Origin of the sequence: Kitasatospora sp. NPDC005856 (assembly GCF_040629945.1) — a bacterium.
GTDB lineage: Bacteria > Actinomycetota > Actinomycetes > Streptomycetales > Streptomycetaceae > Kitasatospora.
Genome location: NZ_JBEXWT010000070.1, coordinates 1 through 49,668, shown reverse-complemented (window position 1 = coordinate 49,668; position 49,668 = coordinate 1). Strand labels below are relative to the sequence as shown.

At 73.0% G+C, this 49,668-nt stretch carries 43 protein-coding genes and 2 tRNA genes; 32 read left to right on the top strand and 13 right to left on the bottom strand.

Annotated elements, in window-relative coordinates; translation table 11 throughout:
• Positions 1–321: 321 nt before the first annotated feature.
• The 4 genes from ABZ449_RS31365 to ABZ449_RS31350 all read left to right on the top strand — a co-directional run bounded on the left by ABZ449_RS31365 (position 322) and on the right by ABZ449_RS31350 (position 4,928).
• Complete coding sequence (locus ABZ449_RS31365) at positions 322–2,913, top strand: sensor histidine kinase KdpD (RefSeq protein WP_360352923.1); 2,592 nt, start codon at positions 322–324, stop codon at positions 2,911–2,913.
• Between the two features lie 136 nt (positions 2,914–3,049).
• On the top strand, positions 3,050–3,730 hold the full coding sequence (locus tag ABZ449_RS31360) for a response regulator (RefSeq protein WP_049657530.1): 681 nt from the start codon (positions 3,050–3,052) through the stop codon (positions 3,728–3,730).
• Positions 3,731–3,795: 65 nt separating this feature from the next.
• On the top strand, positions 3,796–4,203 hold the full coding sequence (locus tag ABZ449_RS31355) for an OB-fold nucleic acid binding domain-containing protein (RefSeq protein WP_360352921.1): 408 nt from the start codon (positions 3,796–3,798) through the stop codon (positions 4,201–4,203).
• 2 nt (positions 4,204–4,205) lie between these two features.
• Complete coding sequence (locus ABZ449_RS31350; RefSeq protein ID WP_360352919.1) at positions 4,206–4,928, top strand: DUF3159 domain-containing protein; 723 nt, start codon at positions 4,206–4,208, stop codon at positions 4,926–4,928.
• 78 nt (positions 4,929–5,006) lie between these two features.
• On the opposite strand, the gene ABZ449_RS31345 is transcribed toward ABZ449_RS31350, so the two are convergent.
• Positions 5,007–5,678, bottom strand: coding sequence for a TrkA family potassium uptake protein (locus ABZ449_RS31345; RefSeq protein ID WP_360352917.1), 672 nt, complete (start codon positions 5,676–5,678; stop codon positions 5,007–5,009).
• A complete protein-coding gene (locus tag ABZ449_RS31340; RefSeq protein WP_360352915.1) occupies positions 5,678–6,346 on the bottom strand; it encodes a TrkA family potassium uptake protein in 669 nt (222 codons plus the stop codon). The genes ABZ449_RS31345 and ABZ449_RS31340 overlap by 1 nt, the downstream gene beginning before the upstream one ends.
• A 242-nt stretch (positions 6,347–6,588) precedes the next feature.
• On the opposite strand from ABZ449_RS31340, the gene ABZ449_RS31335 reads away from it, so the two are divergent.
• Positions 6,589–8,667, top strand: coding sequence for an APC family permease (locus ABZ449_RS31335; protein ID WP_360352913.1), 2,079 nt, complete (start codon positions 6,589–6,591; stop codon positions 8,665–8,667).
• A 383-nt stretch (positions 8,668–9,050) separates the two neighbouring features.
• The gene (locus ABZ449_RS31330) at positions 9,051–10,400 is read left to right on the top strand and encodes a class I SAM-dependent RNA methyltransferase (protein ID WP_360352925.1); all 1,350 of its coding nucleotides are present in this window, start codon (positions 9,051–9,053) and stop codon (positions 10,398–10,400) included.
• 75 nt (positions 10,401–10,475) lie between these two features.
• Here the strand turns inward: ABZ449_RS31330 and ABZ449_RS31325 are convergent, their stop codons facing one another.
• Positions 10,476–10,661, bottom strand: coding sequence for a hypothetical protein (locus ABZ449_RS31325; RefSeq protein WP_049659994.1), 186 nt, complete (start codon positions 10,659–10,661; stop codon positions 10,476–10,478).
• Between the two features lie 255 nt (positions 10,662–10,916).
• Here ABZ449_RS31325 and ABZ449_RS31320 point away from each other — a divergent pair, with 255 nt between their 5' ends.
• Positions 10,917–11,153: a toxin-antitoxin system HicB family antitoxin gene (locus tag ABZ449_RS31320; RefSeq protein WP_355260484.1), complete on the top strand. Its 237-nt coding sequence runs from the start codon at positions 10,917–10,919 to the stop codon at positions 11,151–11,153.
• Complete coding sequence (locus tag ABZ449_RS31315; RefSeq protein ID WP_360352911.1) at positions 11,150–11,578, top strand: fic family toxin-antitoxin system, toxin component; 429 nt, start codon at positions 11,150–11,152, stop codon at positions 11,576–11,578. Before ABZ449_RS31320 ends, ABZ449_RS31315 begins: the two co-directional genes overlap by 4 nt.
• Positions 11,579–11,719: 141 nt before the next feature.
• Here the strand turns inward: ABZ449_RS31315 and ABZ449_RS31310 are convergent, their stop codons facing one another.
• A complete protein-coding gene (locus ABZ449_RS31310; protein WP_360352909.1) occupies positions 11,720–12,574 on the bottom strand; it encodes a GNAT family N-acetyltransferase in 855 nt (284 codons plus the stop codon).
• Between the two features lie 250 nt (positions 12,575–12,824).
• Here ABZ449_RS31310 and ABZ449_RS31305 point away from each other — a divergent pair, with 250 nt between their 5' ends.
• From ABZ449_RS31305 to ABZ449_RS31280, 6 genes are all read left to right on the top strand, one after another.
• A complete protein-coding gene (locus ABZ449_RS31305; protein WP_360352907.1) occupies positions 12,825–13,754 on the top strand; it encodes an ATP-grasp domain-containing protein in 930 nt (309 codons plus the stop codon).
• The gene (locus ABZ449_RS31300; RefSeq protein WP_360352905.1) at positions 13,751–14,614 is read left to right on the top strand and encodes an alpha-L-glutamate ligase; all 864 of its coding nucleotides are present in this window, start codon (positions 13,751–13,753) and stop codon (positions 14,612–14,614) included. Before ABZ449_RS31305 ends, ABZ449_RS31300 begins: the two co-directional genes overlap by 4 nt.
• Before the next feature lie 133 nt (positions 14,615–14,747).
• On the top strand, positions 14,748–15,587 hold the full coding sequence (locus ABZ449_RS31295; RefSeq protein ID WP_360352904.1) for a putative RNA methyltransferase: 840 nt from the start codon (positions 14,748–14,750) through the stop codon (positions 15,585–15,587).
• A gap of 221 nt (positions 15,588–15,808) precedes the next feature.
• Positions 15,809–17,269: an ATP-binding protein gene (locus ABZ449_RS31290; RefSeq protein WP_360352902.1), complete on the top strand. Its 1,461-nt coding sequence runs from the start codon at positions 15,809–15,811 to the stop codon at positions 17,267–17,269.
• Positions 17,266–17,676 carry a nucleotide pyrophosphohydrolase gene (locus ABZ449_RS31285; protein ID WP_360352900.1) on the top strand — a complete coding sequence of 137 codons (411 nt, stop codon included), beginning with the start codon at positions 17,266–17,268 and terminating at the stop codon, positions 17,674–17,676. Before ABZ449_RS31290 ends, ABZ449_RS31285 begins: the two co-directional genes overlap by 4 nt.
• Before the next feature lie 174 nt (positions 17,677–17,850).
• A complete protein-coding gene (locus ABZ449_RS31280) occupies positions 17,851–18,567 on the top strand; it encodes a DUF6099 family protein (RefSeq protein ID WP_360352898.1) in 717 nt (238 codons plus the stop codon).
• On the opposite strand, the gene ABZ449_RS31275 is transcribed toward ABZ449_RS31280, so the two are convergent.
• Positions 18,504–18,749: a hypothetical protein gene (locus tag ABZ449_RS31275; RefSeq protein WP_360352896.1), complete on the bottom strand. Its 246-nt coding sequence runs from the start codon at positions 18,747–18,749 to the stop codon at positions 18,504–18,506. The genes ABZ449_RS31280 and ABZ449_RS31275 overlap by 64 nt on opposite strands.
• Before the next feature lie 454 nt (positions 18,750–19,203).
• On the opposite strand from ABZ449_RS31275, the gene helR reads away from it, so the two are divergent.
• Complete coding sequence (helR, locus tag ABZ449_RS31270) at positions 19,204–21,360, top strand: RNA polymerase recycling motor ATPase HelR (protein WP_360352894.1); 2,157 nt, start codon at positions 19,204–19,206, stop codon at positions 21,358–21,360.
• A gap of 105 nt (positions 21,361–21,465) precedes the next feature.
• Here helR and dapD read toward each other — a convergent pair whose 3' ends face one another.
• The gene (gene dapD, locus ABZ449_RS31265; RefSeq protein ID WP_360352892.1) at positions 21,466–22,470 is read right to left on the bottom strand and encodes a 2,3,4,5-tetrahydropyridine-2,6-dicarboxylate N-succinyltransferase; all 1,005 of its coding nucleotides are present in this window, start codon (positions 22,468–22,470) and stop codon (positions 21,466–21,468) included.
• A 141-nt stretch (positions 22,471–22,611) separates the two neighbouring features.
• Here dapD and ABZ449_RS31260 point away from each other — a divergent pair, with 141 nt between their 5' ends.
• The 3 genes from ABZ449_RS31260 (at position 22,612) to argF (ending at position 28,186) form a co-directional block, all read left to right on the top strand.
• Positions 22,612–24,237, top strand: coding sequence for a 3' terminal RNA ribose 2'-O-methyltransferase Hen1 (locus ABZ449_RS31260; RefSeq protein WP_360352890.1), 1,626 nt, complete (start codon positions 22,612–22,614; stop codon positions 24,235–24,237).
• Positions 24,234–27,011 carry a polynucleotide kinase-phosphatase gene (locus ABZ449_RS31255; protein WP_360352888.1) on the top strand — a complete coding sequence of 926 codons (2,778 nt, stop codon included), beginning with the start codon at positions 24,234–24,236 and terminating at the stop codon, positions 27,009–27,011. The genes ABZ449_RS31260 and ABZ449_RS31255 overlap by 4 nt, the downstream gene beginning before the upstream one ends.
• Before the next feature lie 173 nt (positions 27,012–27,184).
• Positions 27,185–28,186 carry an ornithine carbamoyltransferase gene (argF, locus tag ABZ449_RS31250; protein WP_360352886.1) on the top strand — a complete coding sequence of 334 codons (1,002 nt, stop codon included), beginning with the start codon at positions 27,185–27,187 and terminating at the stop codon, positions 28,184–28,186.
• A gap of 55 nt (positions 28,187–28,241) precedes the next feature.
• On the opposite strand, the gene ABZ449_RS31245 is transcribed toward argF, so the two are convergent.
• From ABZ449_RS31245 to ABZ449_RS31235, 3 genes are all read right to left on the bottom strand, one after another.
• Positions 28,242–28,775, bottom strand: coding sequence for a superoxide dismutase family protein (locus ABZ449_RS31245; protein ID WP_360352884.1), 534 nt, complete (start codon positions 28,773–28,775; stop codon positions 28,242–28,244).
• A gap of 81 nt (positions 28,776–28,856) precedes the next feature.
• Complete coding sequence (locus ABZ449_RS31240; RefSeq protein WP_360352882.1) at positions 28,857–29,258, bottom strand: type II toxin-antitoxin system VapC family toxin; 402 nt, start codon at positions 29,256–29,258, stop codon at positions 28,857–28,859.
• Between the two features lie 150 nt (positions 29,259–29,408).
• Positions 29,409–29,768 carry a hypothetical protein gene (locus ABZ449_RS31235; RefSeq protein ID WP_360352880.1) on the bottom strand — a complete coding sequence of 120 codons (360 nt, stop codon included), beginning with the start codon at positions 29,766–29,768 and terminating at the stop codon, positions 29,409–29,411.
• 30 nt (positions 29,769–29,798) lie between these two features.
• On the opposite strand from ABZ449_RS31235, the gene ABZ449_RS31230 reads away from it, so the two are divergent.
• The 4 genes from ABZ449_RS31230 (at position 29,799) to ABZ449_RS31215 (ending at position 35,410) form a co-directional block, all read left to right on the top strand.
• The gene (locus ABZ449_RS31230) at positions 29,799–30,875 is read left to right on the top strand and encodes a hypothetical protein (RefSeq protein WP_360352878.1); all 1,077 of its coding nucleotides are present in this window, start codon (positions 29,799–29,801) and stop codon (positions 30,873–30,875) included.
• Complete coding sequence (locus ABZ449_RS31225) at positions 30,872–31,039, top strand: hypothetical protein (RefSeq protein ID WP_360352876.1); 168 nt, start codon at positions 30,872–30,874, stop codon at positions 31,037–31,039. Before ABZ449_RS31230 ends, ABZ449_RS31225 begins: the two co-directional genes overlap by 4 nt.
• A 183-nt stretch (positions 31,040–31,222) precedes the next feature.
• Complete coding sequence (acnA, locus tag ABZ449_RS31220) at positions 31,223–33,868, top strand: aconitate hydratase AcnA (protein WP_360352875.1); 2,646 nt, start codon at positions 31,223–31,225, stop codon at positions 33,866–33,868.
• Between the two features lie 234 nt (positions 33,869–34,102).
• Positions 34,103–35,410: a glycoside hydrolase family 18 protein gene (locus ABZ449_RS31215; protein ID WP_360352873.1), complete on the top strand. Its 1,308-nt coding sequence runs from the start codon at positions 34,103–34,105 to the stop codon at positions 35,408–35,410.
• 118 nt (positions 35,411–35,528) lie between these two features.
• Here the strand turns inward: ABZ449_RS31215 and pepN are convergent, their stop codons facing one another.
• Entirely contained in the window at positions 35,529–38,135 is a 2,607-nt protein-coding gene (pepN, locus tag ABZ449_RS31210) for an aminopeptidase N (protein WP_360352871.1), read from the bottom strand.
• Between the two features lie 220 nt (positions 38,136–38,355).
• On the opposite strand from pepN, the gene ABZ449_RS31205 reads away from it, so the two are divergent.
• Positions 38,356–38,988: a DsbA family protein gene (locus ABZ449_RS31205; RefSeq protein WP_360352870.1), complete on the top strand. Its 633-nt coding sequence runs from the start codon at positions 38,356–38,358 to the stop codon at positions 38,986–38,988.
• A gap of 72 nt (positions 38,989–39,060) precedes the next feature.
• Here ABZ449_RS31205 and ABZ449_RS31200 read toward each other — a convergent pair whose 3' ends face one another.
• Entirely contained in the window at positions 39,061–40,488 is a 1,428-nt protein-coding gene (locus ABZ449_RS31200) for an amino acid permease (protein ID WP_360352868.1), read from the bottom strand.
• A gap of 266 nt (positions 40,489–40,754) precedes the next feature.
• Between ABZ449_RS31200 and ABZ449_RS31195 the strand changes: the two genes are divergently transcribed.
• From ABZ449_RS31195 to ABZ449_RS31180, 4 genes are all read left to right on the top strand, one after another.
• Positions 40,755–41,354: a biotin transporter BioY gene (locus ABZ449_RS31195; protein ID WP_360352866.1), complete on the top strand. Its 600-nt coding sequence runs from the start codon at positions 40,755–40,757 to the stop codon at positions 41,352–41,354.
• 106 nt (positions 41,355–41,460) lie between these two features.
• A complete protein-coding gene (locus tag ABZ449_RS31190) occupies positions 41,461–41,946 on the top strand; it encodes a ribose-5-phosphate isomerase (protein WP_360352864.1) in 486 nt (161 codons plus the stop codon).
• A gap of 415 nt (positions 41,947–42,361) precedes the next feature.
• Positions 42,362–43,501, top strand: coding sequence for a PP2C family protein-serine/threonine phosphatase (locus tag ABZ449_RS31185; RefSeq protein ID WP_360352863.1), 1,140 nt, complete (start codon positions 42,362–42,364; stop codon positions 43,499–43,501).
• A 478-nt stretch (positions 43,502–43,979) separates the two neighbouring features.
• On the top strand, positions 43,980–44,177 hold the full coding sequence (locus tag ABZ449_RS31180; RefSeq protein WP_359914825.1) for a hypothetical protein: 198 nt from the start codon (positions 43,980–43,982) through the stop codon (positions 44,175–44,177).
• Between the two features lie 33 nt (positions 44,178–44,210).
• Here the strand turns inward: ABZ449_RS31180 and ABZ449_RS31175 are convergent, their stop codons facing one another.
• Positions 44,211–45,002 carry a DUF6348 family protein gene (locus ABZ449_RS31175; RefSeq protein WP_360352861.1) on the bottom strand — a complete coding sequence of 264 codons (792 nt, stop codon included), beginning with the start codon at positions 45,000–45,002 and terminating at the stop codon, positions 44,211–44,213.
• Between the two features lie 190 nt (positions 45,003–45,192).
• Between ABZ449_RS31175 and ABZ449_RS31170 the strand changes: the two genes are divergently transcribed.
• Positions 45,193–45,795, top strand: a complete 603-nt coding sequence (locus tag ABZ449_RS31170; protein ID WP_360352859.1) for a hypothetical protein — start codon at positions 45,193–45,195, stop codon at positions 45,793–45,795.
• A gap of 71 nt (positions 45,796–45,866) precedes the next feature.
• Here the strand turns inward: ABZ449_RS31170 and ABZ449_RS31165 are convergent.
• Positions 45,867–45,937: transfer RNA gene (locus ABZ449_RS31165), tRNA-Gly, on the bottom strand.
• A gap of 195 nt (positions 45,938–46,132) precedes the next feature.
• Between ABZ449_RS31165 and ABZ449_RS31160 the strand changes: the two genes are divergently transcribed.
• The 4 genes from ABZ449_RS31160 to ABZ449_RS31145 all read left to right on the top strand — a co-directional run bounded on the left by ABZ449_RS31160 (position 46,133) and on the right by ABZ449_RS31145 (position 49,512).
• A tRNA-Pro gene (locus ABZ449_RS31160) sits at positions 46,133–46,206 on the top strand.
• 307 nt (positions 46,207–46,513) lie between these two features.
• Positions 46,514–47,905, top strand: a complete 1,392-nt coding sequence (gene tig, locus ABZ449_RS31155) for a trigger factor (protein WP_360352857.1) — start codon at positions 46,514–46,516, stop codon at positions 47,903–47,905.
• 261 nt (positions 47,906–48,166) lie between these two features.
• Entirely contained in the window at positions 48,167–48,793 is a 627-nt protein-coding gene (locus tag ABZ449_RS31150) for an ATP-dependent Clp protease proteolytic subunit (RefSeq protein ID WP_360352855.1), read from the top strand.
• Positions 48,794–48,849: 56 nt separating this feature from the next.
• On the top strand, positions 48,850–49,512 hold the full coding sequence (locus ABZ449_RS31145; protein ID WP_360352853.1) for an ATP-dependent Clp protease proteolytic subunit: 663 nt from the start codon (positions 48,850–48,852) through the stop codon (positions 49,510–49,512).
• The last annotated feature ends 156 nt before the right edge of the window (positions 49,513–49,668 follow it).

The following is a 49,668-nucleotide window of genomic DNA, read 5'->3' as shown; positions in this document are numbered from 1 at the left end:
ATGGTACTGCAGGGGGGACCCTGTGGGAGAGTAGGACGCCGCCGAACAATTCTTCAGAAGAACCCCCATCCGGTTTCCGGATGGGGGTTCTTCGCATTTCCGGGCCAGATCGGCCCGACGAGCCGGGCCGGCCCCGGGGCAGCCTCGCACCCCTCCCGAACGACCCCCGCCGAGTGGCTGCTCCGCCGTCAATATGCCGCTAAAACCGCCTGATCAACGCACTGTTCAGCGGAAAATCGCGTCGCACGCCGTAGTCTCGAAGGCGAGGGGAACAGGTGTCCGGGGTGTCCTCCGGGCCGTGTCGGATCAAGAATGGTGCTCATGGGACGAGGCAGGCTGCGCATCTACCTCGGGGCGGCCCCCGGGGTCGGCAAGACGTACGCCATGCTCGCCGAGGCGCACCGGCGGCAGGAGCGCGGTACGGACATCGTGGTCGCCTTCATGGAGGACCACGGCCGCCGGCGGACCGCGGACATGGTCGCCGGCCTCGAGGTGGTGCTGCGGCAGCAGGTGGTGCACCGCGGCGCCCGCTTCTCCGAGATGGACCTGGACGCCGTCCTCGCCCGCCGCCCGCAGGTGGCCCTGGTGGACGAGCTGGCCCACACCAACGTCCCCGGCTGCCGCAACGAGAAGCGCTGGCAGGACGTCGAGGAGCTGCTGGCGGCCGGGATCGACGTGATCTCCACCGTCAACGTGCAGCACCTGGAGTCGCTCGGCGACGCCGTCGAGGGCATCACCGGAGTGCGCCAGCGCGAGACGGTCCCGGACGCGGTGGTCCGGCGGGCGGACCAGATCGAGCTGGTGGACATGTCCCCGCAGGCACTGCGGCGGCGGCTGGCGCACGGCAACGTGTACGCGCCGGAGAAGATCGACGCCGCGCTCGCGAACTACTTCCGCCCGGGCAACCTGACCGCGCTGCGCGAGCTGGCGTTGCTGTGGACCGCGGACCGGGTGGACGAGTACCTCCAGAAGTACCGGGCCGAGCAGGGCATCGAGGGCACCTGGCAGGCCCGGGAGCGGATCGTGGTGGGCCTGACCGGCGGGCCCGAGGGGGCGACGCTGATCCGCAGGGCGGCCCGGATCGCCGCTCGGGTCTCCGGCGGTGAGCTGCTCGCCGTGCACATCTCCCGCTCGGACGGGCTGGTGGGCTCCGGCTCGCCGCAGACGCTGATCGAGCAGCGCGCGCTGGTGGAGAGCCTCGGCGGCTCCTTCCACTCGGTCCTCGGCGACGACCCGGCCGCCGGGCTGCTGGACTTCGCCCGGGGCGTGAACGCCACCCAGATCGTCCTGGGCACCAGCCGACGGCCCGCCTGGCAGTACCTGTACGGGCCGGGCGTCGGCACCACGGTGACCCGGGAGGCCGGGGACATCGACGTCCACATGGTCACCCACGAGCACGCCGGGCACGGGCGGCGCGGCAAGATACCGGTCCGCCGGATCACCGACCTGGGCCGCACCCGGACCGTCGCCGGCTGGCTGATCGGGCTGGTCGGGCCCCCGGTGCTGGCGGTCGTGCTGACCACGATCGGCGGGCTGGGGCTCTCCACCGACATGCTGCTGTTCCTGTCGCTGACGGTGTGCGCGGCGCTGGTCGGCGGGCTGCTGCCGGCCATCGGCTCGGCGCTGGTCGCGTCCTCGGTGCTGAACTACTACTTCACCCCGCCGCTGCACACCTTCACCATCAACGAGCCGCAGAACATCATGGCGGTGGCGATCTTCACCATCGTCGGCATATCGGTGGCGTCGGTGGTGGACCTCGCGGCCCGGCGCACCCAGCAGGCGTCCCGCAGCCAGACCGAGGCGCAGACGCTCAGCGCGCTGGCCGGCACGGTGCTGCGCGGCGCGCCCAACGGCGACGGGGTGCTCACCGCGCTGATGGAACAGGTCCGGGAGACCTTCGGGCAGGAGAGCGCCGCACTGCTGGAGCGGCCCGATCCGCTCACGGCCTGGGCACCGGTGGCCTCCGCCGGCCCGCGCCCGCCGGAGCGGCCGGAGGAGGCGGACGTGGACGTCCCGGTCGGCGACAGCCTGGCGCTGGTGCTGCGCGGCCGGGTGCTGCCCGGCGCGGACCGGCGCCTGCTCGGGGCCTTCGCCGCGCAGGCCGCCGTGGTGCTGGAGCGCCGTCGGCTGGCCCGGGAGGCCGCCGAGGCCCGCCGGGAGGCCGAGGGCAACCGGATCCGGACGGCCCTGCTGGCGGCCGTCTCGCACGACCTGCGCACCCCGCTGGCCGGCATCAAGGCCTCGGTGAGCTCGCTGCGCTCGGCGGACGTCGACTGGGACCCGGAGGACGAGGCCGAGCTGCTGGCCGGCATAGAGGCCGGGGCCGACCGGCTGGACCACCTGATCAACAACCTGCTCGACATGAGCCGCCTGCAGACCGGTACCGTCACCCCGCTGTTCCAGGAGACCGACCTGGACGAGGTGGTGCCCTTCGCGCTCGGTGGGGTTCCGCCGGAGTCCGTCCGGCTGGAGGTGCCGGAGACGCTGCCGATGGTCCGGGCCGACGGCGGGCTGCTGGAGCGCTCGCTGGCCAACCTGGTGGAGAACGCCGTCAAGTACAGCCCGGACGGCGTCAAGGTGCTGGTCAAGGCCGACGAGCTGCGGCAGCCGGGGCAGGCGTCCCGGGTCGAGCTGCGGATCGTGGACCGAGGCCCGGGCGTGCCCGAAGAGGCCAAGGAGAAGATCTTCGCGCCGTTCCAGCGGTACGGGGACGCGCCGCGCGGCGCCGGGGTGGGCCTCGGGCTCGCGGTGGCGCGCGGCTTCGTCGAGGCGATGGACGGTACCGTCACCGCCGAGGACACCCCGGGCGGCGGCCTCACCATGGTCGTCAGCCTGCCCGTGGTCGAACGGCCGCCCGATACGGGGGAGCCGGGCGGCGAGGGTGGCGATCCGCTCCCGGAGCTGATCACCTGAGAACCGGCGGCGCACCGGCCGGGCCCGTCACCCCGCGGGCGGACCCGTCACCCCTCCGGGGCCGCGCGCCGCAGCGAAAGTCGTAGAGCCAGTCCCAGTCCGTAAGCCAGACAGCCCCGAAAGGCGGAGCCCGCACATGACCCGGGTCCTCGTCGTGGACGACGAACCGCAGATCGTCCGCGCGTTGGTGATCAACCTCAAGGCCCGCAAGTACGAGGTGGACGCGGCCCATGACGGCGCGAGCGCCCTGGAGCTGGCCGCGGCCCGCCATCCGGACGTGGTCGTCCTCGACCTGGGCCTGCCCGACATGGACGGGGTCGAGGTGATCCGTGGCCTGCGCGGCTGGACCCGGGTGCCGATCATCGTGCTGTCGGCCCGGCACGCCTCGGACGAGAAGGTCGAGGCCCTGGACGCCGGCGCCGACGACTACGTCACCAAGCCGTTCGGCATGGACGAGCTGCTCGCCCGGATGCGGGCCGCCGTGCGGCGGGCCGAGCCGGTGGCCGGGGAGGCCGACTCGCTGGTCGTCACCGAGTCCTTCACCGTCGACCTCGCGGCCAAGAAGGTCAACCGGGACGGCGCCGACGTCCGCCTCACACCGACCGAGTGGCACCTGCTGGAGGTACTGGTCCGCAACGCCGGGCGGCTGGTCAGCCAGACCCAGTTGCTGCAGGAGGTGTGGGGCCCGGCGTACCGCACCGAGACCAACTACCTGCGGGTCTACCTCGCCCAGCTGCGCCGCAAGCTGGAGCGCGACCCCTCGCACCCGCGCCACTTCATCACCGAACCGGGCATGGGATACCGGTTCGAGAGCTGACCGCGGCTGCCCCCGGCGGCCGAACGACCTGCCGCCGGGGGGCCCGAACCCGGTACCCTTCCGACATGAGTGGTGACAACAGCAGCGCCCAGTCGCAGGGGCGGTTCCGCCGCATGCTCAGTCGACTGACCTCCTCGGCCGAGGAGCTGGCCGCCGAGGAGCTGCGGCAGGAGAACGCCGCGGAGTCCGGCTGCACACCGATCGCCGGCTGCGGCGACCGCGAGCTGGTCACCGTCGCGGGCACTTTGCGCACGGTGACGCTGCGCCCCAGGGCGGGTGTGCCCGCCCTGGAGGCCGAACTCTTCGACGGCACCGAGGCGCTGGACGTGGTCTGGCTCGGCCGCCGCTCGATCGCAGGGATAGAGCCCGGCCGCCGGCTGGTCGCCAGCGGCCGCATCGGTCACGCACGCGGGCGCCGCGTGCTGTTCAACCCCCGCTATGAGCTGCGTCCGGTCGGACACGGGAGCGAATGAGCGTGAGCAACCAGCCCGGCGGCGAGGCCGCCGCCCAGTTCGACCTGGCCGTCGACCCCGCGGACGCGGAGGCCGCCCGCAAGGCCGCCTCCAAGGAGGCCGCCGACACCGTGCTCCAGGCCTTCGGCGGCGTGCGCGGCATGATCGACATGACGCTGCCAGGCCTGGTCTTCATCGTCACCTACAACCTGACCCACCAGGTCAGCACCTCGGCCTGGGCCGCGCTGGGCCTGAGCGCCCTGCTCGTGGTGGCCCGGCTGGCGAAGCGGGAGACCATCCAGCACGCCTTCAGCGGGGTGTTCGGTGTCGCCCTCGGCGCCTGGATCGCGATGAAGAGCGGCAAGGCCGAGGACTTCTACCTGCCCGGCCTGCTCTGGAACGTCGGCTACAGCATCGCCCTGGCGGTCTCCGCGCTGGTGCGCTGGCCGATGATCGGGGTGATGCTCGGCCCGATCACCGGCGAGATGTTCACCTGGCGCAAGGAGAACCCGGGCCGCCTGGCCGCCTACACCAAGGCGACCTGGGCCTGGGTGCTGATCATGGGCCTCAAGCCGGTGATCCTCTTCCCGCTCTACTTCACCCACAACGTCAACCTGCTGGGGTGGCTGAAGGTCGCCCTCGGCATCCCGCCGCTGCTGCTGGCGATGTACGTGACCTGGCAGATCCTCCTGAAGGCGCCGCCGCCGATCAAGGCGCAGCTGGACGAGGAGGAGCCGGCGAAGTAGCCGCCGGCCGGCCCGAGTGACGGCGAAGGGCCCGCACCCCGACGAGGGGTGCGGGCCCTTCCGCTGTGCGTCCCGGGACTACTGGGCGCCCGAGGTGGCCGAGAGGAGCTGCTCCAGCTCCTCCTCGCGCTCCTGCGCGGCGACGAAGAGCAGCTCGTCGCCGCCCTCCAGGGTGTCGTCCTTGCCCGGCACCAGCACCCGGCCCTCGCGGATGATGGTCACCAGCGCGGTGTCCTGCGGCCAGAGCACGTCGCCGACCCGGGTGCCGACCAGTTCGGTGTCGGAGGCCAGGGTCAGCTCGACCAGGTTGGCGTTGCCCTGGCTGAAGCGCATCAGGCGGACCAGGTCGCCGACGCTGACCGCCTCCTCGACCAGCGCGGACATCAGACGCGGGGTGGAGACGGCGACGTCCACGCCCCAGGACTCGTTGAAGAGCCACTCGTTCTTGGGGTTGTTCACGCGGGCGACCACCCGCGGCACCGCGTACTCCGTCTTGGCGAGCAGCGAGACGACCAGGTTGACCTTGTCGTCACCGGTCGCGGCGATCACCACGTGGCAGCGCTGGAGCGCGGCCTCGTCCAGTGAGGTGATCTCGCAGGCGTCGGCCAGCAGCCACTCCGCCATCGGAACCCGCTCCACCGAGATGGAGTTGGGGTTCTTGTCTATCAGCAGGACCTCGTGGCCGTTCTCCAGCAGCTCGCCCGCGATCGAGCGGCCCACGGCACCGGCTCCGGCAATGGCGACCCGCATCAGTGACCCTCCTCCTTCGGCCCCTGCGCGAACGCGGCCTCGACGGCCGTCAGGTCGGCCCGGCGCAGCATCACGTGCACCAGGTCGCCCTCCTGCACCACCATCTGGGGCGAGGGGAGCACTCCCTCGCCGAGCCGGGTGACGAACGCCACCCGGGCGCCGGAGGCCTCCTCCAGCTTGCTGATCCGGTGGCCGATCCAGCGCGGGTCGTACGCGACCTCGGCGAGCTGCACGCCACCGCTCGGGTCCTGCCACAGCGGCTCGGCGCCGCTCGGCAGCAGCCGGCGCAGCATCTGGTCGGCGGTCCAGCGGACGGTCGCCACGGTGGGGATGCCCAGGCGCTGGTACACCTCGGCGCGGCGGGGGTCGTAGATCCGGGCGGCGACGTTCTCGACGCCGAAGTTCTCCCGGGCCACCCGGGCGGCGATGATGTTGGAGTTGTCACCGCTGGAGACCGCGGCGAAGGCGCCGGCCTCCTCGATGCCCGCCTCGCGCAGGGTGTCCTGGTCGAAGCCGACGCCGGTGACGCGCCGGCCGTTGAACCCGGCGCCCAGCCGACGGAACGCGGTCGGGTCCTGGTCGACCACGGCCACCGAGTGGCCCTGTTTCTCCAGTGCTCTGGCGAGGGCGGAGCCCACGCGGCCGCAGCCCATGATCACGATGTGCACCGGCGCTTACCTCACCCGTCCCGAAGGGGCCTTGACCTGCGCAAACACCGTTCAGCTCCGTTTCCCGCCCGGTCGTCCGGGACGAGGTTCATCGTGGGGGCGCCGACCCGGCAACACTCGACAACCAGAGTGTTGCCCACCGGCTCGTATCCGACACGCTAGCCGGTCCACCGAATGCAGTCGCGACGAAGGGGGGGACAAACGGGCGAGCCTCGACCGGGGAGCCCCTACGATTCCTTAACGTGCCTATGCCGACTGACCTTCCGAAACGCCTCCTCATCGGGCGCGCCCTACGCAGTGACAAGCTGGGCGAGACGCTTCTGCCCAAGCGGATCGCGCTGCCCGTGTTCGCCTCGGACGCGCTCTCCTCGGTCGCGTACGCCCCCGAGGAGATCCTGCTCACCCTCTCCCTCGCGGGCGCCTCGGCGATCCACTTCTCCTGGCAGATCGGCGTCGTCGTGGCGATCGTGATGCTCGCCGTGGTCGCCTCGTACCGGCAGAACGTGCACGCCTACCCCAGCGGTGGCGGTGACTACGAGGTCGCGACCGTCAACCACGGGCCGGCCGCCGGTCTGGTGGTCGCCAGCGCCCTGATGGTCGACTACGTGCTCACCGTGGCCGTGTCGACGACTTCGGGCGTCGCCAACGTCGTCTCCGCGGTGCCCGCGCTGCGCGGCCACGAAGCGGTGCTGTCGGTGGTCGTGGTCGTGCTGCTGATGGGCATGAACCTGCGCGGTGTGCGTGAATCCGGGAGCGCCTTCGCCGTCCCGACCTACGCCTTCATGATCGGCGTGATCGGGATGGTCGGCTACGGGGTGTTCCGGCACTTCGTGCTCGGCCAGGACATGCCCGCCGAGAGCTCCGGGTTCCACCTCGCCGCCACGCCGGGCAACGACTCGCTGGCCGGCTTCGCGCTGGTGTTCCTGCTGCTGAAGGCGTTCTCCTCGGGCTGTGCCGCGCTCACCGGTGTGGAGGCGATCTCCAACGGCGTGCCGGCCTTCCGCAAGCCGAAGAGCAAGAACGCGGCCACCACGCTGCTGATGATGGCCAGCATCGCCGTCGTGATGTTCATGGGCATCATCTGGCTGGCCCGGCTGACCGGTGTCCAGATGGCCGAGAACCCGGCCGAACAGCTGGTCGGCGCCTCGCCGGACTACCACCAGAAGACCGCGCTGGCGCAGATCAGCGAGGCGGTGTTCAACGACTTCACGCCCGGCTTCTACTTCGTCGCGGCCGTCACCGGGCTGATCCTGGTGCTCGCGGCCAACACCGCCTTCAACGGCTTCCCGGTGCTCGGCTCGATCCTCGCCCAGGACCGTTACCTGCCGCGCCAGCTGCACACCCGCGGCGACCGGCTGGCCTTCTCCAACGGCATCATCCTGCTGGCGATCGCCGCGGTTCTGCTGATCCTCGCCTTCGACGCCGACCCGACCCGGCTGATCCAGCTCTACATCGTCGGCGTCTTCGTCGCCTTCAACATGAGCCAGTCCGGCATGATCCGGCACTGGACCCGGTTGCTGCGCTCCGAGACCGACCCGGCCGAGCGCCGCCGCATGCAGCGCAGCCGGGCGATCAACGCCTTCGGCCTGGTGATGACCATGGCCGTGCTGATCGTCGTCCTGGTCACCAAGATCAGCCACGCCTGGATCGCGATCGCCGCGATGGCCGTGCTGTTCGTGATGATGAAGGGCATCCGCCGGCACTACGACCGGGTCTCCGACGAGCTCATCGCCGCCGAGGAGCCGGACGACGTGGTGCTGCCCACCCGGGTGCACGCCATCGTGCTGGTCTCCAAGCTGCACAAGCCGGCGCTGCGCGCCCTCGCGTACGCCAGGCTGGCCCGGGCCCACACGCTGGAGGCCGTCACGGTGAACGTCGACCCGGCGGACACCGCGGCGCTGCGGCAGGAGTGGGACGAACGCGGCATCGAGGTGCCGCTCAAGGTGCTGGACTCGCCGTACCGCGAGGTCACCGGGCCGGTCCTGGACTACGTGAAGAACCTGCGGCGCAGCAGCCCGCGGGACGTGGTCTCGGTGTACATCCCGGAGTACGTGGTCGGCCACTGGTACGAGCACCTGCTGCACAACCAGAGCGCGCTGCGGCTCAAGGGGCGGCTGCTGTTCAAGCCCGGTGTGATGGTCACTTCGGTACCGTGGCAGCTGGAGTCCTCGGAGCGGCGCAGGCCACAGAAGGCCTGGTCGGCGCCGGGTGCCGTCCGGCGTGGCGAGCCACGGGCGCCGAAGGCCGTAAAGTCGAAGGATTCCTCCACCGGTGCGAACGCCGGTGACACCTCCGACCGCAGCAAGGACTCCTCCCAGTGACCCGCAACACTCCGCCCCGTTCCTCGGGCTCCTCCGGCAAGGGCGCCCGCCGGGGCGGCTCCCAGCCCGGGCAGGTCTCCCGGCCGCGCTGGGGCCGGCCGGCCCGTCCGGAGGCCACCGACCGCGACGGCCTCACCGCGCGCACCGCGCCGATCGTCCCGGGCGAGAGGGAGGACCGGGAGCCCACCGGGCCGGACACCGGGAAGGGCTCGGGCAAGGGCGGCTCGGGCAAGGCTTCCGCGGGCAAGGCTTCCGCGGGCGGTGCTGCCGGCAAGGGCGCGCCGAAGGGCGCGGGCAAGGACGCCGCCCAGAACGCGCCGAAGGGCGCCGCCGGGGCCGGCCGGAAGGCGCCGCGCAAGCAGGCGGTGCGACCGCCCAAGGCGCTGCGCACCGCCGCCGCGCGGCCGTCGCGGCCCGAGGCGCCGTCCGGGGAGCCGCTGGTCGGGCAGCGCTACGAGGTCGAGGTCGGCCCGGTCGCGCACGGTGGCGGGCACTGCGTGGCCCGGCACGAGGGGCGGGTGCTGTTCGTGCGGCACGCGCTGCCCGGGGAGAAGGTCGTCGCGCTGGTGACCGACGGGACCACCACCTCGCGGTTCCTGCGGGCCGACGCGGTGGAGGTGCTGGAGCCGGCCAAGGACCGGATCGAGGCGCCCTGTCCGTTCGCCGGCCCGGGCAAGTGCGGCGGCTGCGACTGGCAGCACGTCACACCGGGCGGGCAGCGCAAGCTCAAGGCGGCGGTGCTGACCGAGCAGCTGGCCAAGCTGGCCGGGCTCACCCCGGCCGAGGCGGGCTGGGACGGCAGCGTCGAGCCGGTCGGCGGCAAGCTGCCGGCCGGGCAGGTGCCGGCCTGGCGCACCCGGGTGCAGTACGCGGTGGACGCCGAGACCGGGAAGGTCGGTCTGCGCAAGTACCGCTCGCACGAGGTGCAGCCGGTGGACCGCTGCCTGATCGCCGCCGAGGGCGTCACCGAGCTGGGCATCGAGTCCCGCGACTGGCCGGGCGTGGCGAACGTCGAGGTGATCGCCGCGACCGGTTCCTCCGACCGTCAGGTGGTGCTGACCCCGCGCGACGGCGCCCAGCTGCCGCTGGTCGAGCTGGACAAGCCGGTGTCGATCGCCCGGGTGGACGAGCAGGGCGACGTGCACAAGGTGCACGGGCGCTCCTTCGTGCGCGAGCGGGCCGCCGGGCGGACCTGGCGGATCAGCAACGGCGGCTTCTGGCAGATCCACCCGGAGGCGCCGGACACCCTGGTCGACGCCGTGCTGGACGGGCTGGACCCGCAGTGGGGCGAGAACGCCCTCGACCTGTACTGCGGCGTCGGCCTGTTCGCGGGCGCGCTGGCCGACCGGATCGGCGAGGACGGCGCGGTGCTCGGCATCGAGTCCGCCAAGCAGGCCGTGGTCGACGCCCGGCACAACCTGGCCGCGCTGGACAACGTGCAGATCGAGTGCGACCGGGTCGAGACGCTGCTGCCGCGCACCGGCATCACCGCCACCGACCTGATCGTGCTGGACCCGCCGCGTTCGGGCGCCGGTCGCGAGACCGTCGGCCACCTGGTCGGCCTGGAGGCGCGCCGGATCGCGTACGTGGCCTGCGACCCGGCGGCGCTCGCCCGGGACCTGAAGTTCTTCCGCGAGGGCGGCTACCGGCCGGTGTCGCTGCGGGCCTTCGACCTGTTCCCGATGACCCACCACTTCGAGTGCGTGGCGATCCTGGAGCCGACCGGGGAGTGATCCCCGGCGCCGGCGCGTCACGGCAGGAGGCGGTCACCCGTTCGGGGTGACCGCCTCCGCCGCGTCCGGGGCCGGCTACTCGTTGTGCTCCTCCTCGTCGACGCTGTGCGGCAGGTCGATGCCGTGCTGGGCGGCGAGCCGCAGGAGCGAGGCGACCCGGCCCTCGTACGCCTGGACGCCGTCGGCGTCCCCTTCGGCCCGGGCCGCCGCGAGGTCCCGGCGGGCCTGGGCGAGCTGTTCGCGCAGTTCCTGATCGAACATGGCTGTCATCGTCGGCCTCCGCACCGGTCGGCGCCCGCTCGGGGGAAAGCAGGGGATTTCAGCGTCCCGGACGGCGGGTCGGTCTTCAAGTCCCGCTCCTCCTGGTGGGGGCTCGAAGTGCGGTTCCTCCTGGTGGGGGCTCGACGAGGTCGGGATTCCCGGTGACGGTGAGGTTGCGCGGGGGCGTGCGGCAGGTGTGCGGGCGGTGTGCGTGCGCCCTTGTTGTGCTAGCACTTGAGCGCTAGCTTGAGCGGCATGGGTAAGAAGCAGCTGAACGTGCGGGTCGACGCCACGACCGCCGAAATGGCCCGGGAACGGGCGGAGCAGCAGGGGATCTCCATGAACCAGTACATCGAGCGCCTGGTCCAACAGGACATGGGCGAGTCCGGACGGGCCTTCGTGGACGCGGCCGCGCAGTTCATGAAGGAGTACGAGTCGGCCTTCCTCGCCGAGTTCGCGGAGCCCGGCGACCTCCAGGACGTGCGCCGTTGAAGCTGGAGGTCGACCTCTCGTGGCTGCTCATGACCGCCGAGCAGTACACCCCCGGTGACCCGCAGGTCACCGACTACGGCTCGCTGCTCGCGGCCGTCACCCGCCACCAGGCCGAGATATTCGACATCGCGGTCTACCCCGAACCGCAGGACCGCGCCGCCGCACTGATGCACCAGCTGATCCGGGTGCCCGCGCTGGAGAAGACCAACGAGCTCTTCGCGACCGCCGTCGCCTACGCCTACCTCGTGGCCAGCGGCTGCACCGTCGCCACCACCGCCCGCGAGGTGCGCAGCCTCTCCCGGGCCATCCGCGAGGGACGGCTCGGGGTGTCGGGCGTCGCCGAGCGGCTGGCGGCCTGGGTGGTGGACGAGGCGGAGGGGGAGGAGGTCACCGGGGCGGACGACGAGGACGAGGACGACGACTGATCGGCGCCGTCCCCGTCGGGGTCTTCCGGGGCGTCGTGCGGTGGACTCCTGCCGGGCGGCGGGCTGCTGCTCGGTGGCGGGCTCCTGCTACGGGCCGGGCTCCTGCTACGGGCCGGGCTCCTGCTACGAGGCGGGTTCCTGCTACGAGGCGGGTTCCGCGATCAGGGCCGTCGCGAAGGTGCGGAAGCCGGCCCGGCGGTAGATCCGGGCGACGTCCTCGTCGGCCGCGGACAGGAACACCGTCCGCACCCCGTTCGCGCGGGCGTGCGCGACCAGGGCCGCGGTGACCGCCAGGCCCAGCCCGCGGCGGCGAGCGGACGGGAGCGTGCCCACCCCGGCCACCTCGGTGACCGGGCCCACCGGGTTGTGCTGCCCCGCGCACAGGGCCGTACCGTCCTCCAGGGCCGCGGCCAGCACGGTGGCGCCGGCGGTGATCCGCCGGGCGATCTGCTCGACCGTACCGTCGGCCGTCGACTGCGCCGCGGCCTCGGTGAGTTCGTCCGTGCCGATCCGGCCGATGGCCGTGCCCGGATCGCCGAAGGCCAGGTGCGGCACGGCGACCGCGGCCGCCAGTTCCGGCACGTCCGGCGCCAGCACCCGGACCTCCACCCGCTCCGGCAGCTCGGGTGCCGGGGCCGCCTCGTCCTGCGGGCCCAGCACCAGCAGCGGGTGCTCGTGCACCGTCAGGCCCGCCGCCTCGACCGCCGCGCGCAGCTCCGGGTTCTGCTCGGACACCCACTCGAAGGCCTCCGGCACGCCCAGCTCCCGCTGCCGCTCCAGGACCCGGCGGACGTCCTCGGCGGTGGCGGCCGGGCCGGTGTGGCCGAGCGTCGGGCGGGCGTAGTACGGCCAGCCGGCCCCGTCGCGGACGAACAGGGTCAGCGGTCCGAAGTCCTCGGCGCGGGCGGCGCTGCGCGGCACGGCATCGTAGTAGCACTCGATCTCGTCGAGCAGGGGGCGGTCGGGAACATGATCGGCAGGGTTCACGGCGTGCATCCAAGCAGGGGCGGACGGGTGCTGCCACCGGATTACCGGGGCACGTCCGGGAACTCCCGTGCCTCGGCGTTCCGCCGTGCCTCGGCGTCCCTCCGGGGCCGCTCCGCCCTTCGGGGGCCGATTGTTGCCGAACGCTTACCCGCCCGCAGCGATCTTGTGCGAGCAGAGCGTGCATGCTGAAGCCTTTACAGCTCTGCCGAGGGGGACGGCGGACGTCTGCACTAGGCGAGGCAAGGGGGAAGACAGGCCCATGAGGCTCTGCTTTCTGGTGGAGGAACACTACCGGCGCGACGGCATGCCGCTCGACGTGGCGCGCCAACTCACGGCATGGGGGCACCGGGTGGACGTGCTGCGCCCCGGGGACTCGCTGCTGGCGATCTCCGAGGAGGTGCGGGCCGGCAGCCACGACGCCTGGGTGCTCAAGACCGTGTCCGGCGGGCCCGGGCTGACCCTGCTGGAGTCGGCCGCCGCCGTCGGCCTCACCACGGTGAACGACGTGCGATCGATCCGCGGGGTCCGGGACAAGGCGCTCGCCGCGGTCATCGGCCGCACCCGCGGGTTGCCCGTCCCGGTGACGTACGCGGCCGCGCGCTGGGAACGGCTGGCGGAGATCCCGGCCACCGAGTACCCGCTGGTGGTCAAGCCCGCCGACGGCAGCTCCGGGCGCGCCGTCCGGCTGGTGCGCAGCCCCGACCAGCTGCTGGAGGTCGGGCCGGAGCTGGCGGGGGAGGGGCTGCTGATCGCGCAGCCGTACGTGCCCAACTCCGGGACCGACCTCAAGGTGTACTGCATCGACGGCGATCTCTTCGCGACGGAACGTTCCTCTCCGCTGCACCCCGGGCAGGGCGTGCGGGAACGGCAGGTGCCGCTGCCGGGGAGCGTCGCGCGGATCGTGGCGCAGGTCGGCGAGGTGTTCGGGCTGGACCTGTTCGGGGTCGACGTGCTGCTGGGGCCGGACGGGCCGGTGGTGGTGGACGTCAACGACTTCCCGAGCTTCCGGCAGGTGCCGGACGCGGTGGCCCGGGTCGCCCGGGCGGTGCTGCGGCTCGCGCGCAGCGGGACGGCCGTCTCGGTGCCCGGCGGGCCCGCCGGACTGGTGCCCGGAGGGCCGGTCGAGCTGGTGCCCGCGGGTGCCGAACCGTACGGGCAATTCGGCTTCGGTGAAGGGGAGTTGCTGTGAAGGTCGGGCTGATCACCGGCGACCCGGGGCATCCGGTGCTGGCGGCGGTGGCCGACCTGCTGGTGCGCCGGGGGCACGACGTGACGACCGTCCCGCCCGCGGGGCCCGTGACGGGGCTCGCGGACGTCTACCTGCTCAAGGCCCGCACGCCCCAGGCGCTGGCGCTGGCAGAGGAGTTGGAACGCCGGGGCGCGCCGGTGGTCAACTCGGCGGCGGCCACCGGGCTGTGCCAGGACCGGGTGCGGATGGCCGACCTCGCCCGCGCTGCCGGGCTGCCCTTCGCGGACACGGAGGCGGTCGGTCGGCTGGGCGAACTCGTCGACCCGGCTTACCCGTTCGTGGTCAAGAGCCGACACAGCAGGCGGCACGACCTGGTCGCCCGGGTGGACGGGCCGGCCCGGTTGCGCGAACTCGCCGAGCGCTGGCCCGAGGAGCCGGTCGTCACCCAGCCGTTCGTCCCGGGGACCGGCTGGGACCAGAAGCTCTGGGTGGTCGACGGACAGGTGTTCGCGGCCCGGCGGCAGTCCGAACTCGCCACCGGCACGGGGAAGTCGGGGCGGGCGGAGGACTGGGAGCCGTCCGCCGCCCGTGCCGCGCTCGCGCTGCGCGTCGGCGAGGTGTTCGGGCTCGACGTGTACGGGGTCGACCTGGTCGACGGACCCGCCGAGCCGGTCATCGTGGACGTCAACGCCTTTCCCGGGGTCCGTGGCCGCCCCGGCGCGCCGGAGGCGCTCGTGGCGCTGGCGCTGCGGGTCGGGGCACAGCGGGTCGGGGTGCAGCCCGGCCCCGCTGGGCGGGCGCTCGCGGGACTCGGGGCGGGACTCGGGGCGGGGCTCGGGCCCGGGAGGGGCGTGGGGTAGGGCCCGCCGTCCTGGTCGGTTGCGCGCTGAGGCGCCGGGCGGGGGCGGCGGGCCGGGGCGGCGGGTCCGCCGAGGTCGTTAGGCTGGCTGGCACCCCGACCGGCCGGGGCGTACGGCGAGAGAAGACGGAACCTTGCTCCAGGACATCGAGCGCTACCTGGCCTGCCCGCACTGCGCGCAGGCCCTCACCCGGCACGACCGCAGCCTGCGCTGCCCGGCCGGACACAGCTTCGACCTCGCCAAGCAGGGCTACGTCAGCCTCCTCGCCGGCGACGCCCACACCGGCACCGGGGACACCGCCGAGATGGTCGCGGCCCGCGCGGACTTCCTCGCCGCCGGGCACTACCGGCCGATCGCCGAGGCGCTGGCGCAGGAGGCCTCCACCGTCGTCGCCGGTGACTCCGACGGCCTGGTCGCCGACCTCGGTGCCGGCACCGGCCACTACCTGGCGCACGTCCTGGACGCCCTGCCCGGCACGGTCGGCGCGGCCCTGGACATCTCCAAGTTCGCGCTGCGCCGCGCCGCCAGGGCACACCCCCGGATCGGTGCGGTGGTGTGCGACGCCTGGCGTCCGCTGCCGCTGCGGGACGCCTCGGCCGAGCTGATGCTCAACGTGTTCGCCCCGCGCAACGGGCCCGAGATCCGCCGGGTGCTGCGCCCCGGCGGCACCCTGCTGCTGGTCTCGCCGACCGCCCGCCACCTGCGCGAACTCGTGGACGCCCTGGGCCTGTTGTCGGTGGACGAGGAGAAGCAGCGGCGGATCGACGAGAAGCTCGGGCCGTACCTGGAGCCCGTGGGGCGGCGGGAGGTCGAGTTCACCCTGCGGCTCGGCCCGCAGGACGTGCGTACCGTCGTCGGCATGGGGCCGAGCGCCTGGCACACCGACCCGGAGCGGCTCGGTGCCGCGCTCGCGGGGCTGCCGGATCCGGTCGAGGTGACGGCCTCGGTGACGGTGGCCGCGTACCGGCGCTGAACGCCTCGTCGGGATGGAGCCGAGCGCCTCGTCGGGGTGAAGCCGAGCGCCTCGTCGGGGTGAAGTCGGGGTGAAAGCGCCACGTTGGGATGAATCTGGCGCGCAGGCACGTTTCTGCCGGTCGGCCTGCGGCTAACGTCCGACGGGTGAACCGCGACGCCACCAGGCCCGCAGGGCCGTCCCACCTCCGAGCGGGCGCCCCGCGGCCCGACCGGCCGCCCGTGCCACGCCCCACCGTCGAGGAGCTCCGGCTCACCTCGTTCAAGTCCTACCGGCGTGCGGTGCTGCCGCTCGCGCCCCTCACCGTGCTGCACGGACCCGCCGGGGTCGGCAAGTCCAACGCCCTCGACGCCCTGGCCGTGCTGTCCCGGCTGGCCCTCGGCGAGGAGATCGCCGACTCGCTGGACGGGCTGCCCGGGCGCACCGGTCCGCTCGCCGAGCCCGTCCGCGGCGGCCTGGACGGGTGCGTGCCGCACGGGCGGGACGCGATCATCCTCGGCTGCACCGTCCGCTCGCCGCACGGCCTGATCCGGCTCGACCTGGTGGTCCGCACCGACGGCCCGGTCCGGATCGCCCGGGAGTCGCTCACCCTCGACGGCCGGACCCTGATGGACACCGGCGAGCAGGACGTCCGCAACCGGCGGGTCAACGTCTGCTGGCACAACGACACCCGTCAGGGTGACATCCGGGCGCCGTTCCCCAGCGGCACGATGATCACCGCGCAGCTGCCGCTGCGGGTCGCCGGTTCGTCGGCCGGCGAGTGCCTCGTCCTCGCCGCCACCGAGGACCTGCTCACGGCGTTGCGCGAGGTCTTCCCGCTGCACCCCGTCCCCGCACTGATGCGCGGCTGGGCCCGGTCCGACCCGCAGGCCCGGCTGCGCAGCAACGCCGCCAACATCTCCGCCGTCGTCGCCCGGCTGAGCAACGAGTGCCCGCGCCGGTACGGGCAGCTGCTGCGCGCCGTGCAGTCCGCCGCCCCGCACCCGCTGCTCGGGCTCACCCTGGCCGAGCGGGAGAGCGCGGGCGTGCGACGGGTCCTCGCCGTCTTCGACGAGGGCGTCCTCGGGCGCACCGGGGCCGACCAGGCCTCCGACGGCATGCTGCGCCACCTCGCCTTCGCCGCGGTGCTGCTGACCGGGGCCGGGGTCCTGGACCTCGACGTGGCCGCCGAGGTGCCCTGGGCGCACCGGCAGCTCACCGTGCTGGCCGAGGACCTGGGCGCCGGGCTCTCGGCTGAGCAGACCGCCACGCTGCTGAGGCTGGCCCGGGACATGGCGGAGCGCAGCCAGCTGCGGGTGGTCGCGGCCCTGCAGGAGCCGGTGGCGGCGCGGGAGGTGCTGGGCGGCTCGCCCGGGGGCGGAGTGGTGCTGGTGGAGTGCCGGCGGGATCCGGACTCGGGGTTCACGGTGCTGCGGCCGGAGACCGCGCGGGTGCCGGTGCAGGGCGGGCGCGGGGAGGCGGCCGGGGAGGCGGAGGACGGGGCCGGCGGCGCCGACGGGGGTGCGGTGGCGGGCGCGGGCCGGTCGGCCGGGGGCGCGGATCGCGCGGCGGAGGAGCCGGCGCGGGGGCCGGCGGAGCCGTCGGCGGGTCCGGAGGGGGCGGCCGGATCCCCGGCGGGCGGCGGGGCGTTTCCGTCGGGCGCTGGGGCGGCGGGCCGAGATGCGGTAGACCTGGAGGGGTGAGCGAACGAGTGACGGGGCCGGCGGAGCCCACCGTGGAGGCCTTGCGGCAGCGGCTGGTGGATTTCGCGGCGGCCCGGCGGTGGGAGCCCTTCCACACCCCGAAGAACCTGGCGGCGGCCCTGAGCGTGGAGGCGGGGGAGCTGCTGGAGATCTTCCAGTGGCTGACGCCCGAGCAGGCCGACGCGGTGATGTCCGACCCGGAGCGCGCCCACCGCGTGCACGACGAGGTCGCGGACGTGCTGGCGTACCTGCTGCAGTTCTGCACGGCGGTGGGGGTGGATCCGCTGGAGGCCCTGGCGGCCAAGATCGAGCGGAACGAACTCCGCTTCCCGGTGCCGACGGACTCGGTCGACACCGTCGACCATGTGGTCGGCGTCAACTCGGACGTGGACGACCAACCCTTGTGAGGGATGGAAGTTATCCACAATCCCCGAGTTTTCCACAGCTTCTGACAACGTGGATGCGCGTCCGCACTCTTCCTCGCACGCTTTCGCCGTGACCAGCCGTCACCACTCGGGCCGCCCCTTCCGGCGGCCGGGTCGACGGCGAGAGCGAGCGAGCGAGCGAGGGGAGCGGTGGCCATGGAGGCGCTGCGACTGATCAAGACGGCCCGGCACGCCCTGGCCGAGGCCAGGCACGTACCGGACGTGCTGGCCGAGGCGCGGCAGGCCGCGCTGCTCACCGAGGCGGTGGGCGCCAGGCTGGCGGAGTCGGAGGACGAGGAGCTCACCGGGCTGGGGCAGCAGCTGTCCGAAGCCGGGGCGCACGCGGCGGTCTGCCTGGACCGCTCCGTCGTCCGGGCCGCCCTGGTGAGCGGCGGCCGGGCCGCGCGGCTCACCGACCTGGGGGACTTGGCGCCGGCCCTGGGGGCGCTGGACGGGTTGCTCCAGGAGGTCGGCGAGACGCTGGTGGTGCTGGCCTGCGGGGCGGACACCGAGAGCCTCTACTGGACGTGCATCGACGGCGTGGACGCGGTGTCGGAGTGCAAGGACCTGACCGTACGGCTGCGTGCGGCGGCGGTCCGGGCCGGGGAAGCGCAGCCCGCGGCGCTCGGCGGGGCCGAACGGGAGCGGGAGCAGGCCGGCGGCGGGGCGCCGTTACTGGTGGTCAGGCTCGGCCCGCCGGGCGAAGCGGATCCGCCGGGCGGTGGCGGCGCGGCGAGCGGCAGCGGCTCGCCCTCCGGCGGCGGCCCGCCCGGTGAGGGCGGGCCGGCCGAGGAGGAACCGGTGGTGGGCTACCGGGTGCCCGGCGTGCCGGGCGTGCCCGAGGTGTCGGAGGTGTCCGTGCCGGTCGGATAGGCGGTGGAGCCGGTGCTTCCGGGGACGGAGCCCTGGAGTTCGGCGAGGTCCGCGGTGACGGAGGCGAGCAGTTCCTGCATCTGCTCCAGCAGGCTCTTGGGGGTGGCGGGTCCGGCCGAGGTGCCGTCGGCCGAGCCCGACGGGCTGCTCGGGAGCTGCGGCGTGGCAGATGGTTCGGACATGACGGGACCTCTTCGGATCGGTGGTGCGGTGTGGAGCGGCCGACGGTGGCTCGGACCGCACGGCGGGAGGCGGCAGTCGCCCGCCACCGGGGCACCCACCCCCGCCGTTGCACTCAACGAACCGCCCCGGAGGCCGTCACCCGGACACCACCCGATGCGGTCCAACTCGGTTGCGCGGTAAGCCTCCCGGGTGAGCCGGGGTTGCCGTGGCGGCACCACCTCGGCTAGGCGCGGCCGTGCCCGCCCGGCGCGAAGCGGGGTGGTGATCGGCGATGCGGAGGAGGGCGTGGTCGAACACGCCCGGAAAGGAGCCGGAGACGATCCGGAGACGAGTGGGAGATGACCTGGGGGAGAACCCACCCCTTGCCACTCTCAACGTATAGCGCATGGGGGGTCTTGCGGCAAGGCCCCAGTGGTGGCGCACAATCGCAGGCCTCAGATCGGAGCTGATGCCATGAACAGCCGGACCACCAGTGCGTTCGACCTTCCCGCCCGCCTCGCCGCCAAGGCCGACCCGGCGCTGATCGGCGAGGACGAGCGGCACTTCGCGGCTGTCGCGGAGAGCCTGGAGGAGTCGGTCGCCGAGCTGTCCGGCCGCCTCGACGCGCTGCGCCGGGCGCCGGGCGGCCTCGGCCGGGAGGCGATGGACCGGGACGTCGAGGTGCACAGGCTGACGGGGCGGCTGCGCGCCCTGCGCCGCTTCGGCCTGGACCTGTGCCTGGGGCGGGTCGTCCTCGCGGACGACCCGGAGCCGGTGTACATCGGGCGGCTCGGCCTCACCGACAGCGAGGGGCGCCGGCTGCTGGTCGACTGGCGCTCGCCCGCGGCCGAGCCGTTCTTCGCGGCCACCCACGCCGATCCGATGGGCCTGGTGAGCCGGCGCCGGTACCGCTGGACCGGTGGCCGGATCGCCGACTACTGGGACGAGGTGTTCGCCGCCGACGCTCTGGAGGGGCACGCCGCGCTGGACGACCAGTCCGCGTTCATCGCCGGCCTGGGCGGCGGCCGGTCGGCCCGGATGCGGGACGTCCTGGCCACCATCCAGGCCGACCAGGACGCCGTCATCCGGGCCGGGTCCCGGGGTGCGCTGGTCGTCGACGGCGGCCCGGGCACCGGCAAGACGGTCGTCGCCCTGCACCGTTCCGCGTACCTGCTCTACTCCGACCCCCGGCTCGGCCACCGACGCGGCGGCGTGCTGTTCGTCGGCCCGCACCAGCCCTACCTGGCCTACGTCGCCGACGTCCTGCCGAGCCTCGGCGAGGAGGGGGTGCGCACCTGCACCGTGCGGGACCTCGTCGCCGAAGGCGCGAAGGCCGGGGCGGAGGCCGACGCGGAGGTGGCCCGACTGAAGTCCTCGGTCGACATGGTGAAGGCGATCGAGAAGGCCGTCCGGTTCTACGAGGAGCCGCCCACCGAGGGGATGGAGGTCACCACCCACTGGGCCGACCTCTGGCTGAGCGCCGAGGACTGGTCCGACGCGTTCGACGCGCCGGACCCGGGCACCCCGCACAACGAGGCCCGCGAGCAGATCTGGGAGGAGCTGGCCACGATCCTGATGGACAAGCTGGACGAGGACGAGGGGGTCTCGCCCGAGCTGTTCCGCCGGTCGCTGCGGCAGGACCGCGAGCTGACCGAGACGCTCAACCGGGCCTGGCCGCTGCTCGAAGCGGCCGACCTGGTCGGAGACCTCTGGTCGGTGCCCGCCTACCTGCGGATGTGCGCGCCCCGGCTCGCACCCGAGGAGGTCCGCAGGCTCCAGCGCAAGGACGCGCCCCAGGCCTGGACGGTGTCCGACCTGCCGCTCCTGGACGCGGCCCGGCAGCGGCTCGGCGATCCGGGGGCGGACCGGCGCCGGCGCCGGCGGGAGGCCGCGGCGGCCGCCGAGCGCGCGCGGATGGCCGACGTCATCGGTGACCTGCTGCAGGCCGACGACGACGGCGAGGGCGCGGTGACGATGCTGCGCGGGCGCGACCTCCAGGACACCCTGGTCGACGAGACGGCCCTGCCCGTCGCCGACCCGGAGCCGCTCGCCGGGCCGTTCGCGCACATCGTGGTGGACGAGGCCCAGGAACTGACCGACGCGGAGTGGCAGATGCTGCTGCTGCGCTGCCCGTCCCGGAGCTTCACCATCGTCGGGGACCGGGCGCAGGCCAGGCACGGCTTCACGGAGTCCTGGCCGGAACGGCTGGAGCGGATCGGGCTCGACCGGACGACGGTGGCCTCGCTGAGCATCAACTACCGGACGCCGGAGGAGGTCATGGCCGAGGCCGAGCCCGCGATCCGGGCCGCACTGCCGGACGCCAATGTGCCGACCTCCGTCCGCAGCAGCGGAATCCCCGTCGTGCACGGGTCGCTGGCGGAGCTGGACGCCGTCCTGGACGGCTGGCTGGCCGAGCACGACGAGGGGATCGCCTGTGTGATCGGCCTGCCCGGCTTCGAGGCGCGGCCGCGGGTCCGGTCGCTGACCCCGGAGCTGTCCAAGGGGCTCGAGTTCGACCTGGTCGTCCTGGTCGATCCGGAGGCGTTCGGCGGGGGCGTCGAGGGAGCGGTCGACCGCTACGTCGCGATGACCAGGGCGACCCAGCGGCTGGTGGTCCTCAGGAGTTCCTGAGGAGGCGGTGAGAGGAACGGAGAACGGGATGCGGAAGGAGGGGCCGGATGGCGAAAGGGGCCCGGCAGCGCGCGGCGCCGGACCCCAACGACCACTGCCCGCAGGTCAGTTGTGGGCGTGCAGGTCGGCGTTCAGGCCGCCCCAGGAGCCGGAGCGGGCGATGACCTCGACCGCGCCGCTCTGCGAGTTGCGGCGGAACAGCAGGTTGTCCTGGCCGGACAGCTCGACGGCCTTGGCCACCGTGCCGTCCGGGGTGGTGACCCGGGTCCCGGCGGTCACGTACAGGCCGGCCTCGACCACGCAGTCGCTGCCGAGCGAGATGCCGATGCCCGCGTTGGCGCCGAGCAGGCAGCGCTCTCCGACCGAGACGACCTGCTTGCCGCCGCCGGACAGGGTGCCCATGATCGAGGCGCCGCCACCGATGTCGCTGTGGTCGCCGACGACGACGCCCGCGCTGATCCGGCCCTCGACCATGGAGGTGCCCAGGGTGCCGGCGTTGAAGTTGACGAAGCCCTCGTGCATCACGGTGGTGCCGACGGCCAGGTGCGCGCCGAGCCGGACGCGGTCGGCGTGGGCGATGCGCACACCGGTCGGGGCGACGTAGTCGGTCATCCGCGGGAACTTGTCGATCCCGTACACGGCCAGCTGGCCGCCCTGGGCGCGCACGGCCAGGCGGGCCTGCTCGACCTTGTCCACCGGGACGGGGCCGATGCTGGTCCACGCGACGTTGGCCAGCAGGCCGAAGACGCCGTCCAGGTTCTGGCCGTGCGGCTTCACCAGACGGTGGCTGAGCAGGTGCAGACGCAGGTACACGTCGTGGGTGTCGAGCGGCTTCTCGTCCAGAGAGGCGATGGTGGTGCGCACGGCGACCACCTCGACGCCACGGCGCGCGTCGGCGCGCAGCGCCTCGGCCGCGCCGGCGCCGAGCTCGGCCTCGGCCTGCTCGGCGGTCAGGCGGACGGTGCCGGCCGGGCCGGGCTCGGCGGTCAGCGCGGGGGCGGGGAACCAGGTGTCGAGGACGGTGCCGTCGGCGGCGATGGTGGCCAGACCGGCGGCCACGGCGCCGTTCGCCGCGGAGGTGGATTCGAGCGAGGTGGATTCAGCAGTCACACCGTGCACGTTAACCAATGCGGAGCCCCGCTGCCGAACACGCCCACCGGGCGGACGCGCCGTTCGGACGTGCTGGTCGGCGGCCCGAGGGGCGGGAAAACCCCGTGCTCGCAGCGCCGGCGCTGGGCAATACTTCAGCGGGTGTTCATGTCGATCTCCACCACCGGCAGCGCCGCGGACCCGGCCACGGACCTCGGGTTCCTGCTGCACAAGCACCCCGACAAGGTCCAGCGGTTCACCACGTCGCACGGCGAGGCCCACGTCTTCTACCCCGAGGCGGGGGACGAGGTCTGCACGGCGGCGCTGCTGCTGGACATCGACCCGGTCGCACTGGTCCGCAAGGGCCGGGGCGACGGAAGGGGGCGCGGCGGTTCGCCCGATTTCGCGCTCTCCCAGTACGTCAACGATCGCCCGTACGCCGCGTCCTCGCTGCTCGCGGTGGCGCTGCGGACGGTGTTCCGGTCCGCGATGAAGGGTGCCTGCCCGGCCCGCCCCGAACTGCCCGGGCGGGCCCGCCCGCTGCGGATCGAACTGCCCGCCGTGCCCGCCAACGGCACAGGTGACGGTGGCGGCCCGGCCCTGGTGGTCCGGCTGTTCGAACCGCTGGGCTGGCAGGTCGAGGCGACGGCGATCCCGCTGGACGAGTCGTTCCCCGAGTGGGGCGAGTCCCGCTACGTGCGGATCGCGCTCTCCTCCGGGGCGGTGCGGCTCGCCGACGCGCTCCACCAGCTGTACGTGCTGCTGCCGGTGCTGGACGGTGCCAAGCACTACTGGGTCGCCCCGGACGAGGTGGACAAGCTGCTCGCCGCCGGTCAGGGCTGGCTGGCGGCCCACCCGGAGCGCGCCCTGATCACCCGCCGCTACCTGGCCCGGCGCTGGTCGCTGACCCGGGCCGCGATGGAGCGCCTGGAGCTGGCCCGGCTGGCGGAGGCCGACGACCGCGAGGTCGAGGAGATCGACAACGCGGTCGACGACCGGCCCGAGGAGGAGGCCGGGGATGGGGCCGAAGGCGCGACCGGGGAGCGGCCGGAGCCCAGGCAGCCCTCCCTCGCCGAGCAGCGCCGCGCCGCGATCCTCACCGTGCTGCGCGAGAACGGCGCCGCCCGTATCGCCGATCTCGGCTGCGGCCAGGGCGAGTTGATCGGCGAGCTGCTCAAGGACGCCCGGTTCACCGGGATCCTCGGCGTGGACGTCTCCGCCCGGGCGCTGCGGGCGGCGAGTCGTAAGCTGGGCCTGGAGCGGTTGTCGGAGCGTCAGGCGGCCCGGGTGACCCTGGCCCAGGGAGCGCTCACCTACACCGACGCCCGGCTCAAGGGCTTCGACGCGGCGGTGCTGTGCGAGGTGATCGAGCACCTGGACCTGCCGCGACTGCCCGCGCTGGAGTACGCGGTGTTCGGCGCCGCCCGGCCGAGGACGGTCGTGGTCACCACGCCGAACGCCGAGTACAACGTCCGCTGGGAGAGCCTGCCGGCGGGAGCCGTCCGGCACGCCGACCACCGCTTCGAGTGGTCCCGGACCGAGTTCCGCGCCTGGGCCGGGAAGGTCGCCGCCGCGTACGGCTACACCGTGGAGCTGCGCCCGGTCGGCCCGGAGGACGAGGAGGTCGGCGCCCCGACCCAGCTGGCCCTGTTCACCACGACCGCCTCGCCCGCCACGGCCACCGGACCCGCCGCGGCCACCGGACCCGCCACGGCCACGACGCCCGAGACGATGCCCGCGCCCGCCGCGGCCACGACGCCCGAAGGAGAAGGAGGCGAGCCCCGATGACCGATGACCCGACCGGCACCCCCACCCCTGGCGACGACCAGGACCAGGACCAGAACCAGGACCAGAACCAGAACGAGAACCAGGACCAGGACCAGGACCAGGACCAGGACCAGGACCAGGACAGCGCGGAGAGTGCCACCCCTCGCCGCCTCCCCGTCACCGACGTCTCCCTCGTCGTCCTGATCGGCACCAGCGGCGCGGGCAAGTCCACCTTCGCCCGCCGCCACTTCCTGCCCACCCAGGTGGTCTCCTCCGACTTCTGCCGCGGCCTGGTCGCCGACGACGAGAACGACCAGTCCGCCTCCGCCGAGGCCTTCGACCTCCTGCACTACATCGTCGGCAAGCGCCTGGCGGCCGGCCGGCTGACCGTCGTGGACGCCACCAACGTGCAGCCCGAGGCCCGCCGTCAGCTGGTCGCGATCGCCCGCGAGCACGACGTGCTGCCGATCGCGATCGTCCTGGACGTCCCGCCGGGGGTGTGCGCCGAGCGCAACCGCTCCCGCCCGGACCGCCGGCTGCCGGCCCACGTGATCCCCCGCCAGCACCGCGAGCTGCGCCGTTCCCTCCGGGGCCTGGAGCGCGAGGGCTTCCGCAAGGTGCACGTCCTGCGCGGCGAGGCCGAGGTGGCGACGGCCGGGATCGAGCTGGAGAAGCGCTACAACGACCTGCGCCACCTCACCGGCCCGTTCGACATCGTCGGGGACATCCACGGCTGCCGCTCCGAGCTGGAGACCCTGCTGACCCGGCTCGGCTACGCCCTCACCCGGGATGCCGGGGGCCGACCGGTGGACGCCGCGCACCCCGCGGGCCGCACCGCCGTGTTCGTCGGCGACCTGGTCGACCGCGGCCCCGACACCCCGGGCGTGCTGCGCCTGGTGATGGGCATGGTGGCGGCCGGCCACGCGCTCTGCGTGCCGGGCAACCACGAGAACAAGCTCGGCCGGGCACTGGACGGCAAGAAGGTCAACGTCGCCTACGGCCTCCAGGAGTCACTGGAACAGCTGGCCGGGGAGAGCGAGGAGTTCCGGGCCGAGGCCCGCGCGTTCATGCGCGGCCTGGTCAGCCACTACCTGCTGGACGGCGGTGCCCTGGTGGTCTGCCACGCCGGGCTGCCGGAGCGGTTCCACGGCCGCAACTCCGGCCGGGTCCGCTCGCACGCGCTGTACGGGGAGACCACCGGCGAGACCGACGAGTACGGCCTGCCGGTGCGCTACCCGTGGGCGGAGGAGTACCGGGGCCGGGCGCTGGTGGTCTACGGCCACACCCCGGTGCCGGCCGCGAGCTTCGTCAACAACACCGTCTGCCTGGACACCGGCTGCGTCTTCGGCGGCAGTCTGACCGCGCTGCGCTACCCGGAACGCGAGCTGGTGAGCGTCGAGGCCGAGCGCGAGTGGTACGCCCCGGTGCGCCCGCTGATCACCGACGCGCCGGGCGCCCGCGAGGGCCGTCCGCTGGACCTCGCCGACGTGGCGGGGCGCCGGATCGTCGAGACCGGGCTGCACGGGCGGGTGGCCGTCCGCGAGGAGAACGCGGCCGCCGCGCTGGAGGTGATGAGCCGCTTCGCGCTGGACCCGCGGCTGCTCGCCTACCTGCCGCCGACGATGGCGCCGAGCGCGACCTCCCGCCGGGACGGCTACCTGGAGCACCCGGAGGAGGCCTTCCTCGGCTACCGGGCGGACGGCGTGCGGCACCTGGTCTGCGAGGAGAAGCACATGGGCTCGCGCGCGGTGCTGCTGGTCGCCCGGGACGGGGCCGCACTGGAGCGCCGCTTCGGCGTGGCCGGACCCGGCGCGATCTGGACCCGGACCGGCCGTGCCTTCCTCGCCGACGAGGAGCTGACCGGCGCCGTGCTCGACCGGGTCCGGGCCGCCGCCGAGCGATCCGGGCTGTTCGAGGAGCTGGCCAGCGACTGGCTGCTGCTGGACGCCGAGCTGATGCCCTGGTCGCTGAAAGCGGTGGAGCTGCTGCGCCGCCAGTACGCGGCGGTCGGCGCGGCGGCGGGCGCCGCCCTGCCGGAGGTGCTGTCCGCGCTGGAGCGGGCGGCCGGGCGCGGCCTGGACCTGGCCGGCCTGACCGCCCGCCAGCGGCAGCGCGCGGCCGACGCGCGGGCGTTCACCGAGGCGTACCGGCGCTACTGCTGGCCGACCGAGGGCCTGTCGGGCATCCGGCTCGCGCCGTTCCAGCTGCTGGCGGCCGAGGGGGCGAACCTCGCGGTGCGCCCGCACGACGAACACCTGGCCTGGATCGACCGCCTGGTGGCCGCCGAAGCCCCCGACGCCCCCGACGCCCCCGACGCGCCCGACGCGCCGCACCCCGTCGCCACCGCGGAGACCCCGGAGCACCGGAAGGAGCCGGTGCTGCACCGCACCCGCCGGATCCTGGTGGACACCGAGGACGAGGCCTCGATGGCCGCCGCCACCGCCTGGTGGGAGGAGCTGACCACGGCGGGCGGCGAGGGCATGGTGGTCAAGCCGCTGGCCTCGCTGGTGCGCACCGCGCGGGGCGAGGGCCGGCCGGGCGGCCTGGTGCAGCCCGGGGTGAAGGTGCGCGGCCGGGAGTACCTGCGGATCATCTACGGTCCGGACTACACCGAGCACCTCGACCGGCTGCGCCTGCGCGCGCTGGGCCACAAGCGCTCGCTGGCGCTGCGCGAGTACGCGCTGGGCCTGGAGGCGCTGGACCGGCTGGCGGCGGGGGAGCCGCTGTGGCGGGTGCACGAGCCGGTCTTCGCGGTGCTCGCACTGGAGTCGGAGCCGGTCGACCCGCGGCTGTGACGGCTGTGACGGTCGAGGCGGGGTGAGACGGCCGTGGCGGCGGTGACAACCGCCGCCGAAGGAGGGGAGTCCCCGTGGGCTCTCCTCCTCCTCGGCACCGCTTCTGTATAGAAATTCCGAGTGTCGTATACACTTGCCGCTTTCCCGCAGTCCCGTCACCCCAGGAGCCCGGCATGGCCTTCAACCTCCGGAACAGGCACTTCCTCAAGGAGCTCGACTTCACGCCCCAGGAGTTCCGCTTCCTGGTGGACCTCGCCGCCACGCTCAAGGCGGCGAAGTACGCGGGCACCGAACAGCCCCGGCTGCGCGGCAGGAACATCGCGCTGATCTTCGAGAAGACCTCCACCCGCACCCGCTGCGCCTTCGAGGTCGCCGCCCACGACCAGGGCGCCACCACCACCTACCTGGACCCCACGGGCTCGCAGATCGGCCACAAGGAGTCCATCAAGGACACCGCCCGGGTGCTCGGCCGGATGTTCGACGGCATCGAGTACCGCGGCCACGGCCAGGAGATCGTCGAGGAGCTGGCCGAGTACGCCGGAGTCCCGGTCTGGAACGGCCTGACCGACGAGTGGCACCCCACCCAGATGCTGGCCGACGTGCTCACCGTCACCGAGCACACCGCCAAGCCGCTGTCCGAGGTCGCCCTCGCCTACCTCGGTGACGCCCGCTCCAACATGGGCAACTCGCTGCTGGTCACCGGCGCCCTGCTCGGCATGGACATCCGGATCGTCGCCCCGCGCGCGCTCTGGCCGACCGAGGAGGTGCAGAAGTCGGCTCGGGCCCTGGCCGGGACGACCGGCGCCCGGATCACGCTGACCGAGGACGTGGCCGAGGGCGTGGCCGGTGCGGACTTCCTCTACACCGACGTCTGGGTCTCGATGGGCGAGCCCAAGGAGGTCTGGGCCGAGCGGATCGGGTTGCTCAAGCCGTACCAGGTCTCCATGGACACCGTCCGGGCCACCGGCAACCCGGACGTGAAGTTCCTGCACTGCCTGCCCGCCTTCCACGACCTCGGCACGGTGGTCGGGCGGCAGATGTACGAGGCGACCGGCATGGCCGAGCTGGAGTGCACCGACGAGCTGTTCGAGTCCGCGCACTCCATCGTGTTCGACCAGGCCGAGAACCGGCTGCACACCATCAAGGCGGTGCTGGTCGCCACCCTCGGCTCCTGACCGGCCCGGCGGCCCTGACCGGACCGACCGCCCCGACCGTCACCGACCGCCCGATTCAGCCGTCCAGCTTGACGCAGGCCACCCGGTCGCCGGCCGCGTGCGGGCCGGCCGGGGTGCCCGCGTGCAGCACCAGCGAGCGTGCCTCGCCCGGCCGCGGCTGCCAGGCCACCGCGGTGGTGGCACTGCCGGCGCCCCACCGGTCGGTGCGCAGGGTCAGCCGCAGCTCGTTCCGCTCGTTGGCGTACACCGGGTCGACGGACGGCTGCACCGGGTCGACCTCGTCCTGGTAGTGCGGTCCGGAGGAGGCCGGGTCGGCCCCGCAGCCGCCGGTGTGCAGGTGCACCGGGAACTCGTGGTCGGGGGCGAGCCCGGAGGCCGTCAGGGTGAGCACCGTCCGCCCGGGCATCGCGTGGTCGGTGACGATCCGAACGTGCGAGCCGTACGGCACCAGGTCGTTCGCGTAGCTGATCGCGGCCGGCGGGACGAAGGCGGTGGCCGGGTCGAAGTCGGCCTCGACGACGGAGGCCGGCGAGGCGGCGGGGGCGAGCAGGGCCAGCGGCAGCAGGGCGGCGGCGAGCGGAGCGGTCATCGGGGCGGGGCCTTCCACGGGCGGGGCGGGGGTCGCCCTGCTAACGCGGCGGGGGCTCCGAGGACACCCGCCGGTGGCGGCTCAGTCCCGCCGGATCCCCCGGATCTCGCAGCGCGGCCCGCTGGCCCGCATCAGCCGCAGGTCGGCGGTGACCAGCGGCACGCCGTACCGCTCGGCGACCGCGACGTACGCGGCGTCGTCCGGGGTGAGGTTGTCCTTGAGCTCCCAGATCCGGCCGAGCAGCGGCGCCACCTCGACCTTGCGGATCGTCACCGCCGCGAGTTCCCCGGTGAGTTCGGCGACCCGCTCGGCGGTCAGCTCCTTGGCCAGGTAGAGCCCGCGCAGCGACTGCATCACCTCGATGACGATGTGCTCGGGTGCCACCCACTCGCCGCCGGCCGCGAGTTCCGCGCGGGCCCGGATCCCGCGCGGGCCCTGGTCGGCGAGCGCCAGCACCAGCGCGGATGCGTCCACCACGATCATCTGTCGGCCCCTGCCCGTCTCCGCACGTCGAACTCACCGGCCACGGTACCGGGGCGGCCCTCGGGCCCGTCCTCGGGATCCCTGTCGTCCCCTCCCGGCCGTGACGTGGTGGGCCGCGCGCCTGCCATCGGGAGCCCGTTCGAAGCCCGGTCAGAACCCGCCCCGGAGCCCGATCAGCAGCCCGGCCAGCAGCGAGGCGGCGTTGGCGGTGCAGGCGGCGAGCCAGGGCAGCGGGTCGCGCGGGCGGAGCCCGGCGAGCGGTCCCAGCAGCAGCGCCTCGACGGCGCAGACCGCCGCCTCGCCGAGCGCGAAGCCCGTCCAGTACGCTGCCGCCGGCCCGTCGGTCCAGTGCCGGAGGGTCCACCAGAGCAGCGGGTGCGTCACCAGGTTGACCAGGACGGCGGCCGCGGCCGCCCGCCCGGGTCGGACCCGCCCCACGCGTACGAGGGCGGCCGTGTAGACGGGCGTCTCGGTCAGCAGGGTGAGGGCGAGGGCCACCGGGTAGCGCACGGCGGGGATCGTGCCACGGGGAGGGGGAGCATGGCGACCACGAGCACGGGCACGACCGCGGGCGCGAGCGTGCCCCCGGCCACGAGCGTGCCCCCGGCCACGAGCGCGTCCCCGACCGCGCGCCCCGGCACCGCCTGGCCCGCGCCTGGCCCGGCCGCCCGGCTGGGCGCCGCGCCGTTCGCGGGCTTCGCCCTGTCGGCCGTTCTCGCCCTGGCACTGGCCCTGCGGGCGCCGACCGGCCTGGCCGTGCTGGGCCTGGCCGCCTTCGGCCTGCTGCACAACGTGCTGGAGCTGCGCTACGTGGCCGGCCGCTTCGCCACCGTGCTGACCGGCCCACTGCTGCGGCTGCTGCTGGCGCTGGTGACCGGCATCGTGCTGTGCCGCCTGCTGCCGCCCTCCCGGGCCGCCCAGTCGGCGGAGATCCTGCTCGCCTACGGCCTGCTGGCGGCGGCCTGCCGGTACGGGCTGCGCGGCCGCCCCCGGCTGCTGGCGGTGGCCGCGGCGCTGCTGGCGGTGGCCGGGGCGGCCTCGCTGGCGTTCCCGGCGTACCACTTCGTGGTGCTGGCCCATCTGCACAACGTGGTGCCGCTGCTGTTCCTGGCCGAGTGGTCGCGCCGGCTGGCGCGGGGCCGCGCGGCGTTCCTGGCACTGCAGTCGGCCTGGGTGCTGCTGGTGCCGGCCCTGCTGCTGAGCGGTCTGCTGGACGGGCTGCTGTCCCAGCGCCCGGGCGGCTGGACGGACCGGCTGGCGGCCGCGTACACCCCGCCGGCCCTCCTGACGCCGCAGGCGGGCCTGCGCTTCCTGGCGGTGTTCGCCTTCCTCCAGTCGATGCACTACGTGGTCTGGGTCTGGTTCCTGCCGCGGTACGCGCCGGAGGCGGCGGAGCGCTTCGAGGCCCGGGTGCCGGCTCTGCGCGGGGCGCGGGCCTGGGGGCTGGGCGCGGCTCCGGGGGTGCTGTTGGCGGTGTTGTTCGCCGTGGACTACGCCCAGGGCCGGTCGGTGTACGCCGCGCTGGCGAGTTACCACGCCTATCTGGAGTTCCCGGTGCTGTTGATGCTGGTTCTGGGCCCGGGAGCGAACCGGGCGCGAACGGAGGAGGAAGAGTGAGGACGATCCTGCGGGCCGACATCCTGGCCGACATCGCCCCCTCGCCGACCGGCGGTTCCGGTGGTGAGCTTGTGGTGGTGCTGCTGATGGCGGCGGCCGTCGTGGCGGGTGCGGTCTGGCTGATCAGGCTGGAGCGCAAGCGGCGCGGCCCGGACGACCGGTGAGGCACGGCATGCACTATGGTTTATCTCGACATCGAGATAACTGCCCCTTACGATATATCTCGACATCAAGATACTTGCCGAGAGGCGCTCGCCGGCGATGCGGGCGAGGTGGGCCTAAGTAAGGCTGACCTTACCACCGCGTGACGGCCGGATACCGCACGAAGCACCCAGAAGGAGTCAGTCGTGTCCGCGAACAGCTTCGACGCCCGCAGCTCGCTGCAGGTGGGCGACGAGTCGTACGAGATCTTCAAGCTCTCCGCCGTCGAGGGTTCCGAGCGGCTGCCGTACAGCCTCAAGGTGCTGCTGGAGAACCTGCTCCGCACGGAGGACGGCGCGAACATCACCGCCGACCACATCCGCGCCCTCGGCAACTGGGACGAGAACGCCCAGCCGAGCCAGGAGATCCAGTTCACCCCGGCCCGCGTGATCATGCAGGACTTCACCGGTGTGCCGTGCGTGGTCGACCTCGCCACCATGCGCGAGGCCGTCAAGGAGCTGGGCGGCGACCCGGCCAAGATCAACCCGCTGGCCCCGGCCGAGCTGGTCATCGACCACTCCGTCATCGCCGACAAGTTCGGCACCAAGGACGCGTTCACCCAGAACGTCGAGATCGAGTACGGCCGCAACAAGGAGCGCTACCAGTTCCTGCGCTGGGGCCAGACCGCCTTCGACGAGTTCAAGGTCGTCCCGCCGGGCACCGGCATCGTCCACCAGGTGAACATCGAGCACCTGGCCCGCACCGTCATGGTCCGCGGCGGCCAGGCCTACCCGGACACCTGCGTCGGCACCGACTCGCACACCACCATGGTCAACGGCCTGGGCGTGCTGGGCTGGGGCGTCGGCGGCATCGAGGCCGAGGCGGCCATGCTCGGCCAGCCGGTCTCCATGCTGATCCCGCGCGTCGTCGGCTTCAAGCTGACCGGCGAGCTGCCGGCCGGCACCACTGCCACCGACCTGGTGCTCACCATCACCGAGATGCTGCGCAAGCACGGTGTGGTCGGCAAGTTCGTCGAGTTCTACGGCGACGGCATCGGCTCCATCCCGCTGGCCAACCGCGCCACCATCGGCAACATGTCGCCGGAGTTCGGCTCGACCTGCGCGATCTTCCCGATCGACGCCGAGACCATCAACTACCTGAAGCTCACCGGCCGCGACGAGCAGCAGCTCGCCCTGGTCGAGGCGTACGCCAAGGAGCAGGGTCTCTGGCACAACCCGGCGCACGAGCCGGTCTACTCCGAGTACCTGGAGCTGGACGTCTCCACCGTCGTCCCGTCGATCTCCGGCCCGAAGCGCCCGCAGGACCGCGTGATCCTGGCCGAGGCCGCCGAGAAGTTCGCCGAGGCGCTGCCGACCTACTCCGCCGAGGCCTCGAAGCCGACCGCCGTCACCGCCCCCGACGGCTCGTCCTACGCGATCGACAACGGCGCGGTCGTGATCGCCTCGATCACCTCCTGCACCAACACCTCCAACCCCTCCGTCATGCTGGGCGCCGCCCTGCTGGCGAAGAAGGCCGTGGAGAAGGGCCTGCACGTCAAGCCCTGGGTCAAGACCACCCTGGCGCCCGGCTCCAAGGTCGTCATGGACTACTACGAGAAGGCCGGCCTGCTCCCGTACATGGAGAAGCTGGGCTTCAACCTGGTCGGTTACGGCTGCGTCACCTGCATCGGCAACTCGGGCCCGCTGCCCGAGGAGGTCTCGGCCGCCGTCAACGAGTCCGACCTCGCGGTCGTCTCGGTGCTCTCCGGCAACCGCAACTTCGAGGGCCGGATCAACCCCGACGTCAAGATGAACTACCTGGCCTCCCCGCCGCTGGTGGTCGCCTACGCCCTCGCCGGCAACATGAACGTCGACATCACCAAGGACGCCCTGGGCCAGGACGCCGACGGCAACGACGTCTTCCTCGCCGACATCTGGCCGTCCGAGCAGGAGGTCGCCGACACCGTCGCCGGCTCCATCGACGAGGCCATGTTCGACAAGGGCTACCAGGACGTCTTCGCCGGTGACCACCGCTGGCAGTCGCTCCCGGTCCCGACCGGCGACACCTTCGAGTGGGACGCCGAGTCCACCTACGTCCGCAAGCCCCCGTACTTCGAGGGCATGGCCAAGACCCCGAGCCCGGTGACCGACATCGCCGGCGCCCGCGTCCTGGCCAAGCTGGGCGACTCGGTCACCACCGACCACATCTCCCCGGCCGGCAACATCAAGCCGGGCACCCCGGCGGCGCAGTACCTGACCGCCAACGGTGTCGAGAAGCGCGACTTCAACTCCTACGGTTCCCGTCGTGGCAACCACGAGGTGATGATCCGCGGCACCTTCGCCAACATCCGCCTGCGCAACCAGATCGCGCCGGGCACCGAGGGCGGCTACACCCGCGACTTCACCCAGGCCGACGCGCCGGTGTCGTTCATCTACGACGCCTCGCAGAACTACCAGGCCGCCGGCGTCCCGCTGGTCGTCCTGGCCGGCAAGGAGTACGGCTCCGGCTCGTCCCGCGACTGGGCCGCCAAGGGCACCGCGCTGCTGGGTGTCAAGGCCGTCATCGCCGAGTCGTACGAGCGCATCCACCGCTCGAACCTGATCGGCATGGGCGTCCTGCCGCTGCAGTTCCCGGAGGGCGAGAACGCCGACTCCCTCGGCCTGACCGGCGAGGAGACCTTCTCCATCACCGGCGTGACCGAGCTCAACGAGGGCCGCACCCCGAAGACCGTCAAGGTCAAGGCGGGCGACAAGGAGTTCGACGCGGTCGTCCGCATCGACACCCCCGGTGAGGCGGACTACTACCGCAACGGCGGCATCCTGCAGTACGTGCTGCGCTCGCTGATCGGCTGAGTCCCGGCACAGGCCTGAGGAGGGGCCGGACCGCACATCGCGGTCCGGCCCCTCCTTCTTCGTGCCGCACCTTCTTCGTGCCGCACCTCCGCCCGCCGGACCTTTTCGGCCATCGCACCTTTTGCATGGTGCACCGACCGGGCCCGTCCCCTTGTGCGGTGAACGGCAGATGGACTAAACCTCTCTCTCATCTGGTCCAGACCATTTGACGTCGCTTCAGAGAACAGGTCCGGTATGCCCACTCGCGCCTCAGCCCTGCTCGCCGCCGCCACCGTCGCCGCGCTGCTCGCCGCCCCCGCCACCGCCTCCGCCGCCGACGGGCGGCACGGCCCGAAGCTGAAGGGCCAGCGGGTCGGCTACTTCACCCAGTGGGGCGCCGACAGCTCCGCCAAGCGGGTGCAGGAGTCCGGCCAGGCCGCCAAGCTCACCGTCATCAACTACGCCTTCGGCAACGTCTCCGCCGAGGGCACCTGCTTCGAGAGCAACGAGGCCGGGCAGGGTGACGCCCGCAACGACTACCAGCGCTCCTTCTCCGCGGCCGAGTCGGTGGACGGCGTGGCCGACTCCCCGGGCCAGAAGCTGAAGGGCCACTTCAACCAGCTGCGCAAGCTCAAGGCGAAGAACCCCCAGCTGCGCACCGTCATCTCGCTGGGCGGCTGGTCCTGGTCCAAGTACTTCTCCGACGCGGCCGCCACCGACGAGGCCCGCAAGAAGTTCGTCTCCTCCTGCATCGACCTCTACGTCAAGGGCGACGTGCCGGTCCTGGCCGACTCCCCGGAGGGCGGCAAGGGTGCGGCCGCGGGCGTCTTCGACGGCATCGACATCGACTGGGAGTACCCGGGCGGCGGCGGGGACGCGGGCAACGTGGTCCGCCCCGAGGACGGCCGCAACTTCACCCTGCTGATGCAGGAGTTCCGCGACCAGCTGGACGCCCTGAGCGGCAAGAAGGGCAAGCACTACCTGCTGACCGCCGCCGTGGCCGCCAACGAGACCGTCGCCGACCGGCTCGAACTGCCCCGGCTCAGCGAGTCGGTGGACTGGCTGAACGTCATGACCTACGACCTGCACGGCCCGTGGGAGGGCAAGGGCCCGGCCAACCACCAGGCCAACCTGTACTCCGACCCGACCGACCCGGACCCGCGCCGGCGCAGCGCCGACACCGCCGTGACGCACTACCAGGAGCGCGGGATGCCCTCCGAGCAGCTCGTCCTCGGCGCCCCGCTGTACGGCCACGGCTGGACCGGCGTCGCCCCCGGCAAGCGCGGCGGCCTCTTCCAGAGCGCCACCGGGGCGGCGCCCGACCACTCGTACCAGGAGATCAACGCGCTGCCGGGCAAGGTCTACCTGGACCGCGACCACGGCGCGTCCTGGAAGTACGACGGCACGACCTTCTACAGCTACGACACCGCCGAGGTGCTCACCCAGAAGGCGCGGTACACGCGCTGGAACGACCTGGGCGGGGTGATGGTCTGGTCGCTGGACGGCGACGACGCCCAGGGCAGCGCGATCGCCGCGCTGGACCGCGGCCTGCGCCGCGACTGACGGCTTCCCCGTCCCGAACCACGAGCGTCCCGCACGACGGGGCCTCCCGCACCACGGGGCCTCCCGCACCACGGGGGCCCGCCGCGGAAACACCCGCGGCGGGCCCCCGGAGCGACCGTCAGGCCCGGTCGCAGGCCTGCGCCCGCAGCGCGCGGGCCAGGTCGTCGCGGCGCTCCAGCACCAGGCGGCGCAGCGCCGGAGCGGCCTGCGGGTGCCCGGACAGCCAGGCGTCGGCCTCGGCCAGGGTCGGCTCGCCGGTCTGGGCGATCGGGAAGAGGCCGCCGACGATCCGCATCGCGATCTCGATGGTCCGGTCGGCCCAGACCCGTTCCAGCAGCTTGAAGTACGGCGCCGCGTAGAGGGCGGTCAGGTCGCGCTGGGAGGGGATCGAGAAGCCCGCGGTGTTGGCCTCGACCAGGGCGCTCGGCAGCTCGTCCGAGTCGATCACGGCCGACCAGGCGGCGGCCTTGGCCTCCGCGGTGGGCCGGGCGGCCAGGCACTGGGTGTGGTGCCGCTTGCCGCTCGCGGTGTTGTCAGCGGCCAGCTCGGCGTCCAGCTCCTCGTCGGTGGCCTGGCCGGACGCGGCCAGCGCCAGCCAGAGCGACCAGCGCAGGTCCTGGTCGACCTCCAGCCCGTCGATCCGGGCGCTGCCGGACAGCAGGCCGCGGACCAGGCCGAGGTGCTCGGCGCCGCCCGCGGTCTGGGCGAGGAACCGGGCCCAGGCCAGCTGGTGGTCGCTGCCGGGGACGGCCTCGCGCAGCTCGCGCAGGGCGCCGTCGGCGAGCAGCCGGCCGCCCTCGCCGCGCCAGGCCGGGTCCGCGTACAGGTCGACGGCGGTCTTGGCCTGGGAGTGCAGCGACTGGAGCACGCCGATGTTGCCCTCCTGGCCGGCGAACCGCAGCACCAGGGCGACGTAGTCGCGGGCCGGCATCAGGCCGTCCCGGGTGAGGTTCCAGACCGCGGACCAGGTCAGCGCCCGGGCCAGCTCGTCGCGGATGTCGCCGAGGCCGCCGCGCAGGTTCTCCAGCGACTCCTCGTCGAAGCGGATCTTGCAGTAGGTCAGGTCGTCGTCGTTGAGCAGCACCAGCGCCGGGCGGGGCAGGCCGACCGCCTCGGCGACGACGGTCCGGGTGCCGGTGACGTCCAGTTCGATCCGTCCGGTGCGCACCAGCGCGCCGTCGGCGTCCCGGTCGTACAGGCCGACCGCGATCCGGTGCGGGCGCAGCACGCCGCGCGACGGAGTCGCAGGATCGTTCGCGGTGTCCTGGAGCACCGCCAGCTCGGTGATCCGGCCCTCGGCGTCGGTGGTGACCTGCGGGGTGAGCGCGTTGACGCCGGAGGTCTGGAGCCAGGCGGCGGCCCAGGCCTTGAGGTCGCGGCCGCTGGTCTCCTCCAGCACCTCCAGCAGGTCGCCCAGCTCGGTGTTGCCGAAGGCGTGGCGCTTGAAGTAGCGGCGGGCGCCCTCGAAGAAGGCCTCGGAACCGACGTACGCGACCAGCTGCTTGAGGACGGAGGCGCCCTTGGCGTAGGTGATGCCGTCGAAGTTGAGCTTGGCGTCCTCCAGGTCCCGGATGTCCGCCGTGATCGGGTGGGTGGTGGGGAACTGGTCCTGCCGGTAGGCCCAGGCCTTGCGCTGGTTGGCGAAGGTGACCCAGGCCGAGGAGTAGCGGGTGCGGGCGCCGATCAGGCCGTAGGAGCCCATGAAGTCGGCGAAGGACTCCTTCAGCCACAGGTCGTCCCACCAGCGCATGGTGACCAGGTCGCCGAACCACATGTGCGCCATCTCGTGCAGGATGACGTTGGCCCGGCCCTCGTACGCGGCGTCGGTGACCTTCGAGCGGAAGACGAACTCCTCGCGGAAGGTGACGCAGCCGGGGTTCTCCATCGCGCCGATGTTGTACTCGGGGACGAAGGCCTGGTCGTACTTGCCGAAGGGGTACGGGTAGTCGAACTCCTCGTGGAAGAAGTCGAGTCCGAGCTTGGTGACGCCGAGGATCTCGTCCGCGTCGAAGTACGGGGCCAGCGACTTGCGGCACATCGCGGAGAGCGGGATCTCCAGCGCGGTGCCGTCGGCCAGCTCGCGGCGGTAGTGGTCGCGGGCGACGTGGTACGGGCCGGCGACGACGGCGGTGAGGTAGGTGGAGATCGGCTTGGTCGGCGCGAACTCCCAGGTGCGGCCGGCGTCCTGGGTGGTGGCGTCCTGCGCGGTGACGTTCTCGTGCGGGGCGTTGGACCACACGTCCCAGGCGGCCGGGGCGGTCACGGTGAAGGTGAACGGCGCCTTCAGGTCGGGCTGCTCGAAGTTCGCGAACACCCGGCGGGCGTCGGCCGGCTCGTAGTGGGTGTAGAGGTAGGTCTCGCCGTCCACCGGGTCGACGAACCGGTGCAGGCCCTCGCCGGTGCGGCTGTAGGCGCAGTCGGCCTCGACGGTCAGCACGTTCTCGGCGGCCAGGCCGTCGACGTGCACCCGGGCGCCGTCGTAGGCGGTGGCCGGGTCGAGGGCGCGGCCGTTGAGGGTGACCGAGCGGACGGCGGGGGCGAGCAGGTCGAGGAAGGTGCCGGCACCGGGCTGCGAGCAGCGGAAGGTGACGGTGGTGGTGGAGCGGAAGGTGCCGGCCGCCCGGTCCGGGGCCGAGGTCACGTCCAGCCGGACGTGGTAGCCGTCCACGGTCAGGATGCTGGCCCGCTGCTGAGCCTCGTCGCGGCTGAGGTTCTTGCCCGGCACGGCGGTACTCCTTTGTCCGGCTCGCACGGTGGTGCGCCTGTGGGTGGTGCGGTCTCGGCGCGGGGTGTGTCCGCGCGGGGCCATCCTTTCACGCCCCGTGCCGTCAGTACCATTGCACAGACGCCGCGTCGGCGCCGGAATCAGCGGCGTCGGGCGGGCGTTGGCGGTTCGGGGGTGGAACTCCCCCCTGCCTCGGATCGCCTCACGAAGGACACATCCAGTGACGACTGCCACTGAGCGCAAGACCGCCGACTTCTGGTTCGACCCGGCCTGCCCGTGGGCGTGGATGACCTCCCGCTGGATGGTCGAGGTCCAGCAGCTGCGTCCGGTCGACGTGCACTGGCACGTGATGAGCCTGTCGGTGCTCAACGAGCACCGGGACCTCCCGGAGAACTACCGGGAGCTGCTGGACAACGCCTGGGGCGCGGTGCGGGTCTGCATCGCCGCCGCCGAGCAGCACGGGCAGGAGGTGCTCGGCCGGCTCTACACCGAGCTGGGCGTGCGCTTCCACAACCAGGGCCTGCCGCAGAACCGGGAGACCATCGAGGCCGCCCTGGTGGCCGCGGGCCTGCCCGCGGAGCTGGCCGACGCGGCCGGCTCGGAGGAGTACGACGACGCCCTGCGCGCCTCGCACAAGGAGGGCATCACCCTGGTCGGCGAGGACGTCGGCACCCCGGTGATCGCGGTCGAGGGCGCGGACGGCGAGCGGGTGGCCTTCTTCGGCCCGGTGGTCACCCCCGCCCCGAAGGGGGAGGCCGCGGCCCGGCTGTGGGACGGCACCCTGCTGGTGGCCTCCACCCCCGGCTTCTACGAGATCAAGCGCACCCGTACGGCCGGCCCGTCCTTCGAGTAGTCGCGAGGACCCCGGAAACGCGGCAGGGCCCGGCACCGATCGGTACCGGGCCCTCGCCGTGCGTCGGGAAGGTCAGCGCAGGGCGGCGGCGTCCCGGCGCTGCTTGAGCAGCCCGGCGACGGTGAGCGCCGCGACCAGCACGCCGGCCGCGTACAGCTGCTCGCGGTTGCCCTCGGTGGTGGTCATCAGGGCGAGGATGCCGGCCACGGCGGCCATCGCGATCCAGGTCAGGTACGGGTAGCCCCACATCTTCACGGTGAGCAGCTCGGGCGCCTCGCGCTCCAGGCGGCGGCGCATCCGCAGCTGGACGACGCAGATGAACAGCCAGACCACCAGGATCGCCACGCCGGTGGTGTTCATCAGCCAGGTGAACACGGTGTCCGGCCAGAACTTGGCCGCCAGCACGGCGCCGAAGCCGAACAGACAGGACATCAGCACGGCCCTGCGCGGCACCCCGCCGCTGACCTTGGCCAGCGCCTTGGGGCCCTGGCCGCGGCCGACCAGCGAGTACGCCATGCGGGAGGCGCCGTAGATGTTGGCGTTCATCGCGGACAGCAGCGCGACCAGCACCACCACCTGCATGATCGTTCCGGCGGCGGGCACGCCGAGGTGGCTCAGCACGGTGACGTACGGGCCGTCGGCGACGACCTTCGGGTCCTTCCAGGAGACCAGGGTGACGACCAGGGCCATCGAGCCGATGTAGAAGATCGCGATCCGCCACACCGCGGTGCGCACGGCGTTGGCGACGTTCTTCTTGGGGTCCTCGGACTCGGCGGCGGCGATGGTGACGGTCTCCAGACCGCCGTACGCGAAGACCGAGGCGAGCAGGCCCACGATCAGTCCGTCGACGCCGTTGGGCAGGAAGCCGCCCTGACCGGTCAGGTTCGCCGTGCCGGGGGTGCCGGGGCCGATCACGCCGGCGATGCCGAGCCCGCCGAGGACCAGGAAGGCGACGATCGCGGCGATCTTGATCGCGGCGAACCAGAACTCGAACTCGCCGAAGTTCTTCACCGCGGTGAGGTTGCTGGCGCAGAAGAAGATCATGAACAGGCCGACCCAGGCCCAGGCGGAGACGCCGGGTATCCAGCCGTTGACGATCTTCCCGGCGGCGGTGGCCTCGGCGGCGACGCCGCAGCAGAGCATCACCCAGTACATCCAGCCGGCCGTGATCCCGGCCCAGGGGCCGACCTCCTTCTCGGCGTGCACCGAGAACGAGCCGGAGGCGGGGCGGGCGGCGGACATCTCGCCGAGCATTCTCATGATCAGCATGACCAGGAGGCCGGAGAGCGCGAACGCCAGGATGATCGCCGGGCCGGCGGCCGCGATGCCGGCGCCGGAGCCGACGAAGAGGCCGGCGCCGATCACGCCACCGAGGGCGATCATGGACAGGTGGCGCTGCTTCAGCCCGTGGGAGAGCTGCTGTCCACCCGGCGCCGGGCCGGTGGCCGGCTGGGTTCCGTCGGGGGTCCCGGTCGCCGTAGGGGCGGAAGTGGGGGCCATAGGGGTGGTTCCAGACTGTGCGGTATGCGACATGAGCTGTCCAATATCCGGCGGCACCACTGTCCATGCCAAGAATGTTCGATTCGGGCCCACCATGCGGACCGCGCCGAAACCTACCGTGATCATGCTGTGACCAGCAGTTGTTCCGGGCCGGTTCCGACAATGCCCGTGGCCGGGGGTTTGTCCGAAACCGTGCCGTTCGCCCAGTGGATCACCGCGTAGGTTCACAGGTGTTCACTCACCTGGACTCTCACGGAGGAGCCCCGATGGCCACTGCCACCACCCCGATACCGCGCCGCGCCGTCCTCGCCGACCTGCTGCCCGCCGCCTCCACCCGCCTCGGCGCCCAGACCCGCGACCTGGCCCTGGTGGCCGGCGGCGCCGCGCTGACCGGCCTGGCCGCCCAGCTCTCGGTGAACGTCCCCGGCTCGCCGGTGCCGGTCACCGGCCAGACCTTCGCCGCCCTGCTGGTCGGCACCGCGCTCGGCGCCCGCCGCGGCGTCGCCTCGCTCGTGCTCTACATGCTGGCCGGCATGGCGGGCCTGCCCTGGTTCGCCGGGGGCACCTCGGGCTGGGCGACGGCCTCCTTCGGCTACGTGATCGGCTTCGTCCTCGCCGCCGCCCTGACCGGCGCGCTGGCCCGCCGCGGCGCCGACCGCACCCCGGTCAACACCGCCGTCACCATGGTCCTCGGCAGCCTCGCCATCTACGCGGTCGGCGTCCCGTACCTCGCGCTGTCGCTGCACGTGTCGCTCGCCCGTGCCGCCGAGCTCGGCCTCTACCCGTACCTGGTCGGCGACGCCCTCAAGGCCGCCCTCGCCGCCGGCGCCCTGCCGCTGGCCTGGAAGCTGCTCGGCCGGCGCTGATCCACCCCGGCCGGCGCTGATCCGCCCGGCCGTGCCGCCCCGCCGACCCACCCGGCAGGCGCCCCCGTTGTCGGGCCCGGGTGCACGCGCGTGCCACACTCATGGCATGCGCGTGTACCTGGGCTCCGACCATGCCGGATACGAACTGAAGAACCACCTCGTGGAGTGGCTCAAGGGGGCCGGCCACGAGCCGGTCGACTGCGGGCCGCACATCTACGACGCCGAGGACGACTACCCGCCGTTCTGCCTGCGTGCCGCCGAGCGCACTGCCGCCGACGAGGACGCCCTGGGCATCGTGATCGGCGGCTCGGGCAACGGCGAGGCGATCGCCGCCAACAAGGTCAAGGGCGTCCGGGCCGCGCTGGCCTGGAGCGCGCAGACCGCCGAGCTCGGCCGTCAGCACAACAACGCCAACGTGATCTCCATCGGCGGCCGCATGCACACGCTGGAGGAGGCCACCGAGTTCGTCGAGGTCTTCCTCAAGACCCCGTACAGCGGCGAGCCCCGGCACACCCGCCGGATCGAGATGCTGAGCGAGTACGAGACCACCGGCGAGCTCCCGCCGATCCCGGCCCACCACCCGCAGGGCTGATCCCTCCACCCACCCGCCCCGGCGGCCGGCCGCACGCTCCCGTGCGACCGGCCGCCGCCGTGTCCGGGGCCCGGCCGTCGTGTGACGGGCCGGAGCGGCCCCGGACCGCCTGTGGGATCGGCCACAGGCCCCAGCGCGCGAACACCCCCGCACGCGGGGCGCACGCGCCGCCCGCACGGTTCGTACGCCCAACCCGCGTACGCTTCCTGACGGCGCGCCCGCAACCCCGCCGATCGGCCGAAACCCGCCCCGCGCCCCGCGCTCCGGCCCCCGCGCCCGCCCCCGGCCCGTCGACGCCGGGCCGTGCCCGTGGATAGGGTCGGACCCCATGGCTGGCAGAGCGCCGGGCACAACGCCCCAGACGACTGCGACGAGGCCCGGCGCCGCCACGGCGTCCGAGTCCGTGACGGCCCGGTTGCGCAAGAGGGTCCGCCGGGTCCGCCGAAGGCTGCGCACGGCCGGTGTGGACTACTTCCGCGGCGGCGCCGCCGACTGGCCGGTGCTCTGTGCGCTCGCCCTGCTCGTCCCGCTGCTGATCCTGCTCAACATCTGGTTCCCCGGCTGGGCCCCGCCCACCTCCCTGGTCCTGCCGATCCTGGCCGGCGCCCTGCTGCTGCGCCCCGGCAGCCTGGTGGTGCTCTACGCGCTGGCCGCGCTCGGCCTCTCCTCCGAGTCCGTGATCCACACCGGCCAGCGGGTCGCCAGCGACAACCCCGACGCGTACCTCTACGGCGTGACCCCGGGCGCGGCCCTGGTGGTCGGCGCCGCCGGGGTCGGCGGCCTGCTGCTCGCCCAGTTCCGGGCCCGGGTCGGCGTGCCCTGGTGGGGCGGCTCCACCATGCTGTTCGACCTGCGCGAGCGGCTGCGGGTGCAGAGCCGGGTGCCCGAGCTGCCGGACGGCTGGCACGCGGACATGGCGCTGCGCCCGGCCGGCGGCCAGTCCTTCTCCGGGGACTTCGTGGTCGCCGCCCGCACCGGTCCCGGCCAGCGGCTGCTGGAGGTGGTCCTCGCGGACGTCTCCGGCAAGGGCATGGACGCCGGCTCCCGCGCGCTGCTGCTCTCCGGCGCCTTCGGCGGTCTGGTCGGCTCGCTGCCCGCGCACGACTTCCTGCCCGCCGCCAACGGCTACCTGCTGCGCCAGTCCTGGGAGGAGGGCTTCGCCACCGCCGTCCACCTGGTGCTGGACCTGGACACCGGGGAGTACGAGCTGCTCTCGGCCGGGCACCTGCCGGGCATGCAGCGGCTGGCCGGGGAGGGGCGCTGGGAGGTCAAGCAGGCCGAGGGTCCGCTGCTCGGGATCTACGACGGCGCCAAGTTCGACGGCGTGCGCGGCCGGCTGAACCGGGGCGACGTGCTGATGCTGTGCACCGACGGCATGGTCGAGGCCCCGGGCCGGGACCTCGCGGAGGGCATGGACCGGCTGATGGGGGAGGCGGACCGGCTGGTGCCCGGCTGCGGACCCGGTACGGGCACGGGCACCGCGGCCGCGCTGATCGAGACGGTCGCCCGGGACATCAACGACGACCGCGCCGTCCTGCTGCTCTGGCGCGACTGACACCGCCTCCGGGGCACATGCCGGGGGCAGCCGCCGCTGTCAAGCCTGGCAGCTGATCTTCGGCCAAATCGGAGGCCCCGCCGACGGAGCGGACCAGCGGCTTCCGTTACCCGCCCCCGGCCGTTTTCCGGCCGCTCAGCACGGCCCCGCCGACGATTCGTCAGGACGGCTCCGCTATCGTCCCGGTCGGCGGAAACTCGTCTCGCATCGCAGGATATCGGCGTTGGGCTGACTTTCAGACCTTTACGCAATCGGCACGGTCGACCACACTGAGTCCGGGCGGGACTGTTCAGGATTCGGGGGATGGGGGGCGTCGCGTGCGGCACGACAGGCAGCGGTCGACTGTGGGCTCCCTCGCCGGCACTGTGCCGGACGGTCCGCGATTCCGCCTCGGGACCGTCGGACAGGCCGGGGTCCGGCTTTCGCAGGTGCCGCCGGGCGGCGGCACCCCGCTATGAAAACGAGGAAGTGAGTCCGGGTGGCACTCTCCGTCTCCGCACTGGTCCTGTTCGCGATCCTGTGCATCATCTTCATCCGCAACAAGCAGATGAAGATCCCGCACGCGATCGTCGCCGCCCTGTTCGGCTTCATGCTCCACGAGACCACGGTCGCCGGCTCCATCAACTCGCTGCTGGCCAACCTGGCGCACAGCATCTCCGGCATCACCGGAGGCTGATCCGGTCGGGCCGTCCGCACTCCTGCCGAGGGGTCACCGGCCGGCCCGTCTGGCTTCCCGCCAGCGAGCGAACAGTCCCCGGGGCCGCGCCGCCGCCGGGGCCGGGACACGCATCGGTGCGGGTGTCGCGGCACCCGCCGGCGCGTGCTGCCCCGATGCCGCCGGCTCGGCCGTCAGCAGGACGAACAGCCGCGCCCAGCACAGCCGTTCGCCCCGAGGCCAGTCCAGCGCGCGCAGCGCCGCCGACGCCGCCTCCGACACCTCGCCGCCCACCCGGACCTCGGCGACGTCGTCCCCCGCCTTCCCGCCCAGGAAGAGCTTGACGCCCACCGGCCCGGGCCCGGTCAACTCCGCGCGCAGCGCGGGCGCCAGCGCCGGCAGCACCCGGTGCTCGGCCAGCCAGTTCGCCAGGCGCTCGTTGCCGAAGCCGAAGACCGCGGCCGGGCCCTGCGCCGCGCGCCAGCCCGGGAGTTCGGGCAGGTGCGGTCGGTCGGCGCGCACCCCGTGGCCCTGCGCCGCCTCGACCAGCACCGGGGCGGTGGTGGTCGCCCACATCTTCACCGCGTTGGCGAGCTTCTCCTCCTCGGTCTTGCCGAGGCCGGCCGCGCAGTCCCACACCACCGGGGCGTCCGCCCGGCCCAGGTGCAGCACGAAGCCGAGGTCCACGTGCCCGGCGCCGTCGTCCCCGGGGTGCTCGCGCACCGCCACCGCCGTGGTGCCGGGGCCGCGGACCACCTCGCCGTCCGGGCGGAACACCTGGCCCAGTCGCGCCATCTCCCGGACCACACAGCGCTGAATGACGGCCAGTCGCTCCTGCGGACGCACCGGGACTCCTCCACCTCGGGAGCGCGGCGGCTGAGCTCGCGCTCGAACTGCGCTCGAACGCCGCCGAGGCTATCGGCCCGACAGCCCGCCGGGAAACCATGCGGACCGTACGGTCCTCCGGTCGCGAAAAAGTCCTGAATGCCCCATTTTGGGCAGCGGAACCTGAAGGCCGTCCGCCCGGAGGACCCGCATGCCCCGCACCACCGCCCCGCCCCCGTCCGTCCTCCTCGCCCCCGGGCCGCCGCCGTTCGGCCCGTCCACCTCGGGCCCGTCCACCTCGGGCCCGTCCGCCTCGGCGTCGGCCGCCTCGGGGCTGGTGGCCGAGATCGAGGCCTACCTCGCCGAGCTGCCCGCCCCCGCGCGCACCCCGGCGCCGTACGCCTGCCCGTACGGCAGCGTCCTGCGGCCCTGGCAGGCCGGCCACCCCGAGCCCCGGGCCACCCTGCTCGACCGGGCGCTGGGCCGCCCCGCCCGCCCCGTCCCGGTCAGCGCGGCCGACCACCTCCGGCTCGCCTCCCGCTACATCGGGGCGCACGGCTGGCTCCAGGGCGCGATGTGGGACGCGGCCGGCCGGGTCTGCCTGCTCGGCGCGCAGGCCGCCGTCCTGGCGCACGGGTACGGCACCCCGGCCACCGTGCGCACCGCCCGGGTCCAGCTGATGGAGGTGCTGCACGCCACCGGCCGCCCGGCGCGTTCCCCGGACGAGTACAACGACCGCCCGACCACCCGGGAGGGCGACGTCCACCAGCTGCTGGACCGGGCCGCCGCCCGGGCCGCCCGGCTCGGGCTCTGAGGTCCGCGGCCGCGGGAGCCCGGAAACGCCGACGGCCCCGGTGCGCTGGGCGCACCGGGGCCGAATCGGAGAGCGGGCGACGAGAATCGAACTCGCGTGACTAGTTTGGAAGACTAGGGCTCTACCATTGAGCTACGCCCGCACGACGCTCCCAGCCGTCACCGGCCGGAAGTTCGGGGGACAGCCTACCTGGTCCGGCTGCCCGAGTGCACACCCTTTCGCGGATCGCCCCGTGCGCACCCCTCCCGCGCCCGCGCGGTATATGTCGCGGTCGCGCCCGCGCGGAATAGTTCGGCGAGCCGTGCAGGCCCGGCGTGTACGCTTCCTCTCGGCACCACGGGGTGTGGCGCAGTTTGGTAGCGCGTCCGCTTTGGGAGCGGAAGGCCGTCGGTTCGAATCCGGTCACCCCGACAGTGCGGCAGGGTCTCGCCCACCGGGGCGGGGCCCTGTTCTGTATCGGAGCCGCGTGGCGGCGGTACGGTGGCGTCTGGCGTCCGCCTTTCGTGGTACCGGTAGGATGGGGCGCTGGCGGTAGTCCCTGTGGCGTCAACCCAGGTCGACCGCACGAGGGCGAGGAGTCAAGCTCACCGTCCACCCCCACGGGAGATGCAGCTCCAACCGCCCATCGCCCGTCTCGTCCGACCCCACCTTCCGGCTCCGGCCGGGCGACGGGGGCGGGCGGAGGCAACCCGACCGCAAGCCCATAGGAGACCAAACCGTGAAGAGCGCCGTCGAGACTCTGAACCCGACCCGGGTTCGACTCACCGTCGAGGTGCCCTTCGAGGAGCTCAAGCCCAGCCTCGACGCGGCGTACAAGAAGATCAACCAGCAGGTCTCGGTCCCGGGCTTCCGCAAGGGCAAGATCCCGAACCGGGTCATCGACCAGCGCTTCGGCCGTGGCGCCGTGCTGGAGGAGGCCGTCAACGACGCCCTGCCGCGCTTCTACACGCAGGCCGTCGACGAGGGCAAGATCGAGGTCCTCGGCCAGCCCGACATCACCAACATCGAGGGTGTCGAGAAGATCGCCGACGGCGGTGACCTGAAGTTCACCGCCGAGGTGGACGTCCGCCCGGAGATCACCCTCCCGGAGTTCTCCTCCATCGAGGTGACCGTCGACCCGATCGTCGTCTCCGACGAGGACATCGAGAAGTCGCTGGAGCAGCTGCGCGAGCGCTTCTCCTCGGTCAAGGACGTCGAGCGCGCCGCCGCCGCCGGTGACATCGTGGTCGTCGACCTGGTCGCCAAGGTCGACGGCGAGGTGCCGGACGACGGCACCGCCAACGGCGTCAGCTACGAGATCGGCTCGGGCCGTCTGATCGACGGCATCGACGAGGCCGTCGTCGGCCTGTCGGCCGGCGAGGAGAAGACCTTCGAGACCGAGCTCAAGGGTGGCACCCAGGCGGGCAAGACCTCCGAGGTCACCGTCACCGTCACCGCCGTCCAGGAGAAGGAGCTGCCCGAGCTGGACGACGAGTTCGCCCAGCTGGCCAGCGAGTTCGACACCCTGGAGGACCTGCGCGCCGACTCCCGCAAGCGCCTCGAGCGCATGAAGGAGTACGACCAGGCCACCCAGGCCCAGGAGAAGGTCCTGGACGCGCTGCTCGCCCTGGTTGAGATCGAGTACCCCGAGAAGCTCCTCAAGGACGAGGTCGAGACCCGCAAGCACAACGTGGAGCACCACCAGCTCCAGCCGATGGGCCTCACCCTCGAAGCCTTCCTGGAGACCCAGGACAAGACCCGCGAGGAGTGGGACGCGGAGATCGAGGAGCAGGCGAAGAAGGGCATCAAGACCCAGTTCGTCCTGGACCAGATCGTCGCCAACGAGGAGCTGGGTGTTAACCAGGAGGAGCTGACCGAGCACCTCATCCGCCGCGCCGCCGGCTCCGGCCTCACCCCGGACCAGTTCGCCCAGCAGGTCGTCCAGGGCGGCCAGGTTCCGCTGCTGGTCGGCGAGGTCGCCCGCGGCAAGGCGCTGGCCACCGTGGTCGAGGCCGCCAAGGTCGTCGACACCGAGGGCAACGAGATCAACTTCGACGACGAGGACGAGACGGCCGAGACCGTCGAGGCCGCCGCCGAGGAGACCGCCGCCGAGGAGAAGACCGAGGCCTGAGTGCTCCGGTAGCCCCTCCAGGCTGCAGCGGGCCCGGACGCCGTACGGTGTCCGGGCCCGCTGTCGTCCCGGTCGCGGCCGCCGCGACCCTGCGCTCACAGCGAACAGTTCTGCGTGAGGGATTCTGCGGCCCGGCCTGCGCGTTAGGGTCCTTGGACAGCAACAATCACGACGTGATACCCGGAAGCTGTGCGACACCGTGGCGGCCGTGGAGCGACCGTCCAAACCGACTGAGCAGGTGGCTAAGTGACGTTCCCGCAGATGCAGATGCCTGGCCCGATGGCGCCGCACGCCGCCGCTGGTGACGTGCTCGGCGGCCTTGGCGACCAGGTCTACAACCGACTGCTCAACGAGCGGATCATCTTCCTCGGCCAGGCGGTCGACGACGACATCGCCAACAAGATCACCGCGCAGCTGCTGCTGCTGGCCGCGGACCCGGAAAAGGACATCTTCCTCTACATCAACTCCCCGGGCGGCTCGATCTCGGCCGGCATGGCGATCTACGACACCATGCAGTACATCAAGAACGACGTCGTCACCATCGCGATGGGCATGGCGGCCTCGATGGGCCAGTTCCTGCTCACCGCGGGTGCCCCCGGCAAGCGCTTCTCGCTGCCGAACTCGACCATCCTGATGCACCAGCCCTCCGCGGGCCTCGGCGGTTCCGCCACCGACATCCGCATCCAGGCCGAGCAGCTGCTCCGCACCAAGAAGCGGATGTCCGAGCTGATCGCCCACCACAGCGGCCAGTCCTTCGAGCAGATCACCGCGGACTCCGACCGCGACCGCTGGTTCACCCCGGAGGAGGCCCTGCAGTACGGCCTCATCGACGCGATCATGCACAGCGCCGCGGACGTCCCCGGCGGCGGCGGCACGGGCGCTGCCTGAGCCTCGGCCCGGCCCGCGAGACCACAGCCACAACGCCCCGGAGGACAAGGACCCCCATGAACATCCCCAGCCTGTCGGCCGCCAAGGCCCGCGTCGAGGACATGCGCGCCGAGGGCCGCTACATCGTCCCGCGCTTCGTCGAGCGCACCACGCAGGGCATCCGCGAGTACGACCCGTACGCCAAGCTGTTCGAGGAGCGCATCATCTTCCTCGGCTCGCAGGTCGACGACGTCTCGGCGAACGACATCATGGCGCAGCTGCTGTGCCTGGAGTCGATGGACCCGGACCGCGAGATCCAGATGTACATCAACTCGCCCGGCGGCTCGTTCACGGCCCTGACGGCCATCTACGACACGATGCAGTACGTGAAGCCGGACATCACCACCGTCTGCATGGGCCAGGCGGCCTCCGCCGCGGCCGTGCTGCTCGCCGCCGGCACCCCCGGCAAGCGGATGGCGCTGCCGAACGCCCGCATCCTGATCCACCAGCCGTACACCGAGACCGGCCGCGGCCAGGTGTCCGACCTGGAGATCCAGGCCAAGGAGATCTTCCGGATGCGCGAGCAGCTGGAGGAGATGCTCTCCAAGCACTCCAACCGGTCGGCGGAGCAGGTGCGCGACGACATCGAGCGCGACAAGATCCTGACCGCCGAGGAGGCCGTCGAGTACGGCCTGGTCGACCAGATCATCTCCACCCGCAAGACCTCGCTGACCTCCTGAGGTCGGCTCCCTCTCCTCCTGGTGGCCACCGGGCTGGGTACCCGTCCAGCCGCCGGGCCGGGGGAGAGGACCCATCGGGGCGGGGGGGGGGGGCGGGGGGGGGGCCCCCCCCCCCCCCCCGGGGGGGGCCGCGGCCCGCCGCTGGTAGGGTTTAGA

Coding starts and splice junctions, on each gene's coding strand:
- ABZ449_RS31230 (WP_360352878.1), top strand. CDS start 29,799: ATGGCGACCACGAGCACGGGCACGACCGCGGGCGCGAGCGTGCCCCCG.
- ABZ449_RS31325 (WP_049659994.1), bottom strand. CDS start 10,661: ATGTTCGATCAGGAACTGCGCGAACAGCTCGCCCAGGCCCGCCGGGAC.
- ABZ449_RS31305 (WP_360352907.1), top strand. CDS start 12,825: ATGAGGCTCTGCTTTCTGGTGGAGGAACACTACCGGCGCGACGGCATG.
- ABZ449_RS31150 (WP_360352855.1), top strand. CDS start 48,167: ATGCAGATGCCTGGCCCGATGGCGCCGCACGCCGCCGCTGGTGACGTG.
- ABZ449_RS31200 (WP_360352868.1), bottom strand. CDS start 40,488: ATGGCCCCCACTTCCGCCCCTACGGCGACCGGGACCCCCGACGGAACC.
- ABZ449_RS31245 (WP_360352884.1), bottom strand. CDS start 28,775: ATGACCGCTCCGCTCGCCGCCGCCCTGCTGCCGCTGGCCCTGCTCGCC.
- ABZ449_RS31255 (WP_360352888.1), top strand. CDS start 24,234: ATGACCGATGACCCGACCGGCACCCCCACCCCTGGCGACGACCAGGAC.
- ABZ449_RS31280 (WP_360352898.1), top strand. CDS start 17,851: ATGGAGGCGCTGCGACTGATCAAGACGGCCCGGCACGCCCTGGCCGAG.
- ABZ449_RS31310 (WP_360352909.1), bottom strand. CDS start 12,574: ATGCACGCCGTGAACCCTGCCGATCATGTTCCCGACCGCCCCCTGCTC.
- ABZ449_RS31345 (WP_360352917.1), bottom strand. CDS start 5,678: ATGCGGGTCGCCATTGCCGGAGCCGGTGCCGTGGGCCGCTCGATCGCG.
- ABZ449_RS31355 (WP_360352921.1), top strand. CDS start 3,796: ATGAGTGGTGACAACAGCAGCGCCCAGTCGCAGGGGCGGTTCCGCCGC.
- argF (WP_360352886.1), top strand. CDS start 27,185: ATGGCCTTCAACCTCCGGAACAGGCACTTCCTCAAGGAGCTCGACTTC.
- ABZ449_RS31365 (WP_360352923.1), top strand. CDS start 322: ATGGGACGAGGCAGGCTGCGCATCTACCTCGGGGCGGCCCCCGGGGTC.
- ABZ449_RS31360 (WP_049657530.1), top strand. CDS start 3,050: ATGACCCGGGTCCTCGTCGTGGACGACGAACCGCAGATCGTCCGCGCG.
- ABZ449_RS31240 (WP_360352882.1), bottom strand. CDS start 29,258: ATGATCGTGGTGGACGCATCCGCGCTGGTGCTGGCGCTCGCCGACCAG.
- ABZ449_RS31275 (WP_360352896.1), bottom strand. CDS start 18,749: ATGTCCGAACCATCTGCCACGCCGCAGCTCCCGAGCAGCCCGTCGGGC.
- ABZ449_RS31195 (WP_360352866.1), top strand. CDS start 40,755: ATGGCCACTGCCACCACCCCGATACCGCGCCGCGCCGTCCTCGCCGAC.
- ABZ449_RS31320 (WP_355260484.1), top strand. CDS start 10,917: ATGGGTAAGAAGCAGCTGAACGTGCGGGTCGACGCCACGACCGCCGAA.
- ABZ449_RS31190 (WP_360352864.1), top strand. CDS start 41,461: ATGCGCGTGTACCTGGGCTCCGACCATGCCGGATACGAACTGAAGAAC.
- ABZ449_RS31170 (WP_360352859.1), top strand. CDS start 45,193: ATGCCCCGCACCACCGCCCCGCCCCCGTCCGTCCTCCTCGCCCCCGGG.
- ABZ449_RS31145 (WP_360352853.1), top strand. CDS start 48,850: ATGAACATCCCCAGCCTGTCGGCCGCCAAGGCCCGCGTCGAGGACATG.
- helR (WP_360352894.1), top strand. CDS start 19,204: ATGAACAGCCGGACCACCAGTGCGTTCGACCTTCCCGCCCGCCTCGCC.
- ABZ449_RS31215 (WP_360352873.1), top strand. CDS start 34,103: ATGCCCACTCGCGCCTCAGCCCTGCTCGCCGCCGCCACCGTCGCCGCG.